We start from the raw sequence: 57,671 nt of genomic DNA on the forward strand, positions 1-57,671 counted from the left end.
AAGGCTCGGAAATCCTCCATCGTCCCATAATCGGGGCTGACATTGCCGTAGTCGGCGATGTCGTAGCCGTCGTCGCGGCGCGGAGAGGGAAAGAAAGGCAGAAGCCAGATGGCATTGACGCCGAGGGCTGCGATATGATCGAGCTTCTGGTGCAGGCCGGCGAAGTCGCCGACCCCGTCGCCATTGGCATCGTAGAACGACTTGATGTGCAGCTGGTAGATAATCGCATCCTTGTACCAGAGCGGCTGCGGCGCGCTATCTGCATTCATCGTGTCCATTCATGCCTCCCTTGAGCGAATACGCCAGATCGCATAGGGCAGGACCTCAGGATTGAGACTGATGCTCTGCCATTTGCCGGTCCACTTGAAACGATGCCCGCCGATCAGATCTTCGGCATCCAGCGTGCCGCCGTCGCCCAGCGACCACTGCCAGAGCGGCAGCTCGACGTCGCTCTGCTGGAAATTGTGGGGATCGAGGCTGATGGCGATCAGCAGGACGTTGTCGCGGGCACGGCTTGCCTTCTCGAAAAACAGGATATTGTCATTTCGCGCGTTCAGCAGCGTCAACCCGAGATGCGAATGCAGCGCGGTGTTTTCGTTCCGGATGCGGTTGAGCGTCCTGATTTCGGCAATGATATTGCCCGGCCGGTCGTAGTCCCAGGCTCGAATCTCATACTTTTCGCTGTCGGCATATTCCTTGCGCTTGGCATCGGGACGCCCCTCGCAAAGTTCGAAACCGTTATAGACGCCCCACAACCCCGAAAGGGTAGCGGCAAGTGCTGCGCGGATCAGAAAGGCCGGGCGCGGCGCGTTCTGCAGGAAATCCGGATTGATATCATGCGTGTTGACGAAGAAATGGGGGCGGAAGAATTCCTTCGGCGCCGTCTCGGTCAGCTCCCGCATATATTGCTCAAGCTCCCACTTGGCATTGCGCCAGGTGAAGTAGGTGTAGGATTGGGAGAAGCCGATCTTTGCCAGCCGGTACATGACCTTCGGCTTGGTGAAGGCTTCCGACAGGAAGACGACATCTGGATGACGCCCCCTGATATCGCCGATCAGCCATTCCCAGAACGGAAAGGGTTTTGTGTGCGGATTGTCGACGCGAAACAGCTTGACGCCCTGGTCCACCCAAAGCTGGACGACATCCCTGAGTTCCACCCACAGCGAAGGCAGCGCATCTCTGGTGTAGAAATCGACGTTGACGATGTCCTCGTATTTCTTCGGCGGGTTTTCGGCATATTTGATCGTGCCGTCCGGGCGCCAGTCGAACCAGCCGGGATGCTCCTTGAGCCAGGGATGATCCGGCGACGCCTGGATTGCGAGGTCGAGAGCGATCTCCAGGCCATGTCGGCCTGCCGCCTCGACCAGCCGGCGGAAATCCTCGAACTCGCCGAGCTCGGGATGGATGGCGTCATGGCCGCCGTCCTCGGAGCCGATCGCATAGGGACTTCCGGGGTCGTCCGGCCCGGCTTTCAGGCTGTTGTTGCGGCCTTTCCGATTGGTCGAGCCGATCGGATGAATCGGCGGGAAATAGAGCACGTCGAAGCCCATGTCACGGATGGTGGGCAATCTCGGGATGACGTCGTCGAAGGTGCCGTGCCGGTCCGGATCGCCGCTCTGCGAGCGCGGGAAGATCTGGTACCAGCTGGCAAAGGCAGCCTCCTTGCGTTCGGCATCGACGGCGCTTGCCGTCGAGCGAAGCCGAAACGGCCGCCTGTCCGCCTTGTTCATCAAATCGGATGTCCCGGCATCGAGCAGGACCGCCGTGCGCTCGGCATCGGATGCCCTTTCGAGATGGTCGACGAGGGCCTTTAATTCGGCGCGGAGCGCGGCACCTGCATGCATCTCGGCCGAACGGACGAGCTTTATCCCCTCCTGGAGTTCAAGCTTCAGGTCCAGCCTGGCATCGTTCTTCTTCGTCAGTTCGTAGCGAAAGATCGCAAACGGGTTCTTCCATGCCTCGACGGCAAACTCATAGCGTCCAATGCGCTCCAGCAGGAATTCAGCGCGCCAGCGGTCGTTTTCGACCAGTTGCATCTCCGTCTCGTTCCAGTCCGCCGCATCGAGCGGCCGCCAGAGCAGGACCGCTGCGATCGGGTCGTGGCCGTCGGCGAATATATCCGCTTCGACGGTGACGGTGTCGCCGACCACCCGCTTGACGGGAAAGCGCCCGCCGTCGACTTGCGGCGTGATGTTTTCGATGGCGAGCCGCGGGGATGCTGTCGCCTGCGCGACGTCGAGGATCGGCCGGGATGTGATCGGTGCCGGCGCCTTGCCCTCCACTACTAGGGTCTCCCCTGCCCGCAGCCGCAGAGCCGTGCCGTCGGCGGCGACGGGAAGAAAGCCTGAGGCTGCTTCGCGCAGTGCGGTTACCGGAGCTGGCGCACTTTTCCGAAGGTCCCTGTTGAGCAGGATAAACCGCACATTCTCGGCGCTGCGAAGGTCCTCCGCCGCCGATTGCAGCAGTGCTGAGACCGGGCCACTGGCATTGCGGATGAGCCGAAGCGATGAGGAAGGCACATGGGGGTTCTTGCCGATCTCCGTGTTCGCAAGGCGAATTTCGGAGGAGATATCGAAGGCCAGATCATGACGCAGCCCCCGCAAGCCCGTTCCGTTCCCATGGGTCGGATCGAGCGGCGTGGCTGCACCATATTCGAAGCCCATCGGAACCATCAGGCCGCCGCCGAGCGAAGCAGCAAGGCGCAGCGCCCTGACGGCGCGCCTTTCGAGGATTTCGCGGCTTTCGGTTCCGTGCGCGATCCGCCTGCCGAATGGCGGCTCCGGAAAAGCGATCTGCCAGCCGAGCGGCTTCTGGACGCGGTGTTCTTCGACGAACCATCTCTCGTCGAAATCCCACCAGGCCATCGATGAAAAACATCCGTCGAAGCCCGTATTCTTGACCGCGCTCCTCGCCCCAAAATCAGTGCCGGGCGTCCAGGCGAGGAATTGCGCGTCCGCCTTCTCGCGCACCGCCGAAATCAACGATTTGAACGCAGCCGGCGCAATGCGATCAATCCCGAGCGCCCGGTAGCCGGAGAGGCCGAGACCGACCAGCCCCCGCAGCCGTTCGGTCCATTCTTCCAACAGCCGGGATTGAGACTCAGCCGCCATCGCGCTCATCGGCTCCGTCGGATCCAATGGTGAGCGTCTCGGATCGACAGGATGAAAGCCCGCCTCGGGATCCCGGGCCTTGCCGTCGAGCATCAGGTCCATCATCAAGGCGACGCCGCTCTTGCGGGCAGCGTCCGTCAGGCGCGCCACCCCATCCTCGACTGCACTTCCGAGCGACAGTTGAGGATCGAGGCGGCCCAGATCCTGAGAAGCAAAGATGCTGCGCTCCCCGCCCCGGTCGAAGAGAGGTGCCGTCAGCACACGGTCGAACCCGGTCTCCGCCGCATGGTCGAAAACCTCGCGCCACGCATCGATACCCTGAAGAAGGAGTGGATTGACATAATAGATCCGGGGTGGGGTGCTCAACACACCCTGGTTTGGAGAGAATGACATCGGCCGCCGCTCGAGTTTGCTTTGAAGGCAAACTTCTGTTGGCGGCGGTTGTTCCACTGAAACTGCCAATTCGCGATGCGCAGACATCGTCGGCCGCACTGGCGCGGGATCGATGGGACACGTACGAAGGCGCTCGCTTCCGCCGAGAGGCCTTGAAGGTTCGTGCCGAATTTGGGTAGTCTTCCGCTTCCCGGGAGGGGGACCCATATGGCTTCTGAGGGCGCACCATTGTTTCGATCGATACTCTCAAGCGCTGCCCTGTCGGCTTGCGCGTTGTGCCTTGCCTCCTGGAGCATCGAGACCGATCGCTCCACCAAGGACACGCACGGCCTGTTCGAATTCCGCGAGGAGGCCAGGCACTTCATTTCGCACGAAAACGCCAGGGGGCATCAGCAATGGGACGTGCTGGAGCCGAACCTGAAGACGCTGGTTCCCCGATGCGCGGTCCCGCTCGAAACACGGTGGACGCCGAAGAGCTATGGCCGCTCGAAACCGAGCGTGATGGTCATATGCCCGGTCGCAGTCCCGAACACCGCGATGAGACGCTGGGATGTCCATGTTCCGGTAGAGCGCAAGCCAAATCAGACGGGAAGCCCCGCCGCCGCCCCGCACCGTTCTGAAAGATCAGGCGCCCGAACGAGACTTGATGTATCCGAATGAAATCACTGCGATTGCAATAGAGGCGAGCAGACGTGAACCCATCGGTGGAATTATGTTCATATCCCGAACTTGATGATCGAATCGTGATCGTCAGGGCGGGGGACGAGGTTGATAGCGTGTTTGTCCGGACCGAAAGGTTCAATGTGCTGATCGATACGCTCGGAACGCCCGAACAGTGCCTGACGGCGCTGGACCTGCTCGGGGAACAGATGAACGCTCGTCCGCTGATCGTCATCAATTCGCACATGGATTGGGATCATTTCTGGGGGAATGCCGCCATTGCGGGGCGCGCTCCGATTATCGCGCATGCCGCCACGCTCGACCGTTTACGCGACCCTTCCGCACGGGAAGTCCTGAGGGACAAGGCAAGCCAGGAGCCGAGGTTTCGGAACGTCGACCTCATCGGTCCCGATATTACGTTCTCCGGCTCGATGACCCTCAACGGCGGCGATCTGACGCTGGAGCTCATTCATACGCCGGGACATACGCCCGACCATGTCGCCGTATGGATTCCCGAACTTCGCATCTGCCTGGCCGTCGACGCGGTGGAATACCCCATCCCCGAAGTCTGGGGCAAAAATGCAGGCGACCTGCGCTCGATCCGTTCCTCGCTCGAGCGGATACGTGACCTGGATGCAAGACTGGTCATCCCGGCGCACGGTCGGACGCACTCTCCTTCGGCGGTGGATGGCAACCTGGCCTATTTCCAAGCTCTGGCCGATCGTGTCGGCAGTTTGAGCGAGAGCCAGCTGGCGGACCCGCAACTCGGTGGTTCAAGCGGCCTGCGGCTTGAAGACTTCGTCCCCATTCCCGACGGAATGCCTTCCGACGTGGAGGCCTTCTATCGGAACTGCCATGAGACAAACCTTGGCGCCACGGTTCAGGCCCATATCGAAAAACTGAAATTCGCATAGAGGACGTCTGGAGACCGGAAAATGAAACTGTTGGAGGGCGGACGAGCCGGGCAGATCTGGCGTGACGGCAACACCGTGATCAGGCCTTCCGGCGCATGGACGCCGACGGTGCACCGGTTTTTGCGCCATCTGAGAAGCAGAGGCTTTCCGGGAGCGCCTGACCCCATTGAAATAACCGGGAACCAGGAAGTCGTCAGTTATGTCAGCGGGCGCGTCTGCGAAGACTTGAGCGACCAGTTTGTCGGGTCGGAGCGCATGCTGCTTTCCGCAGCCAGGCTACTGCGCGAATTTCATTCGGCATCTCAAGGGTTTCTGGAATCGGATCGCGCGGTCCAGGCATGGATGCTGCCGCCGCAGGAACCGCGCGAGATCATATGCCATGGAGATTATGCGCCCTACAATGTCGCCACAGCAGGTCATGAGGCCGTCGGGATCATTGATTTCGACACCGCTCATCCCGCACCCCGCATATGGGATCTGGCCTATTCGGTTTACCGCTGGGCGCCGCTCTCCGATCCTGCCAATCCTGATGTGACCTTCGGCCTCGACGATCAACTGCAGCGGGCGGAGATTTTCTGCACGGCATATGGGGCGACGATGCAAGAACGGCTCCAACTGCCGGAGATGATCTGCCGACGGCTTCAGGCGCTCATCGATTACATTTTGCCAAGTGCGGCGGCCGGAGATGAGACATTCGCGGAGCACGTGGCTAGAGGAGACGCCTGGCTGTATCTGAGCGATATGCATTATGTTCGAAGCCATCGGAATCGGCTGCTGAAGGCCCTGTGCTGACGCACCTTCGCCAACTCGAATGTCCAGCCTGCCGCATGCCCACCCTACAGCCATTTCCTCCGGCGGAAGAAGCCGAAAAGGACAAGGCACAAGGTGGCGATGACGCCAAGCACGACGAAATAGCCATACTGGGTTTTCAGCTCCGGCATATCGCTGAAATTCATCCCGTAGATGCCGGCGATCGCTGTGGGGACGGCAAGGATCGCCGCCCAGGCGGCGAGCTTGCGGGCAATCGCCGTCTGCTCCGACTGGCCGATCATCACGCTCGCCTCGAAGGCGAAGGCCAGCACCTCGCGCAGCGCGTCGATATCTTCCTGAACGCGGCGCACGTGGTCCGTTACATCGCGAAACAGCGATTGCAGCGTCGGATCCATGCCGGGAAGATCAGTGTGCTCGTATCGCCGACAGACGTCGACAAGCGGCACCACGGCGTTGCGCAGCCGCAGCAGCCTGCGCCGCAACAGGTAAAGCCGCTCGATATCGGACTTTGTCAGCTGTTCGCGCAGCACCAGATCCTCGATATTCTCGACCTCGTCCTGCACGACCTCGATGACAGGCATGTAGTTGTCGACGATGAAATCGAGGATGGAATAGAGAATGTAGTTCTCGCCGTGGGCAAGGGCCGCCGGCGTCGCCTCGCATCGCTGCCGCACCGCCAGATAGGAGGAAGAGTCGCCGTGACGAACGGAGACGACATAACCGCGGCCGACGAACAGGTGCGTTTCGCCGAAGATGATTTCGCCGTCCTTCATGTGCGCGGTCCGGGCGACGATGAACATCGCCTCCCCGTAGATCTCCAGTTTCGGGCGCTGGTGGGGCTGCGCCGCATCCTCGATCGCCAGCGGATGGAGATTGAACTCGGCCTGGACCTGGCTCAGCAGCACTTCGTCAGGCTCGTGCAGACCGATCCACACGATCGCCTTCTCTCGGCCCCGCCATTCGCCAGCCTCCTCTATCCTGATGTCGCGAATGCGTTGCCCATGCTGGTAAACGGCGGCAGCCACGACGCCGGGCCGTTCATAGGGAGGCGATGTGGAACCGCTAGCCCCCTGCGCGGGATTACTCCCCAGATTCTTCAGCTGTTCCAAATCCTGCCGTCCTCCACTCCGCACGGATCACATGTCCGCGGCCAGCTCCTCCGCCAGTCAGGCGCTCAGCCGATCATAATGCTATTTCGTAAAACATGCATCACCGCGTCGGCGCGGGGAGCTAATCGAGTTAACATGCCGCGCGGCAGCATCATGTGTCTGTGGAAATATCGTCCCAATCCTGATCCATGTAGCCGGTCAGCCAGTTGAGGGCGTAGTGTCGTTCGTAAACCACGCCCTTGTCCAAGCCGGCAGGGGGCTCTTCGCCCTTCAGCCGTGCGTTCACGGCGGCCCAATCGTAGCGGTAGATCAAGTCGGCGGCGTCGAGCAGCTCCTTCTGTGGGCGCAGCTTTGCGCGACGCATCAGCCCGTCCGTCCCCAGTTCACGAAGTGTGTTGGCAATGAATGGCACGTCGCAAATGTGGTCGGGGCGTCCAAGATCAGAGGTGATCCCGAGCGCCCATAACATGACGTGCACACCCTCGTAACGCCAGGCGAAGTTCGTCCGGTCCTGATCCGAGGGATCGGGATCGTCCATGAACGCCTGTTCCTTAGGGGTGAAAAAACTTGCCGCGTCGAACTGCCGGATGAGACCCTGGCCCATTTCGCGGTCGCCGGTCTCGCCTTTCACGGCAACGATCGCAAGCGCAATCGCCCGCTGAACGACAGCCTTTGTATTTCGGCGGGTACTCTCGCTCTCGGGCTCGATGGTCGGCAGATGATCGATGATCGGCACGCCTTCCGATTGTAGCTGGGCGATAGACCGGGCTTTGCGTGCCCCCGCCTCGTCAGCGGGTTGCGAAACGGCTGCCTGCACCGGAAGGATCAATGCGAGAAGGGCGGAAAATATGCGCTTCATCATTTCTGGCTCCTGTCATCCCTGACGCTGCATCGATAGGCATTTTCCTGCTTTAGCGGGAGCTGAGCGCGAAGGTGGCGACGGTTTTCCGGAAAATTGGTAAACGGCATTTTTACATATGGAACAAATCGTTAAATTATTTTCCTTACAAAAGTTCTCGGTCAAGCCGGTATGAAGCCGGACTGTTCGATGGGGATTTTTGATGCGTCGTCCAAACATAAAATCGAGCTTGCTGTTGATTTTCAGTGGCATAGCTCTTCTTTTCGGGCTTGTCGCTTATCTCGCGGTCGACGGTCTTCGAAAGACGAATGGCTCCACCGAAGAAATTGCGACCAACTGGCTGCCGAGCGTGCAGGCGTCGCAGGCGATCAATCTCACCATGACGAATTTGCGCTTAGCCTACCGTGATCACATCATCGCGCAGTCGGATGCGGAAAAGAAAACGCGCGAAGAGGCCATTAAAGTCGCCGAGGATACAGTTGGCAAAGCGGTGGACGCCTATCTTACGCTGGCTTCATCCGACCACGAGCGCGAACTGATCAAGACGATCAAGGAGAGCGTTGGTGGCTACATTGCCAGCAGCTCGCAGCTGCTTGTCCTTTCCCGGGCCAACAAGACCGAGGAAGCGGGGCAATATCTGGGTGGAGAGATGCGCTCTTATTCGGATAAGCTCAAGGAAGCCACGGCGGCCCTGGTCGAACTGAACGTCAGCGGCAGCAACAAGGCCGCCGAACTCAGCAAGGAGACCTTCGCCTCGATAGAATTCGATCTGTTTGCCGCGATCGGGTTTGCGGGATTGCTCGTTCTCGGCGCCGTCGTGTTCGTGCTGACGGGCATCGCCAATCCGATTACCGGCATCACCGCCTCGATGCGGCGGCTGGCCGACGGAGACACCGGTTCGGAGATCCCGTTTGCCGACCGTGCCGACGAAATCGGATCGATGGCGGGGGCGGTCGAGATCTTCCGCCAGGCCGCGATCACCAACAAGCGGATGACAATCGAAGCCGAGGAAAACCGCAACAGGGCGGAGGCCGATCGCCTCGCCGCTCAGCAGCAGGCGGAAGCCGACGCCTCGGAGCGGCTGCGCATCGCCACCTCGGGCCTCGCCGCCGGTTTGAAGCGGCTGGCAGGAGGCGATCTCGCCTTCCAGCTCAACGAGACCTTCGCACCCGACTTCGAGGCGCTGCGCCATGACTTCAACCAGTCCGTCATGCAACTTGGCGCGACGCTGAGAGCGATTTCCGACAGCATCGGCACGATCGACGAAGGCACGCGGGAAATCTCCTCCGGGGCGAGCGATCTTGCAAAGCGCACGGAGCAGCAGGCGGCCTCGCTCGAAGAGACGGCAGCAGCACTGGAAGAGATCACGGCAAACGTGTCCAACTCCAGCAAGCGAACCGAGGAGACGCGCACGGTGGCTACGGAGGCAAATCGCAGCGCCGGGATCTCCGCGGAAGTCGTTTCCCACGCCGAAGAGGCGATGGGACGCATTGAGACCTCGTCGCAGCAGATTTCCAATATCATCAGCGTCATCGACGAAATTGCATTCCAGACCAATCTTCTCGCCCTCAATGCCGGCGTAGAAGCGGCAAGAGCCGGTGAGGCCGGCAAGGGCTTCGCCGTCGTCGCCCAGGAAGTGCGCGAACTCGCCCAGCGCTCGGCAAGTGCTGCCAAGGAAATCAAGGGCCTGATCCAGAACTCCTCGAAGGAGGTCGAAGGCGGGGTCAAGCTGGTGCGCGATACCGGCCAGACGTTGAAGACCATCGGCGGCTTCATCACCCAGATCAATCACCATATGGATTCGATCGCCACCTCAGCGAAAGAGCAGTCCATCGGCCTCAGCGAAGTCAACGTCGCGGTCAACCGGATGGACCAGACCACGCAACAGAACGCAACCATGGTGCAACAGTCGACGGCGGCATCCGATTCGCTCGCGCAGGAGGCCCAGAAGCTTCGCGAACTCATCGCCCAGTTCAAGCTCGATGATGTGGCCTCCAGCCATTCCTCAGCCCTTCGCTCGACGGCGAGAACGATGGCGCAGCCCGCGGCTCGTGCAGCCGTGCATGCGGTTGCCGCTCGCCGCTGAAACAGGCGGCAACAGGAAATCCAACATCAAAAGGCGCCCGATTGCCGGGCGCCTTTCATTAAGTCATGACGCGAAGGCCGGATTGCGCCGCGCGCCCATTCTCAACACGAAATAGATCGCCCCGCCGATGGCGACGCCGAAGAACCAGCCGTAAGTTCCCCACCAGTCCGGCAGGATGGTGGTGAAGGTCGGCAGGATCGAAGAGAAGAGCACGCCCACCGCAAATGCGATGAAGGCATTGCCGTGCCATCCGTTCTGGAACCGGAACTCGCCATTCTCATGATAGAGCGCTTCGACGTTCAGCTGGCTTCTCCGAATAAGATAGTAATCCACCATCATGATGCCGAAGATCGGCCCCATCGTCGATCCGATGAAATTGACGAAATGCGCCGCACCCGTCTCCCAGGGAGCAAACGGGTAAAGCACGAGAGCGATCAGGGCGGCGATATATCCCCCGCGTTTGAAGTTGATCTGGCGCGGGAACACATTGGCGAAGTCGAAGGCCGGCGACACGAAGTTTGCCACGACGTTGATGCCGAGCGTTGCGATCGCGAATGTCAGCGCGGCCAGTAGCGCCAGGAACCAGCTGTCGAATTTCGCCGATATCTGTTCCGGATGCAGAAGCACCTCTCCGTAGACGGTGAAGGCGGCGGTGGTCGTCACACCTGCGACAAGGCAAAACGCCAGGAGGTTGATCGGCAGCCCCCAAAGATTGCCTTTCTTGAGCGCCTTCTCGCTCGTTGCGTAGCGCGAGAAATCGCAGAAGTTCAGGTAAAGTGCTGCGAAATAGGTGATCCAGGTGGCGGCCACGGCAGCTAGCGCTGCAATCGAACCAGGCTCACCCGGCACGCCCGCATCCTTGGTCTTTTCGATCAGCACGTCGCGCGGGATTTCGGACCCGAAGGAGAAGGTGCCGGACTTGACGACCAGATAGACCGCAAGGACCAGCATCATGATCCAGACGGCCGGACCCGCCCAATCCTGGAACTTGCGAACCGTTTCCATCCCACGCTGAATGATCAGCAGCTGCAGCGCCCAGACGATGACGTAGCAGATGACCTCGAGGGTCGAGTGACCGAGGAAGTGGCTGTTCTGGTGAAAGGCAAGCAGGCTGTCGTTGCGGATCAGCAAGGCAACGATGGCGCCGGATGCGGCGGCGGTCTGCGCCCCGTACCAGAAGCAGGCGACTACCGCTCGGACAAGTGCCGGCACGTTCGCCCCGAACGTGCCGAAGGAGGCGCGCGCCAGAACCGGAAAGGGTACGCCGGTGCGCACGCCGGCGTTGCCGACCAGGCTCATCAGAATGAAGATGACCAGCGATCCAATGCCGATGGCGATGACGAAATTGACGAAGCTGCCGCACAGCAGGAACAAGCTCGCCGCCAGATAGTAGCCCCACAGGCTGTGGACGTCTGATGTCCAGACGTTAAAGATGCTGAATGCACCCCATTTACGCTCCTCAGCGGGTGCAAGATCCTCGTTGTATAACGAGGGAGACGGATTTCGTACGCTCATGAATGCCCTCCCCTATCCTTGAGGCCAAATCGACCACAGGCGGAAGTCTGCTCTTCATTTGTGCAGATGACAATTTAATAGTCACTTTATACACATCTCTTGACGATGCCTCAGGATTAGCCATGCGCGCCCGCCCGAGACACCAGATCTCATCATTGCGAGCCGACGACACGTCCGGCCAGGCGAAACGGACTTGCGACTGCGGCGCCGGCGGCATCGAAGACATAGGCGCCAACATCGCCGGCGGTCGACCGCCTTCCGCTTTCGAAGGAGGCAAGCTGCGCGCCGAACTTGGCGAGCGATGCGTAGCGGTCATGCCCCAGCCCGTCGGATGCCTGGATCGACGTGATGTCGATGACCCGAAGCCTTTCCTTCAAGGCAGCCTCCTTGATGACGGGATCGTCGATATCGAGGCGTCCGACACGCGCCCGCTCTCCCGCTATGAAGCTCGAGGCCACCAGCGCCCGGTCGTCCTTCGAAACGAGAAGAGATATCGGGATCGGCATCCGCCCGATATCCTTCAGCTGGGACCGGAAAACATCGACGTCGATGTCAGGGGCGGCGAGAATCACCGCCAGTTTGCCGATGACGTCGTCGCGATGCTGCAGTTTGAGCTGGCGCACCGTCTCCATGACAAGGAATCCGCCCATGCTGTGTCCGAAAAGGATGATGCGTTTCACCTTTCCGGAAGTCGAGAGCGAGGTGACAAGCGAGTCGAGGTCGCTGCGCGAGGAAAGGGCCGCATCGCGGTCGGCGACATAGCCGGCGACGGCCGCCGCCGAAGGCCACGAAAACAGGATCGGAGAGCCTGGAATATTGGCGTCCGCGGCGATCTGCGCGGTGCGAAACAACGCCTCCTGATAGCTATAGTTGTAGCCGTGGACAAAGATGCCGACGGTGCCGTCGGACTGCGTGGAGCGGAGCGCCTCCTCTAGGAAGGCGTCCTTTGCAAGCTGCTTGCGCCTGATAACGGCAAATTGGCGTTCGGGATCCGGTCTCGAGTTCGGATAGGTGATCGCGGTGTCCTTCCGGCCGGGAGGGACCGAAAACGCATATTGCTCGTAGGTGAGATTGTCAGCCCAGGCGCTCCCGAACCCGCCGCGTGCGGTGTCGAGGCTCCTGTTCGTCGCAGCGAGCACGTTCACCCGGCTTGGGGCGGCTTCTTCGGAGTGAAGCGATGCGTTCAGATGAGCTGGGAGATGAACGGGCTGATGGACCGGGTTCAACACATCGGGCGACGGTCTTGTGGCGCAACCAGCAAGCATCGCCAGGCCGATTGCGACCAGCATCGCCTTGGCTCTCATCGGAAACCTGTCCAAACGCTGTTCCGTCATCGAGCTCTCTCCTCGGAGACCAGGACATGCAGCGGCCGCCGCGGCGGCCACATGCGATGGACGTAAAAGCCCATGCTCATGCCTTTGCCGCGGCTTCGGCCTGAACACCTTCATCCCTCGGAACCCTGAACCACGCGACATAGAGCGCAGGCAGGAACAGCAGGGTGAGCGCGGTTCCGACGACGATACCGCCCATCATGGCGTAGGCCATCGGCCCCCAGAAGATCTCGCGCGAGATCGGGATCAGCGCCAGCGTGGCTGCCGCGGCCGTCAGCATGATCGGTCGCATGCGGTGTTCGGTTGCCTCGATGACCGCCTGCCAGGGCGCCATTCCTTCACTGCGCAGATGTTCGATCTGGACGACCAGAATGACGGAGTTGCGGATCAGGATGCCGATCAGCGCCAGCACGCCGAGGATCGCGACGAAGCCCATGGGAGCATTGCTCAGCAAAAGTGCTGCGACCACGCCGATCAGGGCCGTCGGCGCGACGGCGAACACCAGGAAGAGGCGGCTGAAGCTTTGCAGCTGGATCATCAGGATCGTCGCCATCGCAAACAGCATCAGCGGAGCGACCGCCACGATCGGCCCCTGTGAGTCGGCGCTGGATTCGACCGCCCCGCCGACTTCTACCTTGTATCCCACGGGAAGGTTTTTCTGAAATTCTTCCACCTTGGGCTTGAGTTGGTCGACGATCGTGGCCGGTTGCGTCGGACCGACGACGGCCGCCTTGACAGTTATGGTGGGTTGCCTGTCGCGACGCCAGATCGTCGGCTGCTCGAGCTCGTAGCGGAAATTCGCCACGGCGGAGAGAGGCACGACCTTGCCGTTGGAGGTGGAGAGCTGCAGGTTCTCAAGCGTCTGGATGGAGTCGCGCTCGGATGCCCTGGCGCGGCCGATGACGTTGACCAGGTAGATGTCGTCTCGAACCTGGGTGGCCGTCGAGCCTTCGACGATGCCGTTAAGGGCGGTAGCAATGTCCTCGGAGGAAACGCCGAGCTGGCGCGCCTTGTCCTGCAGGACATCGACCTTCACCACGCGGGACGGCTCGTTCCAGTCCAGGACCATGTTCGCCAGAAGCGGGTGCGATCCCATGACGCCGGCAAACTGCTGCGAGAGGTCGCGGACCTTTTGAACATCGGGGCCGGTGATCCGGTACTGGACCGGCTTGCCCACCGGCGGACCGATGTCGAGAAGCTTCACGAAGGCGTCGGTGCCAGGGAAGGTCTTTGTCAGATAGTCCTGCAGTTCCGCCCGCACCTTGTCGCGCACGTCGAGCCCTTTGGTGACGATGATCGTCTGTCCGAACGACACGTCGGGCGTCTGTACGTCGAAGGACAGAATGAAGCGTGGCGCGCCCTGGCCGACATAGGTCGTCCAATGATCGATATCCTTGTTGTCGGCCAGCATCTCCTTTTCGAATCTCGCCATCTGCCTGTTGGTTTCGGCGATCGAACTGTTGTGGGGGAGGTTCCAGTCGATGACCAGCTCGGTCCTGTCCGAGCTCGGAAAGAACTGCTGCTGCACCAGCCCCATGCCGCCAATCGAAAGCGCGAAAACGCCAACCGTCAGAATGATGGTGACCCAGCGCCAGCGCATCGCCAGCCCCAGAAGCCAAGAGAAGACCGAGGCGAAGCGGCCCTTCTTTTCGTGATGCGATTTCATCGTCTTCGGCAGGATCGTGACGCCGAGAAGCGGCGTGAACAGCACCGCCACCACCCAGGAGACGATCAGCGAAACTGCGATGACCACGAAAAGCGTGAAGGTGAATTCACCGGCGGCGCTGTTGTTGAGACCAACCGGAATGAAGCCCGCAACGGTGACGAGCGTTCCCGTCAGCATCGGAAAGGCGGTCGACGTATAAACGTGGGTGGCGGCCTTCCTGAGATCGTCGCCCGCCTCCAGGCGGGCCACCATCATCTCGACGGCGATCATGGCGTCGTCGACAAGCAGCCCGAGCGCAATGATGAGCGCGCCGAGCGAGATGCGCTGAAGCGAAATGCCGGAATATTCCATCACCACGAAGGTGATCGCCAGGACGAGCGGAATGGAGATAGCCACCACCATGCCGGCGCGAAGACCAAGGCTGATGAAGCTGATGATCAGCACGATGACGATCGCTTCGAAGAGCGCGCGGGTAAATCCGGACACCGCTTCGTCGACAACGGCCGGCTGATCGGAAACGCGGTGGACATCCACGCCGATCGGAAGGTCAGCGACGACACGTTTCATCTGCGCGTCGAGCCCCTCGCCGAACTCCAGAAGATTGGCGCCCTGCTTCATGCCGATCGCAAGCCCGATCGCCGGCTGGCCGTTGAAGCGGAACAGCGCCGACGGCGGATCCACGTAGCCGCGTTTGATCGTGGCGACATCGCTCAGCGGAAAGAAGCGGTCGTTGATCCGAAGATTGATCGATCTCAGGCTGTCCTCGGACGTGAACTGTCCACTCACCCGCAAGGCGATGCGCTCCGGCCCGGCGTCAACGAAGCCGGACTGCGTGACGGCATTCTGCGCCTGCAGGGTCTGGATGACCGACTGCTGGTCGATCCCGAGCGCTGCGATCTGGCGTGTGGAGAATTCGAGATAGATCGCCTCGTCCTGGGCGCCGATCACATCGACCTTGCCGACGTTGGGCACGGTCAGAACCTTAGAACGGGCGTCTTCCACGAGATCGCGAAGCTGGCGCTGGGTAAGGCCGTCGCTGGTGAAGGCGTAGATGTTTCCGAAGACGTCGCCGAAGCGATCGTTGAAGAAAGGACCGACGACCCCGGTGGGGAAATCGCCCTTGATGTCGGCGATCATGTTGCGGATGCGCAGCCAGGTCGGCGCCACATCCTTGGCCTTGGTCGTTGGCAACAGCTCGACGAAGACTGTCGTCTGGCCGGCAACGGTCTCGCTCTTGGTGTAGTCAAGCGATTCCAGTTCCTGGAGCTTCTTCTCGATCCTGTCGGTCACCTGCCGCGTCACCTCTTCGGCGGAGGCGCCGGGCCACTGGGCGGTGATCACCATCGTCTTGATCGTGAAGTTCGGGTCTTCCTCGCGGCCGAGCTTCACGTAGGAGAAGGCGCCTGCGAGAATGAAGACGATCATGAAGTACCAGACGAGCGAACGGTGTTCGAGCGCCCAGTCGGAAAGATTGAAGGACTTCACTGGCTGATCTCCTGGTCGATCCTGATGGCCTGGCCATCTTCGAGTTTATGCACGCCTGCCACGACCACCCTTTCTCCGGGGGCGAGCCCTTCGCTGACGCGGACCGTGCCGCCGTCTTCGACGTCACCGTCGATCTTGACGCGGCGAAGTGATACCTTCCTGGCCGGCGCATCGACGATCCAGACGCTCGGGCCGCCGCTGCCGACAAGGATTGCGGAGGAAGGCAGGACGATCTGCGGATCGGCTGCAATGGTTGCCGAGGCTGATATGACGGAGCCCAGCCGGAAGGTGGCGGGGGGATCGCTCAGTGCGATCTTGGTCCTGCTCGTGCGGGTGGACGTCTCCGCCTCTGGTGCTATTTCACGCACGATCCCGGACGTGCGGATGGTCGGATCGAGCTGCAGCGTCACCTCGAAGGGCGCGCCGATCTTCAGTTTCTGGGCGGCTGTCTGGGGCACGTCGACCACGGCATCGCGCTTGTCCGGCCGTGCGATGGTCACGACCGTCTGGCCGGCCGACACCACCTGTCCGACCTCGGCCGAGGTCGCCGTCACCACCCCGTCGAATTCCGCCCGAAGCTGCGCGTAGCCGAGTTGCTCCGTGGCCTTGTCGAGATTGGCCTGTGCCTTGGCGACGGCGGCCGCCGCCGTCCGCCTTGCCTGTTCGGCCTCTTCGAGCGAGGCTTCGGTGCCTGAGCGCGACTCCAGCAACGCGCGCTGACGCTGCTCTGTGGTCACCGCGTTCCTGAGCTGGGCGTCGCTGTTCTCTACGTCAGACTGCGCGTTGCGCACGGCAAGCTCCAGCGCCAGCGGATCGATGGCGGCAACGACATCATCCTTCTTGACGAGATCGCCGACATTGACGTTGCGGGCGATCATCCGCCCGAGAATCCGGAAGCCGAGTTCGGTCTCGATCGTCGGTTCGATCGTGCCGGTCAGGCTCAAGCTCGAAGACGACGTTTGCTTGACTGTCATCGACAGCACGGGACGGGGCGCTTCCTCCTTGCTTTCCTCCTGCGGCGTGCAGGAGGAGATCAGGGCCGTACCCATCATCAGTGCGACTATCTTGGGACGAATAATCACTTGGAAGCTTCCTTGACATAAGACACGATTTCACCCGGCCTGAGGAACTTGGTTCCGTCGGCCACCACGACCTCTCCTTCCGACACGCCTGACTTGACGATGAAGCTGCCGGTCTCGTAGCCGGAGACATCCACCGCCCTTGCCGAAACCGCAGACGATGCTGGATCGACAATCCATACGGCCGGCTTGCCGTCCTTGGATGTCATGGCGGACCAGGGAAGCTGGATGACGTCCTGCGAGACATAATCGAATCTTCCGACGACGGGAGCGCCGAGGGGGATCGGAGCGTCGCTCGATATCGCGACCTTGACCTTGATGGTTCCGGTGGAGGAATCGATCGTCGGCGAAATCTCGCGAACCTTCGCCGCGATCTTCTGCGAGGGGTTCGACAGAAGGGCCACGGTCCCGTCGCCGTCGATCGGCCGCAGGAACGCGCTTTCGACCACTTCAAAGACGGCATCCCGGTCGCCGTCATGGGCAAGCGTGAAGACGACCTGGGCGGCCTGCGCCACCTGCCCGACCTCGGCATTGCGGGCGGTGATCATCCCGTCGGCGTCCGCCTTCAGCTCTGTGTAGGACAGAGTATCCTGAGCGGTTTCCAACAGCGCCTGCGCCGACTTCGTCGATGCCTGCGCGGTCAGAAGCGCCTCCTGCGCCTGGTCGAGTGCCGCACGCGTCGTCACCTGCGTTCGAAAGAGGCTCTGCTGGCGGTCGTATGCGAGCTGCGCCTGGGTTTGCTGCGCCTCAGCCGACTGAAGATTGGCAGCTGCCACATCCAGCTCGGCCTTCTGCTCTTCAGGATCGATCCGCGCGAGGAGCTGCCCCGCCTTCACGGACTGTCCGACTTCCACCAGCCGCTCGATGATCTTGCCGCTGACGCGGAAGGACAGATCGGTCTGCACACGGGCGCGGACTTCGCCGGTGACCGCGCCACCTTGGACCAGCGGCTCAGGCTTGGCGACGACGACGCCGACCTGCCGTGCGGTTGGCTCAGTCGGCCCGCGCTCATCGCTGCATGATCCGAGACCGACGGCGCATGCGATCGCTGTGGCGACCAGAATGGTTCTCATAGTTGACCTCTTGCTCTCAACGGCAGCTGCTATATAATTGACTGACGTATTAGTCAATGAAACTTTGCGCCGCAGGGACGAGGGCGTGCGCAACAAGGGAGGCGAGGCAAATGGCAGCTCAGAAGAAGATCACGCGCGCGGAACAGAAAGCGCTCCGGCCCATCCAGATCCTGGATGCCGCCTTCGAGGAATTCGTGAGATGCGGTTTCGCTGGCACACGCGTCGAAGACATCGCCGACAGGGTCGGCGTCACCAAGGGTACGGTGTATGTCTACTTCGAGACGAAGGAGAAGCTTTTCGAAGCCATGATCAACCACTTTTCCGTGCCGTTTCAGGAACTGCTGGGGATCACCGAGGGCCTCAGCGGCAGCGCCACCGACCGGCTACTTTCCATTCTCGGCCTGCTCTACGAACAAATCGCCGAGGATCGCACGACCCGCGAGCTGACGCGGCTCGTCATTGCCGAAGGACACCGGTTCCCCGACCTGATCGACCGCCACCACGATCAGTTCATTGAGCCGATCATCGCCAAGGTCGACGCTCTCATTCTCGAGGGTGTGGCGTCGGGGGAGTTTCGCGAAATTCCGGTGGAATTCTCCGAAATCGTGGTCGCGCCCATCCTGACGACGACCGTTCTGCGGCTGATATTCGACGACCGCCGCGTGCCCACTCCCAACAAGGAGGCCTTCCTGCAGGCCTATTCCGACCTGCTGCTCAACGGCCTGCTTGCCAAACCTCACTGATGGCCGAATGACGAATAATTCCGCGCCAAACACGTAGATTTTTTGAAGTTTTTATGTAAAAACATTGAGTTAGCTGCGCCTTCGAAGGCGCGACCTCAATTCGTGACGGAAAAAGTGGAACGCAAAGTCAATCTCAAGGATGTCGCGCGCGATGCTGACGTATCGCTGAGCACGGCCTCGCACGCGCTGAACGGAACCGCACCGCTGACAATCGAGGTGCGCGAGAGGGTTCTGGATTCGGCAATACGCCTGGGTTACCTCGACCGCCGGAGGAAGAAGGCGACGATCGCGACCTTACGCGTCCTGCTTCTCGCCATTCCAGACGATGCCGCGCCGGAGAGCGACCTCAACCTGGTGAGCTGGACGATCCTCAACGGCCTTCGCAGGGAGTGCGAGCGCCGCGGGATCAGGATCGTACCCTTTGTCAGCACCGGCCGCCGCATCGACGGCGCCCAGGTCAGGCAGATCGCGCTTTCGGAGCGCGCCGACGGCATCGTGGTCCTGAACGACGATCAGCCGGAACTGATCCGTAGCCTCGCCTCCCCTGATATGCCGGTCGTCATCGTCAACGGCGAAGACCCGGCCATGCTGGTCGATACGGTGACGCCCGAAAACCGTTTCGGGGCGCGGCTCGGCATCGAGCATCTGCTGGCACTCGGACATCGCCGCATCCTGCACCTGACCTGGAAGGGCCGCACGACGATCCAGCGCCGATATGACGGTTTTTCCGATGCCTATTTCGCCGCGCAGCTTCCCGTGCCTGACGATATGATCGTCGAGGCAGAGGGATATGAGCCCCGGCACGGCGAGGCTGCCATCAACGCACTGCTCGACCGCGATGCAACGATGAAAGGCGCGACCGCCGTCTTCTGCGCGGCCGACAATCTGGCGCTCGGCTGCCTGAAGGCATTGGCCGATCACGACATCCGCGTGCCCGAAGCGATATCAGTCCTCGGATTCGACGACATCGTTCCCGGCGAGTTCAGCCGCCCGCCGCTTTCGACGATCAGCGTCCCCACAGACAGGCTCGGCGCTGCCGCTTTGGCGCTCATCGAACAGCGCCTGATCGCCAACGATCCGCAAAGACCGGCCCATCGCCTGGAACTCGGATGCCATCTCGTCTTGAGGGGTAGCGTCGCGCCGCCGCGCGAGAATGCAACGCATCGAGCCTGATCGATGCGTTGCATTCGGAGAGCACGATGACCAAAATCCTTGCTGCAACCCTATCGATCTCATTGTGCATCATGATCGATGCTTCGATAGCCATTGCGTCCGACGCTAAAGAAACCTTGCAAATTCCCAAGATCTTTAGTGCAGTGAAGCTTCAAGACTGCAACCAGTACGATGGTAAGGAGCGTCGCTCTTGCGAGGCGACCACACTCAGGCTTGGCTACTTTAGCTGGGGGCTTTTGTTCGCAGCTCGAGGCTTCGATCTAGCTCCGAGAATCCTGCACGGCGACCTTAAAGCGTTCCGCGAGTTCGTGAAAGACGATCCCGTTTATTCAAGCCAAGCATCGGCGGTAGAGGCTTTCTTGAGAAAACCCTTCGAAATATGCGCCTCTGATGGCTGCGGAAAATACCTGGGTCTATCGGAACGGGAACTAGAGGCTACGTCGGCGGAGTTCAACGAGAGTCGACGGTCGATGATTTGTCTTCTCAAACGAGACCGGTCGAAAGACAAGGCGGGCGGCGCGCTCCACGATCGGACATTGCTCACCGATGTCTGGCAAATGCAGCGCGGTCTGATCCCATCCTGTGCGCCGGTATCGACTGCTGTTGAAGAAATTATTAGGCGCGCCTTCCGTAGTTAGCTAGCGCAAGCGCTCGGCCCGCAAGCGCGTATCGCGCGGGCTTTCTCCAAAGGTGCTGCGGTAAACAATGGAAAATCTGCCCGCATGAGAAAAACCCCACATCGCGCAGATTTCGCGGACGGATCGCTGATTCATCGGATCCCGCAGTTGGTCGCGGGCTGCCTGCAGCCTGATCGTGCGCAAGTAACTGCCCGGTGAAGTTCCCCTGAAGGCCTTGAAGCCCGTTTGCAGTGCGCGAAGTGAAACACCGACATCATCCGCAACCATCGTCATTGTAAGAGGCTCTGCGATATTGGCGTGCATATAGTCGATAGCACGACGGACATGCCACGGCGCGACCAACGACACTTTCTTTTTTTCCATATGGCCAGAAAGACGGTGGCGGCCAAATCGGATCACGAGGTTAGCAAGCGTTTCGCTCATCGCCGCCACGGCCAGAGGTGAAGACAGAAGCGGACCGTCATTGCGCATACCCTGCACGATCGTCTGCACCAGACTGCCGATAAGCTGACCTGACGGTGTTGCGAGATCCACAACGGGCTCAAGGTCAAGCGACTCAAGGATCGGCATTTCCATCAGTGAAACGAGCATTCGTCTCACAACTTTCCAATCCAGGAAGAGAGCGTCCGAGCAGTGCGGGCCTTGGATGAAACGATCGCCAGCCTCGTGGTTGTTGGCCATGAGAAGACGACCTGGCCCACTTTCAACCACCTTTTTTCCAATGGACAGTCGAAAGGATCCCGTGTGCGGAATGTAAAACGCAAGGTGTTGCGGCGTCTCATCGAGTGTCCGAATTGTCCAGGAGCTCTGATAAACCGAATGAAGCACCGTAAACGCCTCACTTGTTCTCAAGTCCGCTGCCCAAGCAAAGGCCCGGTCGTTGCTCAACGGCTTCGCGCTAAAGACCCCGTAGCCCGCAGAATAGGCTCGAACCATCGACTCGAAGTCACTGCCTTCATGCGTTGGCGCAAACCCGTATGCCTCACGCTCAGGAGCGCGCGCCGTATTTTCGGATCTCAACGATATCTGCAACTCGGTTGTTTCCCTTTCCACACCCCGACCGGCTAACCGCCTTTCAAGCGCTCCATCCCGTTTGAGATCGCCGCAACGCCGATATCCTGCCTTCCAAACGCTCGGACACGATCCCCTTTGAAAGGCCGTCAGCCTCACTGGCTTGACCAATCTCAATGAGGTAAGCAGGGCCGGGAAAGCGGGGATCGAATTCCTTGTTTGACAGAAGCAAAATGCCCTCCCAATGTGGTTCACACTCACAGTGTAAATCAAAACGAACCGAAAATGAAGTATGATCCGCTAAACCATGTTGCCGCGCATTTTTTGCGAGATACACAATCCGTGCGCGTAGCTTCCCGCAACGAGCGCGACCTGTTGCGGCTGATCTGGAAGTCTCCGGGGATCGAGCGCTCCGACCTGACAGAGCCGCTCGATCTCACCCAGCAATCGTTGCACAGGATCGTCGCGCGGCTTCATGAGCGAGGAATGCTCATCTTTTCCCATCCGGAAACCCGGCGGCCGGGACCGCCCAGCCCGGAGCTGACCCTTCGCAAAGACTGGTGTTTAACCTTGGGCATCTCCGTGAACGTCGGCTCGATCGGCCTTTGCCTCATGGGTTTCGGCGAACCTTTGGAAAAAATGGAAATCCAACAGGCAGGCTCCTCGCTATCCGCTGAAATGCAGCGGATCGAAGCGGCGGTCGAAGAGCTTCTTGCCCGCCGAAGCGCCAAACGGCGTGACGTCCTCGGCGTCGGCCTGGCCGTCGCCGGCCACCGGATGCTGGAGACGGCCTTCAATTGCCCCTTGCCGCTCGCTCATTGGTCACTGATCGACCTGGCGCCTTTGCTCGGAGAGCAACTTGGCCTGCCGGTCTGGGCAGACAATGTCGCCAGGACCGCAGCCTTGGCGGAAGCCATTTTCGGTGTCGGCCGGGATGTCGCGGATTTCGCCTATATCGCCCATCTTCATGGCTATGGCGGCGGCCTGGTTGCCGGAGGCATGCCGTTTCGCGGCAATTTCGGCAACGCCGGCGAATTTTCCGTTCTCTTCGGACGTCAGGACTATGAGGAACGCCCTGCGCTCGGCGTCCTGCTTGAACATCTTCGTGCCAAGGGACGCTCGAACTTGACCCTGAGAGACCTGAAGAACGACGACCTGATGGATTGGGATGGCATCGGGGAGTGGATCGATCGCGTCACGCCGGCCCACAATCGCGCCATTAATGCGATCTGCGCAATATTCGACCCGGCATTGATCGTCCTTGGCGGCGAGCTTCCGCATTCACTCGCGAGAATGCTGATCGAACGGACCGAGTTCAACAATCTGCCTCGGCATGGCGTTTTACGCGACGTCCCCAGGCTTGCCGTGGCACAGATAATCGATGCCCCCGGTGCAATCGGCGCGGCCTTGATCCCGCTCTTCGAAACCGTTTTGTGATATGGGCAGGACGCCGCAGCACTTTGTACTCGACGTCAACATAGCCTAAAACGGCGGCCTATCAAGTCGCGGAGGCGGCCGGCTTCGGTGGCAAGCGCTACGCTCGCCGCGGCGCATACCGCCCTAAAAATGAGCGACGGCCTTGGGAGTCATCCGCAAAGACAAAAACCGAAACGCGCCGCATGAACCAAGTTCAATGCGACGCGCCTCAGCCGGGAGGAGGACGTGGTATGGATTCTTCGGCGATTGCGGGGAGGTCTATCTCCACGCCTCGCCGTTCACTTCATGCCTGTTCCGGCGATGCCCGTGGTGATGTACTTCTGCAGGAACAGGAAGACGACGGTGACAGGCAGCAGGCTGAGGAACGTCATTGCCAGGATATAATGCCACTGCACCGAGAATTCTCCCTGGAATGCATTCAGGCCGACCTGCAGCGTGAAATTCTCGCGGCTGTTGAGGACGATGAGCGGCCAGAGGAAATCGTTCCAGCGCCAGAGCACGGAAAAGATCGCCAGCACCGCTAGCGCGGGCGCCGTCAGCGGCAGGATGATGCGCCAGAATATGCAGAATTCGCTCGCCGCATCGACGCGCGCCGCCTCTATCAGCTCATCGGGTATGGTCAGCATATATTGCCGCAGCAGGAAGACGGCGGTCGGAGAGGCGACCGTCGGCAGGATGACGCCCCAGAGGTTGTCGGCAAGCCCGACCCCGACGATGACGAGATAGGCCGGCACCATGACGACGGCGAGCGGGATCATCAGCGTCGAAATGATGATGACGAAGACAGTCGTATCGCCAGGAAATTTGTATTTCGACAGGGCGAAGGCCGCCATGGCGTTGACGATCAGCGTCAGAAGCGTTGCGACGAAGGTGACGAACACTGAATTCTTGAGGAAGGTCAGGAAGTTGAAGCGCGTCAGCGGATCGGTGTAATTCTGCGTGGCGACCGTCAGCTTCTGCACCGGCGTCAGCCCCTTCACGTCGACGCTGACCGGTGGTCCCGGATTTGCCGGATCGACCATCTGGGCCTTGAGGCCGACGCGGCGGACCATGGCCATTTCACGCTGCTGGCCGTCGACGGTGACCTGCCAGAGGCTCAGCGGCTTGTCGAAGCCGGGCACGGTCTGTTCGACGGCGGCCCGGGGAAGCAGCGTCGGCGGAAATCGGGTGATCTCAGCTGCCGGCTTCAGCGAGGAGAGGCCCGCCCAGAGGACCGGAAGCAACACCACGAAGGTTCCGCCGATCAGCCAGACCCATGACAATATGTCGGTTATATCGATGCGTCCGGCCCGGCGTGTGCGCGTGAAAAAGCTGATCGGTTTCATCTCAGGACTCCATTCGCTTGCCGATGCGCAGCTGTATGAGGGTGAGAACCAGAAGCACCAGCCCCATGAGAACCGATGCGGCGGAGGCCAGTCCGAAGAGGCGAAGATCGCTGCCGAATGCCATCTGGTAGATATATTGGACGATGAAGCTGTTGGCCGTGCCGGGGCCCCCGCCATTGGTCAAAACCCAGGCCTCGTCGAAGATCTGGACGGATTTGATCATCAGCAGAATGAACACGACCAAGAGGTTCGGAGCGAGCAACGGAAGCGTGATCCTGAAAAGTGTTCGGCGCGGCGAGGCGGCATCGATGGAGGCAGCCTCGTAGAGCTCCTTCGGGATGGCCTGGAGGCCGGCGAGGAGGATCAGGGTATAAAAACCCATGTGAAACCAGACCGATACCGCGACGACGAAGAAGCGCGACCAGCCGACGTCGAGCAGGAAGATCTCAGGGGGAACGCCGATCATCTGGAAGAAGGCGTTCAGCAGCCCGTTGCGATCGAGGAACCATTTCCAAATGAGACCGATGACGACGGGAGACAGCAAGACGGGATAGAAGAACATCGCCCTGAAGAAGCCGCGCGCGACGATCGCCCGATTGAGGATCAGCGCCGTGATCAGCGCCACGAGCAATGTGGCGACGACATTGAAGGCCACGAACCAGAGCGTGTTCCACACGGCCGTCCAGAACAGCGATTCCTGACAGCTTCCCGGCTGCAGATAATTGCCGCAGGAAAGCAGCGTGCGGAAATTGTCCAGGCCGACGAAGGGACGCTCCGACACGAAAAGGTTTGTGCCACCGGTAAAGGCGTACCCGATCGCGATCGCGATCGGAAGGAACGTGAAGATAGCGAACAGAACGAGGTTCGGCGCCAGGAACAGCCATGGCATACGCTTGCGGCCGAAGATGCGCTCGATCACATTTATCGGGGCTTCGACCACTCTCATCGCCGTTTCCCCTGCCTGGGACAGCAATGCACCTGCCTTGAGCGCCGCCATGTTCAGCGCCTCCCCTGTCCGGGCCGCCGGGCAAAAGCCAGGCCACTTTCGGGATCGAACAGATGAACCCGCCCCGGGGCGGCATCAATCAGGATGTGATCACCAGGCGCCGGCGCGAAATGGCCGGCCTCATGAATGATAATCTGCTCGTCCTGACCTGCAAGATTGCCGTAGACATAGGTCTCGGTCCCGAGGCCCTCGTGATACTGGACGATGAACGGCAGGCCTTGCTCGCTGGAACGTGAAAAATGCGCGGGCCGGATGCCGGCGAGAACGGCCTGTCCGACCGCAATGCCGGCGAGATCGACATCGCTGACGATGCTGCCGCCGTTGCCGACATCGATGACGACGCCGCTTTCGCTGACGCCTGATACCTTGCCCTTGATGATGTTCATGCGGGGCGAGCCGAGGAAGCCGGCGACGAAGAGATTGCGAGGGCTATCGAACAGGTCCAGTGGTGCGCCGACCTGCTCGACCCGCCCCGCGCGCAGCACGACGATCTTGTCGGCCATCGTCATCGCCTCGACCTGGTCATGCGTGACATAGATCATCGTCGTCTTGATCTCGCGGTGGAGCTTGGTGATCTCGGCGCGGGTCTGGACGCGCAAGGCGGCGTCGAGATTCGACAGCGGCTCGTCGAACAGGAAAATGTCCGGTTCGCGCACGATGGCCCGGCCGATCGCCACGCGCTGGCGCTGGCCGCCCGAAAGCTGCTTCGGGCGCCGGTCCAGATAGGGTTCGATCGCCAGCATCCTGGCGGCTTCGGCAATCCGCGCCTCGATCTCGGCGCGCTTGAACTTCAGGTTCTCCAGGCCGAAAGCGAGGTTCTTGCGAACGCTCATATGCGGATAGAGCGCGTAGGACTGGAAGACCATCGCGATCTTGCGCTCGGCCGGAGAGAGCGCGCTGACGTCGCGGCTCCCGATCGCGATTGCGCCTGACGTCACCTCTTCGAGGCCGGCGATGACGCGCAGCAGGGTCGACTTGCCGCATCCCGACGGGCCGACGAAGACGACGAACTCGCCGTCCGTGATATCGAGTTCGACGTCATGCAGGACTTTGACCGAGCCATACGATTTGTTGACATTGGAAAGTTTCAGTTCTGCCATGCCCCACTCCCATCAGGTGCCGCCGTTTCGAAGACGGCGTCGTTTTTGTTCCAGCCTTGCGGCAGCGGTGTCGGCCTTGTGATCCGCACCTCGTTCATCAAGATTCCGGTAACCCCCGCCACGTAGACGGCCGGCATTCCTCCCGGATAGTGCTCAAGACCGATTACCCGCCCGTCTGACCCGCGGGTCCAGGCATTGGCGCGGCCACCGCCATCGGCTTTCGGAGAAAGGTCCGCGTTTGTCGGACGCAGGTCGTAGGACCGCGCCGTGTCGAGTTGCCCGGGCTGCTGCTCTATGGCGATGCGCGTAAGCCGTGCGTTGCCGATGCCGGCCGAAGAGGTCGAGATGACCGTGATTGCCCCCTCCATCCGTCCGGTTATGTCCTCGACGATGAGATTTTCGATGGCGCCCGCCGTGCGTTCCGTGACACGGTCGACGACATTGACGGTCAGCGCCTCTCCCGAGCCCCAGAAACCATCGGGGGTCTCGCGGCACTCCACCGCAATTCTCGAAAACCTCACATTCGATATCCGGCCGCCGTCGCGGGAAAATATGCCGAGCGCCCTGTTGGAGGATGAGACGTTGCAATCCTCGAACACGACGTTGGTGACGTCGCCATGCGTTTCCGTGCCGATCTTCAGCGCACAGCTGAGGCTCTGAACGGAGCAGCGGCGGACAAGAATGTTTTCGCATCGTCCGATGGCGATACGATCGGGACCGATGCTCGTCTTCAGACATATGCCGTCGTCGGCCGTCGATATCCGGCAATCCTCGATGACGGCGCCGCGGCAGGCATCCAGCACGATGCCATCGGTGTTGGGAAGGCGGCGGTCGTTGTCGATGGTCACGTCCCTGACCGCAACATCGGTGCAGTTGACGAAGTGCAGCGTCCACATCGGCGAGCGGCAAATATGGACGGAGCTGATCTCGACCTCGTCGCAACCCTCAAAGACGACGACACGGGGACGAAGTTCGGCCGGGATGAAGGTTCCCACCGTCTCGTCGTCTCCCACAATGAAGCTGTCGCAACCGGCTTCGATGCGCCCCGCCCCCGTCAGGCAGATCCGCCGTGCATCCTTGGCGACGATCATGCCGCGGTCCGATTTTTCGGCGATCACCGAAACACTCGTATGCGCATAGGCCTCGTAGTCCGGAACGGGTCGCAGGATCGCGCCGGCGGCCAGATGAAGGTCGACGCCGGATCTAAGCTGGAGCCCGCGGCAGACATGGATGCCGGCCTTGAGCTCCACGCGTCCGCCGCCCGAAGCCGACAGGCCGTCGATGGCCGCCTGCAGGCGGACTGTGTCGTCGCCCTCCGCCGGCTCGATCGCGACAGGAGACACGGGGCTCATTGCCGCTCGCCGTTCTCGAGAAAGACTTCCGTCAGGAGCAGCATGGTCAGCGCCTGGCCATAAGGCGTCGGCACGTTGGGGATGCGCCTGTAGAAATCGAGGTCATGGCCCATCGGCGTGCCGTCCGAGACGCCGTGGACGACACCTTCTTCATCGATCTGCGCCAGCACCGCCGCAAGCGCGCGCTCGGCATAGGCCCTGTCGTCCTTGTCGAGAATGCCGGCATCGATGGCGCGCAATATGCCATAGGCAATGCCTGCCGTGGCCGAGGTTTCCAGCGGCGAGGACGGATCGTCCAGAAGCGTCGTGAACATGCCGTCCGGCCGCTGGTATGCTTTCAAGGAGCGCACCTGGCTGACGAGGACGTTCGACAGAAAACGCCGGTCCTTCTCGCCGAGCGTCGGAACGAGATCGAAGAGCTCGGGGATGGCGACCGTGATCCAGGCATTGCCGCGCGCCCAGAAGGCATTGGCGAAATTGTGCCGCCCGTTGAAGGTCCAGCCGTGATACCAGAGGCCGCTGACCGGGTCGGAGAGGTAGCGGGTGTGGATCACAAACTGATAGACGGCCTCGTCGATCCATTCGCTGCGCTCGCAGAGCACGCCGGCCCGGGCGAGAAACAGGCAGGCCATGAACAGCGTATCGTCCCACAATTCGCCGTCGTTGAGGCGCTCCTTGACGACGTGCTGAAAGCCGCCGTCCTCAGTCTTCGGCAGTTCCTTGACGAGCCATTCGGCCCAGTCCTCGACGAGAGCACGAAAATCGGGACGGTCGATATGCTGGACGAGGATCGCAAGCGGCAGCATCGGCGCCGTGCTGTTGATCTGGCGCGGCGGCAGGCCGCGTTCGATCTGGCCGGCATACCAGGCGACGAGCTCCTGCAGCGCTTTCTGGTCATTGGTGGAAATGGCACGCCGCAGGAAGCCGTAAAGGCCGACGCCGACTTCCCAGTCCCATTCGTCGAACTGGATTCCGGAGGCGGAATTTCCCGTCACGAGACCTTCCTTGATGCCCCTGAGCCGGCTGAAAGCCGTCGCCACGCGATCAATCGTCGTCAGGAGGGCGGCGTTATCGACGGATGTTGTGTTCATGCTGGAGACCTATGTTTCAAGAGTAGAACGGCCCGTCAGTGCCGGCGCCGGAGGCTGCACTGTCGTGGGTGAGGATCGGGTGCGGCTGATCGTGGGTGAAGGGCCTCGCCTCGCCGCCGATCGAAAGACCGTCGACATAGGAGAGGTCGATCGCCGGGCCGCCGGGCGGCGTCAGGGAGAGACGCCGAAGCCCGGGATCGAAGGAAACTTTCGTCTGGCGCAGGCGTTCGATGAACGCCTTGAAGGCGTCACCATTGCCGCATCCGACGATACCAGCCCAACCGGAAAGCGGCCCGTAGGAGCGCGCCTCGCGGCCGGCGGTCGGGCCGTCGGTGATCAACTCGAGGCCGTTCGACGCCCAGAGGGCGGAAAATCCCCTGCCCGATCGCGCGATGAGCCACTTGTCTTCGGTAATAAGATCGTCCAGGCCGTCGCGGCCGATGTAGGCGTGCGTCCATGCGTGCCGTGCGTCGCTTGTGTCCTCGATCAGCAGGGCGACGTCGCGATGCTGGGCAACGCGCGGCAGGATGCCGTTGCCGGCCCAATAGGACGGCCTTTGATTGCCCCAGGGATCGTCCTCACCGGGATGATTGACCCATAGCCTCGCCATCGGGTGGCCGGCCAGCCTGATGTCGAGGACATGCTGCTGGTGCCCCTTCTGGCCGGTCTTGTGATCGACGACCGTCGAAAGCTGCGCCGCCTCATTCTTGAACAGCACGAGTCTTCCGCTCTCGAGCCCCTGGCTGTAACGCGCCTCGATGCTTCTTGCCCGGGTGAGCGCCGCAAGCTCGGCCAGATCGGCGGGCGGCTCGTAACCGCCGGCGCAGAACATGGTCAATGCCGCGACACCGTTGTTCAGCCAGCCGGTTCCGAAGGCGACCTGGGCGAAGGGCGCAAGCTCGGTCAGCGGGCCGGCGCGCAGTTCTTTGTCGTAGGCGCGGCCCTGCGATCCGGCCGGAACGCCTGCGAGCGCATGAAGGGCGATCATCCGGAAGATGAGATCGATCTGGGCGCGGGCGCGGGCTGACATCGCCGTCTCGGCCCAGCGCTCCAGCGCCAGCAGACCGATGAAGTCGATCGGGTAATAGGCCGCTGAGTTCCACTCCGCCAACCCGTGGGCTTCGACGCTGTCGAACCAGCGCCCGAGCCGCTCGCCGGCGATTTCCGCTTGCTGCCGTCCCGTCCTGCCCGAGGCTGAAAACACTTCGTCGGGCAAAAGAAGTCCCGCCAGCAACTGGCTCGTGTGAAAGCAGAGCACATGGTTCTCGCTCCAGAACCACATCGCGTCGTTGCCCGGCTCGTCGACCCAGTAACGGTAGGAGCGAACGGAATGCCGAATGCGATCGACCACGGCGTCGGGCATCTGCTCGGCATAGGCGCCGAGCAGCCACAACAGCGGCACCATGATGAAATCCGAGCAATCCTCCCGCGCATCGATGGAGGCGAGCGTCGCCTCGATGATGCGGTCGAAGCTTTCCTGGTCGTGGTGACCGGTTTCCATCATGGCGATCAGGCGCCCGACGCGGTTGGCGCCGAAGCGGGCGCTGTATTCCAACGCCTGCCGCTTGCGGGCGGCAAGCGACGTCTCTGATGGCAACGGCGAAATGCTGCTCATGAAGCCGGCGTCGATAACGCGCGTGACCGAACCCGGGCCGCTGCCGATCGTCATATGCACGCCGTGATAACCGTCCGGAATGCCGCAGATATCGTCGGCCGTGAGGCTGCCCCGATGGGCCTTGAGCGTCAGTCGGGAATGCGCGAGAACGGGCCGCTCGTGACCATGGCCGACGACCTTGATCTCCACAGGCAGATCGCGTTCGGGCGCCGTGCCGAAGATGATCTCCAGCGGCTGGTTGACGAAGACGTCGCGGGCCGGACGCACGCCGCGCGCAAGGGCTTCTAGCTCGCGGACCTCATCCTGATCAAGCGATACAGGCAGCAGCACGCAGAGCGGCTCGCCGTCCAGCATCTCGAGCTCGAAGAACCACGTCGTGTCGCGCTCGGCGAGGTCTTCGGTATGGACGAGAATCTGGTTGTCGCCGGCTTTCAGCGGCAGGCTGATGTCGGTTGCGCTCTCGACGTTGCGCTTGAAGGGTTCGAAGCGCACTTCCTCCTGTCCGTTGACCCATATGCGAACGCCGCCGCAGGTCTTCAGCTTGAGATTGAGCGTTCGCGCGGTCTCCGTCCTGAACGTGCCCTTCAGCCATCGCCTGAGGTGCGTCGGCACGTGCCAGAAGCCGGTGAACTCGACGCGGCGGTTCGAGCCGGGAAGATTGAGGCTTTCGGCCGGCCAGGCGGTGTCGGGCAGCAGCGGCCGCCCCACCATGGTCGACCAGAAGGCCTTGCGGCAGGGCAGGTCGCCGACATCGACGAAACCGTTGATGAAACGATAGTTCACGCGGTCTTCGGCCGGCGCAGGCTCGCCGGGAAAATAGCTCGCGATGAGGCCGGAAACGGCCCATGCCGTGATCGTCTGGCCCTCGGCCACGCTGTAGGCTGGCGCCATATCGTCCCGCTGCTTGATGCATTCCGTTTTCACAGACCGCCTCCTCCGCAATCCTATGAAAATATTTTCATTAGGTCTTTGTGCGCGCTATTTTTGCAAATTGCCCAAAAACATCGCTATTGCCCCAGAAAATAGCTTGACGGAACGAATGTCAAGTATATGAAATTCATTTATCGATGGCTGACGCCGCGGTTGATGAAAATGTTTTCATGGGAGGATGAAAATGAAAACCTATCTCTCAGGAGCCCTCGCACTGGCGCTGGCTACCGTTTCTTTCGCATGGGCCGGCGCGGCCATGGCGGAAACCAAGACGATCACCTTTCTGTTCACCGACGACGACCAGGCTTACGTCGAGCGGATGGAAGCGCTCAGCAAAGAATTCGAGACGGCGCATCCCGACGTCAAGGTCAATTTCGTCTCGTCGGGTTATGATGCGGTCGCCAAGCAGCTACCAGTACAGCTTGCCGTCGGCGAAGGCCCTGACATCGCCAAGATCACCGACTGGCAGCTTGCGCCTTATTACCTCGACATGCGTCCTTACATGAAGGACCCGGACGGTTTCGCCAAGCTGCACGGCGACAGTCTGAACACGCTTCGCTTCCCCGGCGTCAACGATCCGCAGTCGATCAACGGCTATATCGCCTCGCAGACCTTCAACCTGCCCTTCGTCAACAAGACGCTGTTCGAACAGGCCGGCGAACCGCTTCCCAAGCCCACCGCCACGTTGAAGGAAATCGTCGAAGCCTCGGCGCGCGTCGCCAAGGCGACCGGCGCTCAGATCCCCTTCACGATGGACCGCTCGGGCCACCGCTTTTCCGGCGCGGCATTCTCCTACGGCTCGAACTACGTCAAGGACGGCAAGTTCTTCTTCCCCGACGATGCCGCCAAGCGTTATGTCACGGATCTCTACGGCTGGACGAAGGACGGCTCCTTCCCGAAGGAAATGTGGGGTGCTGCCGGCGGAACCCAGTACAAGAACATGGGTGACGAGTTCGTCAACGGCAACGTCGTGACCTATCTCGCCGGCAACTGGATGGTCAATCCGTTCCAGAAGAAGATCGGCGACGCCTTCGACTGGACGGCGATCAGCGCGCCGTGCGGCGATGCCGGCTGCTATGCGATGCCGGGCGGCACCGCGATCGTCGGCTTCAAGCGCACCAAGTCTCCGGAGGCCGTGGCCGCGTTCATCGAGTTCCTCGGCTCTGAAAAAGTCCAGCGTGAAATCGCTGAAAACTACGTCATCCTGACGGGCGCCGACATCAAGGACCCGCAATACAAGCTCGAGAGCAAGAATGCCAAGGAAGCGATGGCCGTCTTCCTCGGAAGCCGCAATAGCGTGCCGCAGGCAGCCCGGGACCTGGAACGTCTCAAAGGATCCTCCGCCATCTATCAGCTCATCGTCCAGAGGATGAGCCAGCTGATCGTCGGCGAGCTTTCCATCGACGAGACCTTCAAGGCAATGAGTGCCGACGTCGACAAGGTCAACGAGGCGCTCGCCGCCAAGTAACCGGTCACGCGTTGTCCCGCATAATGCGCGCATGCAGCAGCCACGGCCTCGCAACAGGGCCGTGGCTTTTTCTTTCCCCACGGACACTTCGACCAGTTTCGAATTGTCGATGGCAACGCCGGAGATCTACCGATGCGGATGCGCGGTCTATCGCGGGTCATCTGTGGCAAAGCCGTCATGGAGCCGCTGACGCGGCGTGCGACTGAACGAATGCCGTGCCTTCACACCCGATGGCGAAGGCATGGTGACACGCGGTTCGGGAGAGGCTATAGGCGTTGTCGGCCTTCGCCGGCTCGCAGGCGCCATGGTCAATTCACACATGCCGGCAACCCGGTTACATCAGGCGACTCAGCGACTGTCGACCGTATAGAGGTGCATTTCCATGCCGATGGGCTCCGAGCATCCGCTGCGAAGGGAACTTCACAACGAGCTCCACGCGCGGCCGTCGCTTTACTTCGATGGCGACACGGATGTGTGGCACGTCGCCATCGTCGGCGAGAATGCCCCTCCTCAGATACCAAATTCTCTGACGGGACTGGAGGACGTCTCCACGACCCGCGAGGGCAACCACGGCATCGGCCGCATCGGCGACGGCCGGCTGAAGTGGGAGGCGCATACCGAGTTCCTGACCCTGACCTTCGTCGTTCCGGCGTCGGCCGAACCCGGCAGCAATCCGCCTGAAGCCTTTCAGGCCTGCTGCCGCCAGATCGACGGGAAGGTCATCGCGGCCGTCCGGGTGCTGGTGCGCGACGAGAAGGACGGGCAGCGTCCAGAAAAACCAAAGCTCGATTATGTCGCCTCGCAAGTCGGCGGCGGCGATGCGGAAGTGCATTCGAACTTCCGCCTGACCGACAGCGGCTTCGTCGAGTTCCTGTTCTTCAACCGCAACCTCAATGCCTATCGCACCGGCCGCATGGTCAGGCGTTTCCTGGAAATCGAGACATACCGAATGATGGCGTTGCTGGCGTTGCCGATGGCGCGCGAGACGGTGTCGAAGCTTTCTGTCTTCGACCGGCGCCTCGACCTGCTGATCGCGCATATGCAGAGTGCGGTCAAGGTCGACAAAGCCCTGCTTTCCGAGGTCACCAAGCTCTCGTCGGATGTGCTCAACTTCTCAGCTCTCGCTCGCCACCGCTTCGGCGCGACGAAAGCCTATGCCGAGATCGTCGCAAGCAGAACATCGGAGCTTCGCGAGGTGCGCGTCGAGCAGCGCCAGAGGATCGGCACCTTCATCGACCGGCGGTTTCAACCAGCCGTCCGCTCGGTCGAAGCCGCCGAACGCCGCCTCGACGAACTGGCCGAACGTGTGAGCCTGGCCGGAGACCTTCTCAGGACGACCGTGCAGGTTCAGCTCGAAGATCAGAACGCGTCGCTACTGACCTCGATGGAAGAGAGGGCGCGCATCCAGGTGCATATCCAGCAGGCGGTCGAAGGCTTCTCCGTCATCGCCATCACCTACTACACCGTCGGGCTGGCGAAGATCTGCCTGGAAAGCATTTCCGAACTGGGCGTCGACCCGCACATGGCGAAGCTCGCCGTTCTCGGCGCCATCCCGCTCGTGCTCTTCGCCGTCTGGACGGCAGTTCGTCACGTTCGCAAGAGCATTGCCGGCGCACCGCACAGTCCGGCATCCGGGAGCCATTGACGCCACACCAGACATGCGCTCGCCGCCGCCCTTTCGGGCGGCGGCGTTTGCTCGATCGACAGAATGTCAGGATGCCAACGCGTAGTGCCGATGCTCCGATGCCCGGCCGCTGCTCGTCCTGAAGCGCCGCAGCAGCTCTGCAAGGCTTTCGGTTTCATGCGTCAGGCTCTGGGCGGCGGCCGTGGTCTCTTCGACCATCGCGGCGTTCTGCTGCGTCACCTTATCCATCTGGTCGCCGGCGGCCGAGACCTCGCGCAGGCTCGTCGCCTGCTCGCGGGCAGCAACGGCGATCTCGGCCACGGTCGCATTCATGGCGGTCACCTGCTCGACGATCTGTTCGAGCGAGAGGCCGGATTCGCCCACCAGTTGGACGCCGGTCTTGACCTGCGCCGAGGAGGTGGAGATCAGTTGCTTGATCTCCCTTGCCGCGTTGGCGGAGCGCTGGGCGAGCTCGCGGACTTCCTGGGCGACGACCGCAAAGCCCTTGCCTGCTTCGCCGGCGCGCGCCGCTTCCACGCCGGCATTCAGCGCCAGCAGGTTGGTCTGGAAGGCGATCTCATCGATGACGCTGATGATGTTGCCGATCTTGGACGACGAATTTTGAATTTCCGTCATCGCATCGATGGCGCGGGCAACGATCTCGCCGCCCTTTTCGGCATTGGTGCGGGCGGTTGCCACGACGCCCTGGGCGCGGCTTGCGCCCTCAGCCGTTCCATTGACGCCGCGGGTCACCTCACCCAGCGCCGCGACGGTTTCTTCAAGCGAGGCGGCCTGCTGCTCGGTGCGGCGAGCGAGATCGTTGGACGCGGTGGAGATTTCCGCAAGGCCGGACCGGATGGTGGCGACCGCGCGAATGACGGAGTCGACCGCCTCTTCGAGGCTCGCGACCGAATTGTTGAAATGATCCCGGATCCTGACATAGCGATGGTCGACTTCGCCGACGCGGACGGTGAGATCGCCCTTCGACAGCGCGTCCAGCCCCACCGAAATCTGGCGGAAGGCATGTTCCATCACCTGCGCGTCGCTGAGCCGCTCGGCCTCCTGGCGCAGCCGCTCTTCTTCGGCCGCCAGGCGGGCGCGTTCGGCATTGGCTTCCGCGATCAGCTTGGCGCGCCCCGTTTCCTGGAAAACCTTCAGCGAACGCGCCATGGCCCCCAGTTCGTGGCGGTGCTCGACGCCCGTTATCACGATTCTTTCCTCACCACGGGCAAGCTGCTCCATGGACTGGGCCATGTTGCGCACCGCCGAGGAAATCAGCCGGCCGACGAAATAGGAAAGCACGAGGCCGATGACGATCAAGAGACCGCTGATGAGCAGCGTCGCGCTGGTCGCGGAGGCAACCGTTGCGTCGACCGAACCGTCGAGGTTCTTCTGCGCGCCGGTCACCGCCGCCTGAAGATCCCTGAACTCGCCTGATATCTTCGGCGCCAGCACATTCAGCTGCGTCTGGCGGATATTGCCGGAAGCCTGCAGCACCTCCTTCATGTCGCCGAGACGGGCGGTGTAGTTCTGCATCAGCTGGCCGGCGCCCATCAGGCGCTTCTTCTGCAGCTCGTTCTTTGCGGCCTTGGCGGCGGCGTCGTTGAGCGCCACCGCTTCGGCGAGTGCTGCCTGCGCCGTGTCATAGGCGGCAAAATCGTTGGAATGCACGAAGCGTTCGGAGAAGTAGAGGCTGCGGTTCAGGGCCTCCAAAGTCGCCGCCGTCATCTGCAGCAGGGCCACGTCGTTCTGGCGCCAGGCGCTGCGCACGACGTCGTTGAGCGCGATGCTGGTCCAGGGGCCGAATTCGGTGACCTTGGAGATCAGCATGTCGCGCCGGGCCTGAAGGGAAACGATCTGTTCGAAAGCCTTGCCATAGGCGGTGATCTCCTGACGGATCGCCGCAAGGCCGGACTGCAGGTCCTTGTTGCCGGCAAAACGCGGGTCGTCCGCCTCGAAGGCCTTCACGCCGGCGCGAAAGCTGTCGACCACAGCCTGAGTCGGCGTCGAGCGGAAGGCTTCCGCCGACATCTGGATCTCGTTGAGTTGGTCGCTGTAGTCCGAGATGGCGAGACTTTGACCGGCCGTGGCGCGATAAGACGCAAAGATCGAGGCGAGCCCGTTCATGCCGGAGATCGCGCTGACCGTGAGCAGGCTCATCAACAGGATCAGCGGCACGAAGCCAGAGGTGATCTGCGCGCGAATGCCGAATTTATTCCAGAAATGCAACATCATAGTCCTCTTATGCTCACTGGCTCTTCGGCAGATAGGTGGCAATGTTCTCAGGTGTGACGAGTTCGAAGGGAACGTTGTTTTCGCGCGGCACCTTCTCTTTGCGGATCAACTTCATGGCGGCGTCGACAGCGGCAGCACCCTGTCCGACGGCGCTCTGGAGAATGGTCACGTCGAGATCGCCGGCTACCATCGCGGCGAGCGCGTCGTCGGTCGCGTCGACGCCGGCGACGACGACGTCCTTCATCGGGATGCCGGCCTTCTTCATGGCCCGGATCGCGCCGAGCGCCATCTCGTCATTATTGGCGATGACTGCATCGAACTTGACGCCGGCCGACAGCCATTCCTGCATCTGCTGGTCGGCATAATCGCTCGACCAATAGGCCGCCTGCCGCTCGACGATCTGAAGGCCCTTGCAATCCGGGGTGGCGATGACGTCTGATATATCCTGGGTGCGGGCACGGGCGGCGGCGTGGAAGGGTTCGCCCATCAGCACGACGATGCGGCCTTTGCCTTTAAGGAGCGCGCAGACCTGCTTGGTCTCCAGCGTTCCGGATTCCTTCTCGTTGGAGGCGACCACCACCTGATTGTCCGGCAGGTCCAGCAGGTTGGAAGGAACGTTGTTGATGTACACCAGCGGAATGCCGGCATCTGCCGCCATCTTGGTCATTTGCGGCCCGAGGTCGCCATCGGAGACGGCAAGAATGATCGCGTCGACCTTGTCGGCAATGAGCTTCTGCACCTGCTGCTTCTGGAGCTCCTTGTCGCCATTGGCATTTTCGGTGACGAGCTTGAGGCCGGATATCGTCTGCCCATGCGAGACGACGCCGTTCTGAAGCGCCGTCCTGAATTTGTCGAGACCGGACATCGAAACCCCGATCGTCTCGGCATGGGCAGCAGAGATCGATATCGCCAAGGCGATGGATGCAAGCGTGGCGGTTTTCATGAATTCCCCTGCACAATTCGGATATGAATGCGTTATTTCAAATTTTGGTTAAATTTCACTTTTCTTCCGTAAGCAAAAGTTAAGCGCGAGCATATGATCTTGCGGCGGCAGGAGCGCCTTCGTCGGTGGCGATCGACCGGACTTGAAACGCATCACACCAAACTTGATGCAATGCGCTCAAATCTTTGTTCTTATGAAGATTAACGTCCACCGAAGCCGGAGCTGACGGTGATACCCTTGTAGATCACCCTCTGCAGCACGATGGCCAGGACGACACCCGGCAGCATGGAGATCGTTGCACCGGCCATGATGTAGTTCCATGCGGTGCCCTGCTGTGTCTGGAACAGGGTGAGGCCGAGCGGCAGCGTGGCTTTTTCGACGCCGCTGGTGGCAATCAGCGGCCAGAGGAAGCTCTTCCACTGTGCAATGAAGGTGAACAGCGACAAGAGGCCGATGGCCGGCATGGCAAGCGGAACGATGACCGTGACCAGGATGCGCAGGCGCGAAGCCCCGTCCATCATCGCCGCCTCGTCGAGATCCTTGGGGATGCCGAGGATGAACTGCCGCAGCAGAAACGTGCCGAAGGAGCTGAAGGCGACCGGCAGAATCATGCCGTGATAGGTATTGATCCAACCGAACTTGCTGACGATGAGGAAGAGAGGAATGACCAGCATCACCTGCGGGATCATCAGCGTGCTGAGATAGGTAAGCAGCAGCCCCTCCCGGCCGGGAAATTTCAGCCGGGCGAAGGCGTAGGCGGAAAGGCAGGATACCGCAATCACGATCGCCGTCACGCCGCAGGCGACCACGAAGGAATTCAACAGGAAGGTTCCGAACGGCAGGGAAACCAGGGCTTCGACGAATGTTCCCCAATGATACTCCTCAGGGAAGATACGGACCGGCACGGCCATCACCTCGGCATTGGAGCGCACCGCGTTCGACACCATCCAGAAGAAGGGGAAGAGGAAAAGCAGCGCGATCAGCGAAAGCGCCGTGTAGCTGACGAAGGTGCCGACGCGCCGCAACATGCGGTGACGATGTTGAGACACGGAATGCGGATGCCGTGAGGTCGGATCAATCGTCATAGTGCACCCATTTGCGCTGCATGTGGAATTGCAAGATGGTGAGCGCCATGATCATGACGAACATCACCCAGGCCAATGCGGAGGCATAGCCCATCTGAAAGTTGGTGAAGCCCTTCTGGTAGATGGCGAAACCGAGCGTGGCCGTCGCCGAGCCCGGGCCGCCACGCGTCATCGCGAATATCTCGTCGAAGACCTGCAGCGAGGTGATCGCCGTCATCACGGTGCCAAAGAAGATGGTCGGCGAGATGAGCGGCAGGCGGATGCGCCAGAAGCGCTGCCAGGCATTGGCGCCGTCGATCGTCGCCGCCTCGAGATAGTGCTTCGGCACCAGGTCGAGAGCGGCGTTGAACATCACGACGTTATAACCGACATTCGCCCACAGGGTGACGAGCACGACCGCCTGCATGGCCCAGGTCGAGCTCAGCAGGAAATTCGGCAGGCCAAGCCCGAGCGCGCGGATGATGGTGTCGGCCAACCCGTCCGGCGTGAAGATCAGCAGCCAGACCACCGACGCGGCGATGGTGGGCGTAAAGGTCGGCAGGAAGAAGATCACCCGAAAGATCGCCTTGCCGCGCTTCAGGCTCGATATCCAGACCGCGAGCGTCAGCGAGACGATAATATTCAGCGCCAGATACTCGACGGCGAAGAACAGCGTGTTGCGGAGTACGGTGTAGAAGGCCGGATCGACGGTGAAGAGCCTGATATAATTCTGGAAGCCGACGAAGGATGGCGTCGAGATCAGCTGCCAGTTGGTAAAGCTGAGCGCCAGCGACGCCAGGATAGGCAGGGCCATGAAGACCATGAAGCCGAGGAAGCTCGGCAGCAGGAACAGCATGGCTGTCTGCGTTTCCGGTTTCAGGAAGCGCCGTGGCTGACCGGGCTGCAAGGGAACTTCGGCAACAGCGCTTTGCGACATGTCTTCCTCCATGCGCGGCAGGTCCTGCCGCAGCGAGAGCTGGCGCATGACCCGAAAATCGGAATCGATTTTCCGAAAGGATCATGCGCAGATTTCAAAGCGACGGCGCGTCCTGTCGGACGCGCTGGCTTTATTGCTGCGCAAGGCTCTGGATGGACTCCATCGTCTGCTTGACATCGGCGCTGCCGGCGAAGGCCGGCGGGAAATACTGGTTGAAGAGGTTTTCCACCGCTGCCCAGTTGTTGGTGATCACGTAGGGCACGGAGTGCGCCAGGGAATAATCGATGGCCTCGCCGCCATTGGTGATGTCCTTGGCCGCCACCTTGTACCAGGCCGATTGCGACGCCGTGCGTGCCGGCAAGGCACGGCCCTGCTCGGCGAGATAGGACAAGGCTTCCGAGCTGGTCAGCACCTGGATCGCCTTCCAGGCCGCGTCCTTGTTCTTGCTCGTCGTGGAAATCCCGAAACCGGAGCCTGCGGTGACGGCCGAAAGTTCGCCCTCATCGCGCGGCAGGGTGGTGAGGCCGATCTTGAATTTCGCCTGGTCCTTCATGCCGATGATCGACCAGGGGCCGTCGATATACATGGCGACATTGCCCGAATTGAACCGGCCCTGGACGACATCACCGGGATCCGCGCCACCCGAGGGGACCAGCGGCGCGATCTTATCCTTGGCGGCAAAGCCGATCAGCCTGTCGGCGGCGGCAACTGCGCTCGCACTGGTCAAGTCAAGCTCGCCGGCGTCGTTGACGTATCTATCGCCCCAGGCCGCGGCCAGGACCGAATAGTTCGTCGGGGTGATGCCGAAGCCATACTTGCCGTCCTTCGTCAGCTTCTTGGCGGCATCAGTGAACTCGGCAAGCGTCCAGCCCGGCTTCGGCAGCGGAACGCCAGCCGCTTCGAGCGCGTCCTGGTTATAATAGATGACCCATGGACCGACATCGTAGGGCAGGCCGTAAAGCTGCTTGTCGACCGACATGCCGCCGATGATCGAAGGAGTGAAGGCGCCGACGTCGAACTTGTCGGCCTCGATCCGGTCATTCAGAGGCTCGAGCAGCGAATAGAAGTTCGGCATGCGCAGCGACTGCATGGAAACGATGTCGGCAAGCTGGCCCGATGCTGCCAGTACCGGCAGCCGCGTCCAGTAGTCGACCCAGCCGGTCGTCGTCAGCGTCACCTTGATATCGGGATACTTGGCGGTCACCATCTCTGCCAGGTGCTGCCAGCTCTTGGTGTCGGTTTCGGAGCCGGTCCACATCTGCCAGGTCAGGTTGACCTGCTCGGCCGATGCGGCTGTGGCAAAAAGACTGCTGCCGATAGCGGCAAGCAAAAGCGTTTTCTTCAGAACCTTCATGGGTTTCTCCTCCCTCCATGAACGCAAAGGACACGCGAGTGCGATCGAGCTCACGCCTTCAGGACAATCTCGATCACCGGCACGGTAACGTCCGGGCGCCGGACCGGCAGTTCGAGCGTGATCATGCCTTCCGGCACCGTCACGCCGATATTGGAATCCACATCTGTGGCGTGGCTCAGCCAGCGCACCTCGCTGGCGTCGTGCAGGAATTGCGCATAGGCGATCCTGTCGGCGAGACCTTCGATGTGGATGTGGCGGTAAGGCCAGTTGTAAACATGCAGATAAAGGCGGTTGCCGCGCTGTGTATAACGGCAGCCGGCCGGTACCGGATAGCGGGACGGCCCGGCCCTATAGATGGAACGCCCGTTGACGGCCATCCAGTTCTGATAGACCTCGAGCGCACTGATGGCGCGCGCATCGAGCGTGCCCCGGCCGGTCGGGCCGACATTCATCAGCAGGTTGCCGCCGAGCGCGACGGAATCGATGAGCAGCTGGATGATCTGTTCCGGGCTTTTCCAGGTATCTTCGTCGCGGTGATAACCCCATGAGCCGCTGAAGGTGTGGCAGGTCTCCCAGAGCACCCCCTGGCTGGCGATGGCGGGGGCCACGCGCGGCGTATATTGCTCCGGCGTGGTTACGTCGGGCAGGTTGCCGGGCGGCAGATCGAGGCGGTTGTTGACGATGATTTCAGGCTGCAGCTCGCGCACCAGATCGACCAGGCGCTCGCTCTCCCAGTCGGCACGCCCCTTGCCGGGCAGGCCGCGATAGTCGCGCCCGGGGTAGCTGAAATCGAACCAGATGATGTCGATGCGGCCGAAGCCGGTCAGAAGCTCGCGCACCTGTTCGCGCATATAGGCAGCGTAGTTGGCGATGTTACGGCCGGCATTCAGCGCTTTGGCATCGGGATGGTTGCGCAGCGGGTGGTGAACGTCGATCGGGAAATCGGGATGGTGCCAGTCAAGCAGCGAATAGTAGAAGCCGATCTTCAGGCCCTCAGCGCGGAAGGCTTCGACCAGCGGCGTGAGCAGATCTTTGCCACAGGGCGTGTTCGTCGCCTTGTAATCCGTCACCTTGCTGTCCCAGAGGCAGAAGCCCTCATGATGCTTGGTCGTCACCACGACATATTTCATGCCGGCAAGACGCGCCCGGCGGGCCCATTCCTTAGGGTCATAGAGATCGGGATCGAAATTGTCGAAATAGCGCTGGTAGTGGTCGTCAGTCAGCTCTTCTCGGTTCTTCAACCATTCGTGCCGGGCGCCCAGCGCATAGAGGCCCCAATGAATGAACATGCCCAGGCGATCCCGGCTGAACCAGGCGTGTTTCTCCGCCCCTCCCGATGCCGGATTTTCCGGCTGGCGTTCCGAAGTCGTCACAGGTTTTTCCTCCCTGTTTTCCGGCTCAACATCATATCGAACCGGTTCGGTAGATGATCATCTCGCCTGATCCGACGTCTGTCAAGCCGAATTTCGCGATCACAAAATCAGAAAGGAAAGCCCTGCAAAACAGGTGATTTGAAGCATAAATGTTGCGTCGGCCAATAAAATTCGACATAATAAAGCATTAGAACCGGTTCGATAGTCATGACCACCATACGAGATGTCGCGCGCCTTGCGGGGGTTTCAATCTCGACCGTCTCGCTCGCGCTCAACAGCCCGAAGCGGGTCGGTGCCGAGACGCTTGACCGCATCCAGCAGGCAATAAAATCGACCGGTTACCGCATCGATCCGGTGGCCCAGACGCTGGCGCGCGGACGCAGCTCGCTGATCGGTTTCGTTTCGGCCAATCTCGGCAACATGTTCTTCGGCGACATCCGTCGAGAGATCGAGCACCAAGCTCTCGATCACGGCTATTTCGTCCTGATCGCCGACTCCTCCGGCAGGGCCGATCTCGAACGGGCGCTGCTGGAGCGGCTGGAGGCGCAGAAGATCGCCGGCATTGCGCTGGCGGCAAACGGGCGCGGCGAGGAGTACGCCACGTTCCTGCGCGACTTCAAAACCCCGATCGTGATGTTCGACCAGAAGGTGGAAGGCGCGGCGCGTGATTTTGTCGGTTCCGACAACCCGCTGACCACCACTATCCTGACGGAACATCTGCTGCAGCTCGGCCACAGGCGGATCGGCTTCATCTCCGGGCCGAGCGGCCTGCACACCGCCGACGAGCGTCTGAAGGGCTTCATGAACACGATGGCCGGCGCCGGTGTGGACATCGACCCTTCGCTGGTGGTCGAAGGCGGCTACACCAGGACCGGCGGCCATGCACAGGCGATGCGCCTCTTGACCCGTCGCGACCGGCCGACCGCAATCATCGGCGCCAATAACATGACGGGCCTCGCAGCACTGCAGGTGATGCAGGAGATGGGTTTCCGCTGCCCTGACGACGTGTCGCTGGCGATGGTCGACGACGTGCCCTGGAGCAATGTCATCACGCCTCGCATCACCATGGTGGTGCAGGATGCGCAGAAGCTCGGCGAGCTTGCGGCACAGCGTCTGCTGGCAAGAATAGCAAGCCCGGAGGGCGCCGCAGCACCGCCGCAGGATTTTATCCTGACGCCAAGGTTCGTGCGCGGAGAGTCGACCAGGCGGCTGTGAGTGCTTCTACCTGTCCTCACGCGTATGCCAAAGGCGCAATACATAGATCATCGACTGCTGGATTTCATAGCGCAGCTCGCAACGACCGACGAGAATACGGCGGACCTCTCGAGGATCGAACTCCTCGAGCCGCTCGCCGAGGCGCGGCTGCTCAAGCGGCCGTGCAGGCGCTGCCGTCAGTGCCCGCACTGTTCGGACCGCCGCTTGCCTGTCGACCGGAGTGAGAAAGTCGTACAAGCGGGCGACGTCCGAGGCCGCTTTGCTCGTCCACTTGATCCCCATCACCGAGGCAAAGAAATCGGCTCGTCGCTATCAAGACTATCGGCCCAGGCTTGAACAGACTGGTGCTCGACAAGGTTACCGTCATCGACGTCGGCCAACGCCTCGAGCGTCAAACGCCGGCGCTCCTCCTCCTGGTCGATCCATGCCGTGAGAGCCTGCTTGACGATCCAGCCACGCGAGCGTTCGAGCCGCGACGCGAGTTGATCAACCTTTTGCGCAAGCGGCAGCGGAACATGAGCAGTCAGAACCTTGGTCTCCATCTCAAACTCCTCGTCAATCATTTCTAATCATAGCGATTAATTTTGATTATATCCAGTCGCATGTACATCGTGAAGTAAAGTCGCGGCATTGCGGTAAGCTAACGCCGGATCGCGAGTTTGAGAGAAAGCGCAGTGCCGGATTTTCGTCGGACCGCAAAAACTGTCAAGGAACAAAGCGCAGGCGCCGCTCGTCCATTGAAAGACCGCCACATTTGTCATACATGTGTGATGAATCGTAAATTTCGAGTGCCGCGCGTTTGAACGGCATGCGGATCAGAGCCGAGGCGGGGGTCAGGCGTGGCTATGCAGATGAAGGATCGCAGCAAAGGCTCCGGGTCGCTGGTCACACAGGTCGGCGAAAGCCTCCGGCAAGCCATATTGAGCGGCCAATATTCCGCCGGCGACAAGCTTCCGAGTGAGCACGAGTTGACCGAAACACATGGCGTCAGCCGTACCGTTGTGCGCGAGGCGGTGGCAGCACTTCGCTCCGACGGGCTTGTCGAGGTGCGCCAGGGAGCGGGTATCTTCGTGCTCGGCCCCGATCCGGCGCTCTCCGCGCGGAAAGTCGACAAGGCCCGCGTCGCCTCCGATCTTGAGGTACTCGAGATCAGAACACCTGTCGAAATCGAGGCGGCGGGCCTTGCGGCCCTGCGCCGCTCGCCGGCACAGGAGGAAGCGATATTCGAATGTCATCGGAAAATCCTCCAGTGCATCGAGAGTGATCAATCGATTCGCGATGCGGATCTCGAGCTCCATGCCGCAATCGCGGAAGCCACGAACAATCCGCTGTTCAGGCAGTTCCTGGAGTCCCAGGGTTCGGCGATCATCCCGCAGTCGAGGCTCGTCCCGGAAACGAGGACGGCCGAACAGACCGCCTATCGAAAGCTGATCCACAGGGAGCACGAGGCAATCGTCGTCGCCATCTCGGACAGGGACGATCAAGCTGCCCGCAACGCTATGCGCGACCATCTGGTCGGCAGCCAGGCGAGGTACCGCAATCTGCTGAGGGATCTGCGAAGCTTCACGAACTGACATCTGATCGCAAGAGCTCACACCTTCTAGCCGATCATCAGATGACGATGACGGCCGCTGACAAGTCGTCTCAAAATTTTCACGTTGAAGCGGTTAGCACGAGGGCTGAACGCTGCCGATGCGCTCGGACAAGGATATGTCTGCGATACATGTCTGTGGAAAGGACGGCGTATCCGGCTTAGGAAATGCGGGCGCTGTCATTGATGCATGGACGGGATTGGACGGGCTGCCTGCCCGTCCGCGACTGAAAGCTAGTTGAAAGCTTCGACGTCATAGGAAGGGGCAGCATCGTGGAGGAGACACGGTCAAGGTGGCGAGACGACGATGCTAGCAAACCATAGGAGGAGATTTCCATGCGTTCTTCACGCAGCCTTTTTCATACCGTCGCTTTTTCGACGCTTCTCGCCGCAGCATCTTTCGCTACCAGCGCCGCACATGCGGCCGATAAGATCACCATCATGGTCGGCGGTTATGAGAAGCAGATCTATCTGCCCGCCAAGCTTGCTGAATCGCTCGGATACTTCAAGGATGAGGGTCTCGACGTCGAACTGCTGAATGAAGCTGCCGGCGTCGACGCCGAAAACCAGCTTCTGGCGGGCGCCGTCCAGGGTGTCGTCGGCTTCTACGACCATTGTGTGGATCTGCAGGCCAAAGGCAAATTCGTCGAATCCATCGTCCAGTTCAGCCAGGCGCCGGGCGAGGTCGAGATGGTCTCGAGCAAGTATCCTGACATCAAATCGCCGGCCGACTTCAAGGGAAAGAGCCTCGGCGTCACCGGTCTCGGCTCGTCCACCAACTTCCTGACCCTCTTCATGGCGTCGAAGGCCGGCCTGAAGCCCGGTGATGTCGTCACGGTTCCAGTCGGCGCCGGCGGCACCTTCATCGCTGCCATGCAACAGGATCAAATCCAGGCCGGCATGACCACCGAGCCGACGATCTCGCGCATGATCAAGACCGGCGAGGCGAGCGTGCTTGTCGACATGCGCACGGTCGAGTCGACCCGTCAGGCGCTCGGCGGCACCTATCCGGCCGCCTCGCTCTACATGGAAGCGTCCTGGGTCGACGCGCACAAGGAAGAGGCACAGAAGCTCGCCAACGCCTTCGTCAAGACGCTGCGCTACATCAACACGCATTCAGCCGCCGAGATCGCGGACAAGATGCCGAAGGACTTCTACGTCGGCGACAAGGACGGCTACATCAAGGCTCTCGACGACGGCAAGGGCATGTTCACACCGGATGGCGTCATGCCGGAAGACGGTCCGAAGACCGTGCTTGCCGTGCTCTCGGAGTTCTCCAAGAACGTCAAGGGCAAACAGATCGACCTTTCCAAGACCTACACGACGGAATTCGTCAAGAACGTCAAGTAAGGCGTCGCGTCGCTTCCGGTCCCAACCGGAAGCGACCTCCCATCGATCCATGGGCATTGCGTGCACGCGCCCAAAGCACGCCTCAGGTATCATCATGCAACATGACAAGAACCAGATTCCTGCGATCGAGCTGATCAATGTCAGCCGCCGCTTCGTCTCGCCGACCGGCAAGTCCCTTACGGCCCTGCGTGATTTCAACATGACGGTCGCCCGCGGAGAGTTCGTCGCCGTTGTCGGCCCCACCGGATGCGGTAAATCGACGACGCTCAATCTTGTGACGGGTCTCGCACGCCCCAGCGCCGGTGAAGTCCGGCTGATGGGCGGCCCGATCACCGGCATTGACCCGCGTGTCGGCTTCGCATTCCAGACCGACGCGCTCTTTCCCTGGAAGAACGTCATCGACAACGTCATGGCCGGTCCGCTGTTTCGAGGCAAGTCGCGCGCCGAGGCAGAAAAGAGCGGACGCGACTGGCTCGCCCGTGTCGGCCTTTCGAAGTTTCTCCATCATTATCCCCACCAGCTTTCTGGCGGCATGCGCAAGCGCGTCTCGCTAGCGCAAACCTTCATCAACGAGCCGGAAATCCTGCTGATGGACGAGCCGTTTTCGGCTCTCGACGTGCAGACCCGCACCGTCATGCACGAAGAGCTCTTGAAGCTGTGGGCGGAGCGCAAGGCCTCGGTGGTGTTCGTGACCCACGACCTCGAAGAGGCTGTCGCCCTCGCCGACAAGGTCTATGTCTTGACCGCCGGCCCCGCGACGGTCAAATCGGTCTACACGATCGATCTCCCCCGCCCGCGCGTCGTGTCGGAAATCCGCTACGAGCAGAACTTCATCGACTACTGCAAGACGATCTGGGAGGACCTCCGCGAAGAGGTCGAGACCAGCTACCGTCGCGCGAGCGAAGCGGCCTGAGGGAGGATATCATGGCACACACCACTCTTGAGGCCGGTTCGGCCACCATGTTTCGGCCAGGCACGTCAGACACGGAAATCGAGGCGTCGGCGCTGAAGGCGATGCGCCGGCGCAAGACGCTGGTGCGCTTCTGGCAGATCGCCATCCTGGTCTTCGTGATCGGCATGTGGGAGCTCTCCTCCAACATGCAGTGGATCGATCCGTTCTTCTATTCGAGCCCAAGCGGCGTCGTTCAGCGCCTCTACGAATGGGCAACAGAAGGCACCACCGAAGGTTCCCTCTGGTATAACCTATGGGTGACGATGGAGGAGGCCTTGATCGGCTTCTTTGCGGGTTCGATCACCGGCGTCTTCGTCGGCATCGGCCTTGGCCGCAACCGCTTCCTGTCGGACATTTTCTCCGTCTATATCAAGGCGATCAATTCGATACCGCGTGTCGTTCTCGCCCCCATCTTCATCATGATCATGGGTCTTGGCCTGCCCTCCAAGGTCGCTCTTGCCTTCATCATGGTGTTCTTCGTGGTGTTTGCAAACGCCTTCCAGGGCGTGCGTGAGGCCGACCGGAATATGATCGCCAACGCCCGCATCCTCGGCGCCTCGGACTGGCAGGTCACCCGCACCGTGGTCATCCCGTCGGCGATGAGCTGGATCTTCGCCAGTCTGCACGTGTCCTTCGGTTTCGCGATCATCGGCGCAATCGTCGGCGAATTCGTCGGCGCCCGGTTCGGGATTGGTCAGCTCATCTCGATCGCCAAGGGTACGTTCGATGCGGCCGGCATGTTCGCGGCAATCCTCCTCGTCATGGTCGTCACGCTTTTTGCCGAATACATCATGACATTGATCGAGAACCGCCTGGCGAAATGGCGTCCGCAGCAACACCTCGATACCCAGTGATCCAATCGACCTCCTCCTACTGCATAATTCCTTAAATCGGAATCGATTTAAGGATAAAATTATGCAGCGATTCAAAGTGTTACAGCGTCCTTTGCGCGTCTGAAAAGACGCGCGGCGCTGTAAGGCAGATCGAACAGAAGGCCGGGCGCCATGCCCGGCTTTCTTCATTTGATGCGCCTCAAGTTTAAGCGAGCGGCAGCCGCACAGTCACGATGAGGCCGCCGCCTTCCGCATCACCCAGCAAGACTGAACCTCCGGCGCCTTCGACAACCTCGCGAACGATCGCAAGTCCCAGGCCGCTCCCCTCGCTTTCAGTCCCCATGATCCGGTAGAAGCGTTCGAAAACCTGTTCGCGCTCGCCGCTCGGAATACCCGGCCCGTTGTCCTCGACGGTCACGATGGCGTTGCCGTCTGCCTGCCCGACGGCGACGGTCACCCGTCCATTCGGGCGGGTATAGCGGATCGCGTTGTCTATGAGGTTGACCAACATCTCGCGCAACATCGTCGCGTCGCCGTCGACAATGACCGGGCGGACGGCTTCCAAGCCGACGTCGATGTTGCGCTTAAGCGCCTCTTCGGCAAGCGCTTCCAGGATCTCGCGGGCGGCCTTCGTAAGGTCGGCCGCATCGTTGCGCGGGCGCCGGCTTCCGGGCTCGGCCCGCGACAAGGTAAGAAGCTGGCTGGCAAGACGCGAAATCTGCTTCGTGCTGGTGCGAAGGGCGACAAGCGCCTCGTCGCGACGGGCCGCATCGGCTTCGCGGGCCGCCACGCTCGCCTGCGTCGAAATCAGCGCGAGCGGCGTTCTGAGTTGATGCGCAGCATTGGATACGAACCGTCGCTGCGCGGCCATCTGGTTCTGGACGCGCTCCATGTGGTCGTTCAGGGCGTGAACGAGCGGCTGCAGCTCGCTCTGCACCATCTCTGGCGGCAGCGGATCGAGACGGTTGCGCCCGCGCAGGCGCAGAGCGTCCCGGAGTCTCAGCGCAGGCGCCAGGCCCCGTTGGAGCCCAAGGATGGTCACCAGGCTGGCGACGAAGACGAGCACGAACTGCTTCGAAAAGTCTGAGAGCCACAACTGCCTTCGCATCGCATACTGGCTGTTATGCGTAACGGCGACGGTGACGGAGATCGCACCGTCATCGGGAAGGCCGACGACAGGATGGTCGAGCATCATGACCCGCACATCGGCACCATGGAACGCGCGATCCTCCCCTGCCCGCTGGACGGCCGACAACGGCAAGTCGGGAAAGCCGCTGACCAGACTGCCCCACGCGGTGATCACCTGGTAAAATACCCGGTCGCCGAAGCCTGTATCAAACATCTCCAGCGCGGAAGGCGGCACGTCCACCTGAACATTGCCGCCCTCGTCGACGCGGACGGCCTCGGCAATGACGCGGGCCGAGGCCAGAAGTGTTCGATCCGTCACCAGCTTTGCCGTCGCATCCGCCGTCCAGAAGCTGTCGTAAAGATTGAAGCCGATCGCGCCGAACAGGGTCAGCAGCACCCAGCAGAGCAATTGTACCCTCAAACTGTGGCTGAGCCGCGCGATCGCCGCGCCCACCTTTTTGACGAGACTACTGGACATGTCTGAGGAGATAGCCGAGCCCGCGCAACGTGGCAATTTGAACCGAACTGCTCTCGAGTTTCTTTCGCAGCCTGTGGACGTAGATTTCGATGGCGCTCGGATCCGCCTCGTCGTCGAAACCGAAGACGCTTTCAGAAAGCGTGGCTTTCGAAACCGTGATGCCATGCTTCATGACGAGCTGCTCGAGAACGGCATATTCGCGCGGCGTCAATTGCAGCGGCTCGCCTGCGACGAAAAACTGCCGCGTTCCACCGGAGAAACGCAGGTTGCCGACGGTGATTTCCGACGATGCCCGGTCCTGGCCGCGGCGGACCACCGCGCGGATCCTGGCTTCGAGTTCGGCGATTTCGAAGGGCTTGGCGAGATAGTCGTCGGCACCGCTGTCGAGCCCCGCTACACGACCGTCCAGGCTGGCATTGGCGGTCAAGATGATGACCGGCAGCTTGCTCCCGGACTGCCGCAATCGCTTCAAAAGCGTCAATCCGTCAAGTTTGGGCAGTGCAAGATCAAGGATCATAGCCGAATACTCAGCCACCTTGAGCAAATGCTCGGCGTCCTCGCCGTCGTGAGCAATGTCGATAGCATACTGCGCCTGTCGCAGGGCTTTGCCCAGCCAAGCCGCCAGATCCTTGTTGTCCTCCACCACAAGCAGTCGCATCCGACCTCCTTAGCATGTGCGGACGGTCTGGCGGAAGCGTGACCCGATTTCATCCGCCGACGCCTGGCATCCATGGCGCGAATTGTCCGTTATTTGTCCGGCGCGCGCATTTTCCTCTGTCTTCAAATCGCCGAGTATGACTTCATGATCAACTTGGATGGAGCAAAAAATGTCCGGCCATGATATAGTCCTTCTCGTTATCGACGCTCAGGAGTCCTTCCGACACCGCGATTACTGGGATGAAAACCTCGCCTCCGCCTATATCGATCGTCAGCAGGCTCTGATCGACGGTGCGGAAGCCGATGGAATACCCATCATCCAGATCTTCCATGTCGATGAAAACGGGCCGTTTTCGGAAGCATCCGGGTTCGTCACCACACTCGCCCCGCTCAGGATCGCCCCCAAGGCGACATTCAGGAAGAGGCGCCATAGCGCCCTGGTCGGTTCCGGTCTCGACGTGTGGCTGACCGAGAATGGCGTCCGTCGTATCCTCGTCTCCGGCATCCGCACCGAACAGTGCTGCGAGACTACCACCCGCCATGCCTCCGATCTCGGCTATCAAGTCGACTATGTCGGCGAAGCGACGCTGACCTTCCCGATGACCGACGCCACAGGACGCACCTGGAGCGCGAGGGAAATCCGGGACCGGACCGAGCTGGTCCTGTCGGACCGTTTCGCTCGGATAACAACCGTCGAACAGGCCCTGGCGGGGCGTGGAAAGTCACTCGCCGCATGACGGACGCCGCGCAGCCCTTCGATATTCCAGTCTTCGTCGTCGTGCCGCCGCGCGTGCTGCTGCTTGACGTCGCCGGCCCGATCGAAGTGCTGCGCAAGGCGAACCTCGAACAGCGCACGGTGCGCTTTTCCGTCACCTATATCGGTCCATCCGTGACGGTCGGCAGCTCGATCGGTCTTGCCGTTACAGGCGTTGCCGCATTGCCGGAGCGCCTGCCCGATACCGCACTTGTCATCATTGCCGGCAGCGCCGATGCCCCGATGAAAAACAGCCGCCCGGGGAACGAACAGGAGCGCGCAGACCAGGCTGCCATCGTCGCATGGCTAAAGCACACCATTCGCCCGGGAGTTCGTCTGGTCTCGATCTGCTCGGGCGCATTGCTCGCTGCCGAGGCAGGCATGCTCGATGGCCGCGATTGCACCACCCATCATGGCTGCATAGAGGATCTGGCCAGGCTCGCTCCCACCGCGCGTGTCCGGGACAACCGGCTCTATGTCGAGGATGGAGATCGCCTCACGAGTGCCGGCATCACCGCCGGCATAGACCTCATGCTGCATATCGTTGCCGAAGCGGCGGGGCACGCGTGTGCGCTTGCGGTGGCGCGATATCTTGTCGTCTATCTCAGGCGCGGCGGCTCGGATCCGCAGCTTTCGCCCTGGCTCGAAGGTCGCAACCATATCCACCCGGTCATTCACCGCGCACAGGATGCCGTGGCCGCCAACCCGTCTGAGGACTGGTCGGTGGCGTCGCTCGCCCGCCTCAGCGGCGCCAGCCCGCGCAACCTTTCACGGCTGTTCAACGAGCAGACGGGCATGAGCGTTACGGATTTCGTCAACCGCATGCGCGTGGCTCTTGCCCGCGAGATGCTCGCCGGTTCACGGCTGGACATGGAGGCTGTCGCGATGCGCGCCGGCTTCGGCTCGGCGCGGCAGCTCCGCCGCGCCTGGAACCGTCTGAATGACGGCCCGCCGAGTGCGGCGCGGTCGAGGCTACCTACAGGCTCATAGCGCGAGAGGAAGGGCGGATGGCTTGAGGCCGGCTTCCTGTACCTCGGTTCCCCAGATTTCGATCTGTGTCAGTGCCGGATAGGGCGAGGCGTCTTCGGCCTTGATCAGACCGTGCAGTTCCACCCATTCGACGATGCAGGGTTCTATGGCAAAGCCCTGCGCGGCACCCGATTTTGCCAGCGGAAAACAGGAGGTCTTGCCGTTCGAGAAGGTGACGCTGGCCTGCTCCCACCAGGAATCATGCGGAAAGTCGGCCCGGAGATAGAAAACGATCTCGTCGATCCTGACCGGCCTGCCGAATTCCACCGTCAGTGCCGCTTGCGGATCGCGATTGATGCCCCAGCTCGTATAGGGCCAGAAGCCGTGATCATCGTTGGCCTTTTCGCCGTCGATCGCGTTGCGCGCGGCAAAAACCGCTTCGCCGCGGGTCTCGACATTGGCGCGCGCATGCGGAAACAGAGCCCGATTGGCGTGATCGTCCCAGGGGTTGAGGGCGAGATTGCGCCGATGGACAATCTCGTCAGAGCGCGTGCTACGCGCTGAGAGCCGATGGATATCGCCCCTGAAGGCATTCGGCGAATAGGGCTTGCGTTTGTCGCCGAAGGGCACGGCGAGCGAATAGGCGCATTCCTTCATATAGACCAGGCCGGGTTGGATCGCGCCATCGAGGGCGAGGAAGACATGTCCGGGCTCGGAGACCTCCACGACCACGCGATCGCCTTCGCGATAACTCTGGCGATAGACCAAGAACGTCTCGTCCCGACCGGTGGAACTCGCCAACACTGCCCCATCGGCATCCACGATCTTCAGCGTCAATTCCATGCTCGCCCTCCCAAGAGCATGATGCCGAAAAGTGTGAGCGGTTTTCGGACGACATCATGCTCTAACTCTTTAATTTAGAACAGGATTCAGATTTTAGGCCGACCCGGCCTAAAGTCATCCCGTTCTAGACGATCCGCAATCTCAGGAGCCTGCCGGCAAACGGCACGCGCAGCCGGTAGATCTGTTCGGGCCAGGCCGATCTCAGCCGGGCGTCGTCCACGCCGATTTCGTCGATTTCGATCTCGCCGGCGCCCTCGACGAAAATGCTGCCGAGGTCGGCCAGATCGATCCTGTCCGGGCTGACGGTCGGCGCCAGGCATGTCATCAGCGACAGGACCGCCGGCTTGCTCCCGTCATAGGTGTCAACGATCTCGACATCGCGGCCGCGCAGCATGGAAACGACGCGGCGGTAGCTGTGCAGCTGCGCTTCGGGGGGATAGGCGGCTGATATATCGAGCGATATGCGCGCGCTCCCTTCGTCGAACCTGACCTCGACGTCGCGCGCGCCAACAGCTTCGCCGGCCGACTGCATGACGCCTGCGAATGTCGGCAGGTTGTGGAAAGCCGACTGCATCGTCCATATCTCGTAGCGCCGCGCCGAAAAGGTCTTTGCGGTATAGGTCTCGACGCCGACGTCGATCAGGAACGGACGTCCGTTCTTGTAAAGCGTGACACTTCCGACATCGTTGTGATTGTGGCCCTCGCCGTTGTTGCCGCCCTTGACGGCAAGTGAAAACTGCTCGTCGCGGGCGATGAACAGGCCGATGCCGGGATAGAAGATATCGCGCCGGGATGCAGGATGCGGCGGGGCGGCAGCGGAAGGCGTCGGGCCGGCCAGCAGTTCCTGCACGCGATACCAGAGGTTCCATTCCCCGGGCAGGTGCGGATTGTCGGACGCGGCCCTGTCGGCTGCCGCGAACTCAGCCAGCATCTCAGAGCCGACCGCCTGTCCGAACAGATATTCCCGCGCGCTGCAGGGTTCGACCACCGCGGAGGAATCCGCGAAGTTGAAATAATAGCGGCCGGCCACATGCATATGGGCGATATATTCGGCCATGTTGCGGATCTTCGGCTGCTGCCAAAATCGGCCGAACAGGCCCGGTGCCACCCTGTCCAGGATGGTTAGAGCACCATGCAGGCAGAGCGCGGCGTGGCGGTAATAGAGCACGCCCTCCTCGCAGGCGCCGTCCTCGGCATAGTCCTTGAGGAAGGCGCCGAGGCTGCCAAGCGCCTTCTTGGCGACGGCGTGGCGCGTGGGCTGATCTGTTTTCAGGGAGAAGACCGTCAACAGGACGTTCTGGCTTATCCATGCCGTCCAGTTGTTCATCCGCTCCTCACCGCGGCCCATCCACCAGAAATGCCGGCCGAGATAGGGCGAGAGGATGCGGATCTCGATCTCGCGCTCTACGCGTGCCGTAATCTCCGGGCTGATGCCGTCGAGCTCGTCGCGAAGCAATGCGACGATGGTGGCAAGCAGCGCGGCCGTTTCGGCGGCGAAGAGATCGACGACAGGCTGCGAATTGTCGGGAAGCGGCAGGCGCGCACCGCTTCGTTCATAGGCGTTATGCGCCGGAAGCTGCCAGCCGCTCTCCTCCGCGATCAGGAAGATGCCATCGACGATCTTCGGCAGGAACCGCGCCCCGCCTTCGATGAGTTCGCCGAGCACCAGATTGTTGAGCATCCGCCGCCGCGTGAAATACAGCTCCTCGAAGCGCGCGCGGTTGCCCGTTGCGGTGAACTCCCGGTAATCCGAGGCCGCAATCAGCGGCCAGGCGCGCGCAAGCGTCTCTTCGGCCTCGCCAATGACCAGCTCCCGTACCGCTTGCGGCACAGCGCTCCATCTGGCGCGATCGGAGCAGACCGCCCCGGGCGTGAAATCGCCCAGCACATCCGGCAGTTCCCCTGAAATCTCGCTGAACATGTCCCTCCCCGTACCGGAAAAGCATCGATGGGCGTTTGGTCTGCATGCTCACCTATCATATGTATTTTGCGCTTTCCATAAAATTCGTATGACCTGTTCAGAACTTGTTTGACCAATACCGGATATGTGCTATGTCGTTGCGGGAGGAAGAGGAGGCATCGGTGTCCCTATCGAATTCGGTCATCACGACGGATGGCGCTCTGGCAACCTCCGGCCGGAAGGTCGCGGTCCTGTCGAAGCGCCAGCGCAGGATCCGCAACGCGCTCGTCGCCTATTCCTTCATCGCGCCGAATTTCATCGGCTTTGCCGTCTTCACGCTCGGCCCGATCCTGTTCGCCTTCGTGCTCGCCTTCATGCATTGGGACGGCTCGAATGCGATCACATTCGCCGGGCTGGATAATTTCTGGCGACTTTTCGAGGACAAGGCCTTTATCGCGGCGTTCTGGAACACGGTGATCTATACGGTCGCCTCCGTGCCGGCGACGCTTATCTGCGCGCTCGGCCTCGCCGTTCTCCTCAACCAGAAGATTGCGGGGCGCGACTTCTTCCGCACGGCGATGTTCTTCCCCTATGTCGCCTCGCTGGTGGCCGTCGCAGTCGTCTGGAACATGATCTTCAATCCCGAGATGGGACCGGTGAACATGATCCTCTACACGCTCGGCCTTGATCCCAAGAACATGCCGGGATGGGCGGCGGATCGCCACTGGGCGATGGTGACAGTGATCCTCTTCGGCATCTGGAAGAACATGGGCTATTACATGGTCATCTATCTGGCCGGCCTGCAGGGCATCAATTCGGAGCTCTATGAAGCTGCCGATCTCGACGGCGCCAATTCCTGGCAGAAGTTTATCCATGTCACCGTGCCGCAGCTCGGGCCGACGACCTTCTTCGTGACCGTCATGCTGACGATCCAGTCCTTCAAGGTGTTCGACCAGATCTACATGATCACCCAGGGCGGGCCCGGCACTTCGACGCTCGTCCTCGTCTACCACATCTACAACGAGGCCTTCATTTCCTGGGATCTCGGCTATTCCAGCATGGTTGCGCTGGTTCTGTTCTTCCTCGTTCTCGCGGTCACCGTCTTCCAGTTCCGCCGCCAGAGGGAGGACGGCGAATGAGGATTGCAGGACGCAAGGTAACCGTCAGATCGGTCGCGATCTACGCCATCGTCATCGCCGTCACGCTCATCATGCTGATGCCCTTTGCCTGGATGCTTTCGGCATCGCTGAAGCTCAGCCGCGACGTCTTCGCTTTTCCGATCGAGTGGATACCGTCCGAGCCGCAATGGCATAACTACGTCGATATCTGGACGAAAATCCCGCTTTCGCTCTTCATCTACAACACGTCGAAGCTGACGATCATCGTCACGCTGCTGCAGCTTTTGACTTCCAGCTTTGCGGCTTACGCCTTCGCCAAGCTGAATTTCCCCTACAAGAACACCTTGTTCCTCGGCTACATCGCCACCATCGCCATGCCCTGGCAGGTCTATATGGTGCCGCAATTCCTGCTGATGCGCGAATTCGGCCTCAACAACACCCATCTGGCGCTGATCTGCCTGCAGGCCTTCACCGCCTTCGGTGTCTTCCTGATGCGACAATTCTACATGTCGATCCCGACCGAGCTCTGCGAGGCAGCCCGCATCGACGGCATGAACGAGTACCAGATCTGGGCGCGCATCATGCTGCCGCTGTCCAAGCCCGCGCTCTCGACGCTGACGATCTTCACCTTCGTCACCACCTGGAACGATTTTCTCGGGCCGATGATCTACCTGACCAAGACCGAGCTGAAGACCGTCCAGATCGGCCTGCGCATGTTCATCTCGCAATATTCGGCCGAATACGGGCTGATCATGGCAGCCTCCGTCGTCGCCCTCATTCCGGTTCTCGTCGTCTTCCTCTCTCTCCAGCGTTTCTTCGTCGAGGGCATCGCCTCGACGGGACTGAAGGGTTAAATCCATGAACGCCGTCTCGTCCGTCGCCCCGCAGCCGATAACCGACCAGGAGGTCAAAGCCGCTCTCGATCTTGCCGTCGAGCAGATCAGGCGTAACCTTCCCGTCTTCACCCATGCCTCGCAGAACCATTCGAGTGTCGGAAATTTCTATCCTGCGGTGGCGAACGACCAATGGACCGCAGGTTTCTGGCCCGGTGAGCTATGGCTCGCTTTCGAGCATAGCGGCGAGGCGGTTTTCCGGCATGCCGCGCAGGTCCAGGTCCAGTCGTTTCTGCATCGGATCGTGAACCGCATCGAGACGGACCATCACGACATGGGCTTTCTCTATTCGCCCTCCTGCATTGCCGCCTGGAAGCTCGTCGGAGACGAGGATGGCCGCAAGGCCGCCATCCTGGCCGCCGACCAGCTGATCGAGCGTTTCCAACCCATCGGCCAGTTCATTCAGGCCTGGGGCCGCAAGGGGGTGGCGGAAGAATACCGCTACATCATCGACTGCCTGCTGAACCTGCCGCTTCTCTACTGGGCGAGCCGCGAAACCGGCGATCCGAAATACCGCGAG

48 protein-coding genes (2 of these 48 running past the window's edge) are annotated in these 57,671 nt (G+C 61.2%); 20 read left to right on the forward strand and 28 right to left on the reverse strand.

The window, feature by feature from the left end; all coding sequences use genetic code 11:
* Positions 1 to 278, reverse strand: partial view of a maltose alpha-D-glucosyltransferase gene (gene treS, locus C3Y91_RS16930; RefSeq protein ID WP_168575610.1) — the start only. The gene continues 3,004 nt to the left of window position 1, outside the view; only the first 278 of its 3,282 coding nucleotides appear in the window; it begins with the start codon at positions 276 to 278; its stop codon lies off the left edge, out of view.
* Positions 279 to 3,503 carry an alpha-1,4-glucan--maltose-1-phosphate maltosyltransferase gene (locus tag C3Y91_RS16935; protein WP_024319680.1) on the reverse strand — a complete coding sequence of 1,075 codons (3,225 nt, stop codon included), beginning with the start codon at positions 3,501 to 3,503 and terminating at the stop codon, positions 279 to 281. It abuts the gene before it with no gap.
* A gap of 207 nt (positions 3,504 to 3,710) precedes the next feature.
* Here C3Y91_RS16935 and C3Y91_RS16940 point away from each other — a divergent pair, with 207 nt between their 5' ends.
* From C3Y91_RS16940 to C3Y91_RS16950, 3 genes are read left to right on the forward strand one after another with little or no spacing between them, the layout of a single operon-like run.
* Positions 3,711 to 4,163 carry a hypothetical protein gene (locus tag C3Y91_RS16940; RefSeq protein WP_032988752.1) on the forward strand — a complete coding sequence of 151 codons (453 nt, stop codon included), beginning with the start codon at positions 3,711 to 3,713 and terminating at the stop codon, positions 4,161 to 4,163.
* 32 nt (positions 4,164 to 4,195) lie between these two features.
* A complete protein-coding gene (locus C3Y91_RS16945; RefSeq protein WP_024319678.1) occupies positions 4,196 to 5,077 on the forward strand; it encodes an MBL fold metallo-hydrolase in 882 nt (293 codons plus the stop codon).
* Positions 5,078 to 5,098: 21 nt separating this feature from the next.
* Positions 5,099 to 5,869 (forward strand): phosphotransferase enzyme family protein, encoded by a 771-nt coding sequence (locus tag C3Y91_RS16950; protein ID WP_024319677.1) that lies wholly within the window; start codon positions 5,099 to 5,101, stop codon positions 5,867 to 5,869.
* 44 nt (positions 5,870 to 5,913) lie between these two features.
* Here the strand turns inward: C3Y91_RS16950 and C3Y91_RS16955 are convergent, their stop codons facing one another.
* Entirely contained in the window at positions 5,914 to 6,957 is a 1,044-nt protein-coding gene (locus C3Y91_RS16955; RefSeq protein WP_024319676.1) for a magnesium and cobalt transport protein CorA, read from the reverse strand.
* 151 nt (positions 6,958 to 7,108) lie between these two features.
* Positions 7,109 to 7,819 (reverse strand): DUF4272 domain-containing protein, encoded by a 711-nt coding sequence (locus tag C3Y91_RS16960; protein WP_130689908.1) that lies wholly within the window; start codon positions 7,817 to 7,819, stop codon positions 7,109 to 7,111.
* 199 nt (positions 7,820 to 8,018) lie between these two features.
* On the opposite strand from C3Y91_RS16960, the gene C3Y91_RS16965 reads away from it, so the two are divergent.
* Complete coding sequence (locus C3Y91_RS16965) at positions 8,019 to 9,902, forward strand: HAMP domain-containing methyl-accepting chemotaxis protein (RefSeq protein ID WP_168575611.1); 1,884 nt, start codon at positions 8,019 to 8,021, stop codon at positions 9,900 to 9,902.
* A gap of 63 nt (positions 9,903 to 9,965) precedes the next feature.
* On the opposite strand, the gene C3Y91_RS16970 is transcribed toward C3Y91_RS16965, so the two are convergent.
* The 5 genes from C3Y91_RS16970 to C3Y91_RS16990 all read right to left on the reverse strand — a co-directional run bounded on the left by C3Y91_RS16970 (position 9,966) and on the right by C3Y91_RS16990 (position 18,051).
* Complete coding sequence (locus tag C3Y91_RS16970) at positions 9,966 to 11,417, reverse strand: NCS1 family nucleobase:cation symporter-1 (RefSeq protein ID WP_018073008.1); 1,452 nt, start codon at positions 11,415 to 11,417, stop codon at positions 9,966 to 9,968.
* 152 nt (positions 11,418 to 11,569) lie between these two features.
* Positions 11,570 to 12,751, reverse strand: a complete 1,182-nt coding sequence (locus C3Y91_RS16975) for an alpha/beta hydrolase (protein WP_027688276.1) — start codon at positions 12,749 to 12,751, stop codon at positions 11,570 to 11,572.
* Positions 12,752 to 12,827: 76 nt separating this feature from the next.
* Positions 12,828 to 15,899 (reverse strand): efflux RND transporter permease subunit, encoded by a 3,072-nt coding sequence (locus tag C3Y91_RS16980; RefSeq protein ID WP_130689907.1) that lies wholly within the window; start codon positions 15,897 to 15,899, stop codon positions 12,828 to 12,830.
* Positions 15,896 to 16,981 carry an efflux RND transporter periplasmic adaptor subunit gene (locus C3Y91_RS16985; protein ID WP_168575612.1) on the reverse strand — a complete coding sequence of 362 codons (1,086 nt, stop codon included), beginning with the start codon at positions 16,979 to 16,981 and terminating at the stop codon, positions 15,896 to 15,898. The genes C3Y91_RS16980 and C3Y91_RS16985 overlap by 4 nt, the downstream gene beginning before the upstream one ends.
* Positions 16,978 to 18,051, reverse strand: coding sequence for an efflux RND transporter periplasmic adaptor subunit (locus tag C3Y91_RS16990; RefSeq protein ID WP_130663346.1), 1,074 nt, complete (start codon positions 18,049 to 18,051; stop codon positions 16,978 to 16,980). The genes C3Y91_RS16985 and C3Y91_RS16990 overlap by 4 nt, the downstream gene beginning before the upstream one ends.
* Before the next feature lie 110 nt (positions 18,052 to 18,161).
* On the opposite strand from C3Y91_RS16990, the gene C3Y91_RS16995 reads away from it, so the two are divergent.
* From C3Y91_RS16995 to C3Y91_RS17005, 3 genes are all read left to right on the forward strand, one after another.
* The gene (locus C3Y91_RS16995; protein ID WP_130689906.1) at positions 18,162 to 18,794 is read left to right on the forward strand and encodes a TetR/AcrR family transcriptional regulator; all 633 of its coding nucleotides are present in this window, start codon (positions 18,162 to 18,164) and stop codon (positions 18,792 to 18,794) included.
* Between the two features lie 114 nt (positions 18,795 to 18,908).
* The gene (locus C3Y91_RS17000) at positions 18,909 to 19,967 is read left to right on the forward strand and encodes a LacI family DNA-binding transcriptional regulator (RefSeq protein ID WP_024319669.1); all 1,059 of its coding nucleotides are present in this window, start codon (positions 18,909 to 18,911) and stop codon (positions 19,965 to 19,967) included.
* 26 nt (positions 19,968 to 19,993) lie between these two features.
* Positions 19,994 to 20,605 carry a hypothetical protein gene (locus tag C3Y91_RS17005; RefSeq protein ID WP_130663347.1) on the forward strand — a complete coding sequence of 204 codons (612 nt, stop codon included), beginning with the start codon at positions 19,994 to 19,996 and terminating at the stop codon, positions 20,603 to 20,605.
* On the opposite strand, the gene C3Y91_RS17010 is transcribed toward C3Y91_RS17005, so the two are convergent.
* The gene (locus C3Y91_RS17010; protein WP_168575629.1) at positions 20,606 to 21,625 is read right to left on the reverse strand and encodes an AraC family transcriptional regulator; all 1,020 of its coding nucleotides are present in this window, start codon (positions 21,623 to 21,625) and stop codon (positions 20,606 to 20,608) included.
* 276 nt (positions 21,626 to 21,901) lie between these two features.
* Here C3Y91_RS17010 and C3Y91_RS17015 point away from each other — a divergent pair, with 276 nt between their 5' ends.
* The gene (locus C3Y91_RS17015) at positions 21,902 to 23,053 is read left to right on the forward strand and encodes an ROK family transcriptional regulator (RefSeq protein ID WP_024319666.1); all 1,152 of its coding nucleotides are present in this window, start codon (positions 21,902 to 21,904) and stop codon (positions 23,051 to 23,053) included.
* Positions 23,054 to 23,331: 278 nt separating this feature from the next.
* On the opposite strand, the gene C3Y91_RS17020 is transcribed toward C3Y91_RS17015, so the two are convergent.
* From C3Y91_RS17020 to C3Y91_RS17045, 6 genes are read right to left on the reverse strand one after another with little or no spacing between them, the layout of a single operon-like run.
* Positions 23,332 to 24,378, reverse strand: a complete 1,047-nt coding sequence (locus C3Y91_RS17020) for a carbohydrate ABC transporter permease (protein ID WP_027688281.1) — start codon at positions 24,376 to 24,378, stop codon at positions 23,332 to 23,334.
* Position 24,379: 1 nt separating this feature from the next.
* Positions 24,380 to 25,375, reverse strand: coding sequence for a carbohydrate ABC transporter permease (locus C3Y91_RS17025; protein WP_027688282.1), 996 nt, complete (start codon positions 25,373 to 25,375; stop codon positions 24,380 to 24,382).
* 2 nt (positions 25,376 to 25,377) lie between these two features.
* A complete protein-coding gene (locus C3Y91_RS17030; RefSeq protein WP_027688283.1) occupies positions 25,378 to 26,484 on the reverse strand; it encodes an ABC transporter ATP-binding protein in 1,107 nt (368 codons plus the stop codon).
* Positions 26,472 to 27,836 carry a polygalacturonase PglB gene (gene pglB / locus C3Y91_RS17035; RefSeq protein ID WP_027688284.1) on the reverse strand — a complete coding sequence of 455 codons (1,365 nt, stop codon included), beginning with the start codon at positions 27,834 to 27,836 and terminating at the stop codon, positions 26,472 to 26,474. The genes C3Y91_RS17030 and pglB overlap by 13 nt, the downstream gene beginning before the upstream one ends.
* The gene (gene bglB / locus C3Y91_RS17040) at positions 27,833 to 28,927 is read right to left on the reverse strand and encodes a beta-galactosidase BglB (protein ID WP_027688285.1); all 1,095 of its coding nucleotides are present in this window, start codon (positions 28,925 to 28,927) and stop codon (positions 27,833 to 27,835) included. Before bglB ends, pglB begins: the two co-directional genes overlap by 4 nt.
* Positions 28,928 to 28,943: 16 nt before the next feature.
* Positions 28,944 to 31,466, reverse strand: a complete 2,523-nt coding sequence (locus tag C3Y91_RS17045) for a hypothetical protein (RefSeq protein WP_130761216.1) — start codon at positions 31,464 to 31,466, stop codon at positions 28,944 to 28,946.
* A 190-nt stretch (positions 31,467 to 31,656) separates the two neighbouring features.
* On the opposite strand from C3Y91_RS17045, the gene C3Y91_RS17050 reads away from it, so the two are divergent.
* Together C3Y91_RS17050 and C3Y91_RS17055 are read left to right on the forward strand one after the other, a co-directional pair.
* Complete coding sequence (locus C3Y91_RS17050; protein WP_163857423.1) at positions 31,657 to 32,940, forward strand: ABC transporter substrate-binding protein; 1,284 nt, start codon at positions 31,657 to 31,659, stop codon at positions 32,938 to 32,940.
* Between the two features lie 382 nt (positions 32,941 to 33,322).
* On the forward strand, positions 33,323 to 34,585 hold the full coding sequence (locus C3Y91_RS17055) for a DUF3422 domain-containing protein (protein ID WP_130689904.1): 1,263 nt from the start codon (positions 33,323 to 33,325) through the stop codon (positions 34,583 to 34,585).
* 66 nt (positions 34,586 to 34,651) lie between these two features.
* Here the strand turns inward: C3Y91_RS17055 and C3Y91_RS17060 are convergent, their stop codons facing one another.
* From C3Y91_RS17060 to C3Y91_RS17085, 6 genes are all read right to left on the reverse strand, one after another.
* On the reverse strand, positions 34,652 to 36,796 hold the full coding sequence (locus C3Y91_RS17060; RefSeq protein WP_024319657.1) for a methyl-accepting chemotaxis protein: 2,145 nt from the start codon (positions 36,794 to 36,796) through the stop codon (positions 34,652 to 34,654).
* Between the two features lie 16 nt (positions 36,797 to 36,812).
* Positions 36,813 to 37,742: a substrate-binding domain-containing protein gene (locus tag C3Y91_RS17065; protein WP_130689903.1), complete on the reverse strand. Its 930-nt coding sequence runs from the start codon at positions 37,740 to 37,742 to the stop codon at positions 36,813 to 36,815.
* 200 nt (positions 37,743 to 37,942) lie between these two features.
* Positions 37,943 to 38,827 carry a carbohydrate ABC transporter permease gene (locus C3Y91_RS17070; RefSeq protein ID WP_024319655.1) on the reverse strand — a complete coding sequence of 295 codons (885 nt, stop codon included), beginning with the start codon at positions 38,825 to 38,827 and terminating at the stop codon, positions 37,943 to 37,945.
* On the reverse strand, positions 38,817 to 39,791 hold the full coding sequence (locus tag C3Y91_RS17075) for a carbohydrate ABC transporter permease (RefSeq protein WP_018072987.1): 975 nt from the start codon (positions 39,789 to 39,791) through the stop codon (positions 38,817 to 38,819). Before C3Y91_RS17075 ends, C3Y91_RS17070 begins: the two co-directional genes overlap by 11 nt.
* 82 nt (positions 39,792 to 39,873) lie before the next feature.
* Entirely contained in the window at positions 39,874 to 41,097 is a 1,224-nt protein-coding gene (locus C3Y91_RS17080; RefSeq protein ID WP_018072986.1) for an ABC transporter substrate-binding protein, read from the reverse strand.
* 50 nt (positions 41,098 to 41,147) lie between these two features.
* Complete coding sequence (locus C3Y91_RS17085; protein ID WP_024319653.1) at positions 41,148 to 42,470, reverse strand: alpha-L-fucosidase; 1,323 nt, start codon at positions 42,468 to 42,470, stop codon at positions 41,148 to 41,150.
* Positions 42,471 to 42,677: 207 nt separating this feature from the next.
* Between C3Y91_RS17085 and C3Y91_RS17090 the strand changes: the two genes are divergently transcribed.
* Positions 42,678 to 43,685 (forward strand): LacI family DNA-binding transcriptional regulator, encoded by a 1,008-nt coding sequence (locus tag C3Y91_RS17090; protein WP_024319652.1) that lies wholly within the window; start codon positions 42,678 to 42,680, stop codon positions 43,683 to 43,685.
* Positions 43,686 to 43,691: 6 nt separating this feature from the next.
* On the opposite strand, the gene C3Y91_RS17095 is transcribed toward C3Y91_RS17090, so the two are convergent.
* Complete coding sequence (locus C3Y91_RS17095; RefSeq protein ID WP_168575630.1) at positions 43,692 to 43,967, reverse strand: type II toxin-antitoxin system RelE/ParE family toxin; 276 nt, start codon at positions 43,965 to 43,967, stop codon at positions 43,692 to 43,694.
* Complete coding sequence (locus C3Y91_RS17100; protein ID WP_027688292.1) at positions 43,967 to 44,227, reverse strand: CopG family ribbon-helix-helix protein; 261 nt, start codon at positions 44,225 to 44,227, stop codon at positions 43,967 to 43,969. The genes C3Y91_RS17095 and C3Y91_RS17100 overlap by 1 nt, the downstream gene beginning before the upstream one ends.
* A gap of 303 nt (positions 44,228 to 44,530) precedes the next feature.
* Between C3Y91_RS17100 and C3Y91_RS17105 the strand changes: the two genes are divergently transcribed.
* From C3Y91_RS17105 to C3Y91_RS17120, 4 genes are all read left to right on the forward strand, one after another.
* The gene (locus C3Y91_RS17105; RefSeq protein WP_168575631.1) at positions 44,531 to 45,259 is read left to right on the forward strand and encodes a FadR/GntR family transcriptional regulator; all 729 of its coding nucleotides are present in this window, start codon (positions 44,531 to 44,533) and stop codon (positions 45,257 to 45,259) included.
* Positions 45,260 to 45,612: 353 nt separating this feature from the next.
* Positions 45,613 to 46,626: an ABC transporter substrate-binding protein gene (locus tag C3Y91_RS17110; RefSeq protein ID WP_018072979.1), complete on the forward strand. Its 1,014-nt coding sequence runs from the start codon at positions 45,613 to 45,615 to the stop codon at positions 46,624 to 46,626.
* A gap of 94 nt (positions 46,627 to 46,720) precedes the next feature.
* Positions 46,721 to 47,539 carry an ABC transporter ATP-binding protein gene (locus tag C3Y91_RS17115; RefSeq protein WP_024319648.1) on the forward strand — a complete coding sequence of 273 codons (819 nt, stop codon included), beginning with the start codon at positions 46,721 to 46,723 and terminating at the stop codon, positions 47,537 to 47,539.
* An 11-nt stretch (positions 47,540 to 47,550) separates the two neighbouring features.
* Complete coding sequence (locus C3Y91_RS17120; RefSeq protein ID WP_003549874.1) at positions 47,551 to 48,432, forward strand: ABC transporter permease; 882 nt, start codon at positions 47,551 to 47,553, stop codon at positions 48,430 to 48,432.
* A gap of 184 nt (positions 48,433 to 48,616) precedes the next feature.
* Here C3Y91_RS17120 and C3Y91_RS17125 read toward each other — a convergent pair whose 3' ends face one another.
* Positions 48,617 to 50,017 (reverse strand): sensor histidine kinase, encoded by a 1,401-nt coding sequence (locus tag C3Y91_RS17125; RefSeq protein WP_024319647.1) that lies wholly within the window; start codon positions 50,015 to 50,017, stop codon positions 48,617 to 48,619.
* Complete coding sequence (locus tag C3Y91_RS17130) at positions 50,007 to 50,675, reverse strand: response regulator (RefSeq protein WP_018482404.1); 669 nt, start codon at positions 50,673 to 50,675, stop codon at positions 50,007 to 50,009. The genes C3Y91_RS17125 and C3Y91_RS17130 overlap by 11 nt, the downstream gene beginning before the upstream one ends.
* Positions 50,676 to 50,832: 157 nt before the next feature.
* Between C3Y91_RS17130 and C3Y91_RS17135 the strand changes: the two genes are divergently transcribed.
* On the forward strand, positions 50,833 to 51,411 hold the full coding sequence (locus C3Y91_RS17135) for an isochorismatase family protein (protein WP_171481063.1): 579 nt from the start codon (positions 50,833 to 50,835) through the stop codon (positions 51,409 to 51,411).
* Complete coding sequence (locus tag C3Y91_RS17140) at positions 51,408 to 52,418, forward strand: GlxA family transcriptional regulator (protein WP_130676254.1); 1,011 nt, start codon at positions 51,408 to 51,410, stop codon at positions 52,416 to 52,418. Before C3Y91_RS17135 ends, C3Y91_RS17140 begins: the two co-directional genes overlap by 4 nt.
* Here the strand turns inward: C3Y91_RS17140 and C3Y91_RS17145 are convergent.
* Positions 52,413 to 53,240 (reverse strand): carbohydrate-binding protein, encoded by an 828-nt coding sequence (locus C3Y91_RS17145; RefSeq protein ID WP_027688296.1) that lies wholly within the window; start codon positions 53,238 to 53,240, stop codon positions 52,413 to 52,415. The genes C3Y91_RS17140 and C3Y91_RS17145 overlap by 6 nt on opposite strands.
* Before the next feature lie 124 nt (positions 53,241 to 53,364).
* Entirely contained in the window at positions 53,365 to 55,161 is a 1,797-nt protein-coding gene (locus tag C3Y91_RS17150) for a heparinase II/III domain-containing protein (protein WP_168575613.1), read from the reverse strand.
* 131 nt (positions 55,162 to 55,292) lie between these two features.
* Here C3Y91_RS17150 and C3Y91_RS17155 point away from each other — a divergent pair, with 131 nt between their 5' ends.
* The 3 genes in view from C3Y91_RS17155 to C3Y91_RS17165 are tightly spaced (at most 4 nt apart) and all read left to right on the forward strand, a layout consistent with a single transcriptional unit that may run on beyond the window.
* The gene (locus C3Y91_RS17155; protein WP_024319643.1) at positions 55,293 to 56,279 is read left to right on the forward strand and encodes a carbohydrate ABC transporter permease; all 987 of its coding nucleotides are present in this window, start codon (positions 55,293 to 55,295) and stop codon (positions 56,277 to 56,279) included.
* Entirely contained in the window at positions 56,276 to 57,112 is an 837-nt protein-coding gene (locus C3Y91_RS17160; protein ID WP_024319642.1) for a carbohydrate ABC transporter permease, read from the forward strand. The genes C3Y91_RS17155 and C3Y91_RS17160 overlap by 4 nt, the downstream gene beginning before the upstream one ends.
* 4 nt (positions 57,113 to 57,116) lie before the next feature.
* Positions 57,117 to 57,671, forward strand: partial view of a glycoside hydrolase family 88 protein gene (locus C3Y91_RS17165; RefSeq protein ID WP_024319641.1) — the 5' portion only. It continues 618 nt past the right edge of the window; only the first 555 of its 1,173 coding nucleotides appear in the window; its start codon is at positions 57,117 to 57,119; its stop codon lies off the right edge, out of view.

Source organism: Rhizobium ruizarguesonis (genome assembly GCF_012349115.1).
GTDB classification, from domain to species: domain Bacteria; phylum Pseudomonadota; class Alphaproteobacteria; order Rhizobiales; family Rhizobiaceae; genus Rhizobium; species Rhizobium ruizarguesonis.

Coding starts and splice junctions, on each gene's coding strand:
- C3Y91_RS16935 (WP_024319680.1), bottom strand. CDS start 3,503: ATGTCATTCTCTCCAAACCAGGGTGTGTTGAGCACCCCACCCCGGATC.
- C3Y91_RS16940 (WP_032988752.1), top strand. CDS start 3,711: ATGGCTTCTGAGGGCGCACCATTGTTTCGATCGATACTCTCAAGCGCT.
- C3Y91_RS16950 (WP_024319677.1), top strand. CDS start 5,099: ATGAAACTGTTGGAGGGCGGACGAGCCGGGCAGATCTGGCGTGACGGC.
- C3Y91_RS16960 (WP_130689908.1), bottom strand. CDS start 7,819: ATGATGAAGCGCATATTTTCCGCCCTTCTCGCATTGATCCTTCCGGTG.
- C3Y91_RS16965 (WP_168575611.1), top strand. CDS start 8,019: ATGCGTCGTCCAAACATAAAATCGAGCTTGCTGTTGATTTTCAGTGGC.
- C3Y91_RS16970 (WP_018073008.1), bottom strand. CDS start 11,417: ATGAGCGTACGAAATCCGTCTCCCTCGTTATACAACGAGGATCTTGCA.
- C3Y91_RS16975 (WP_027688276.1), bottom strand. CDS start 12,751: ATGACGGAACAGCGTTTGGACAGGTTTCCGATGAGAGCCAAGGCGATG.
- C3Y91_RS16990 (WP_130663346.1), bottom strand. CDS start 18,051: ATGAGAACCATTCTGGTCGCCACAGCGATCGCATGCGCCGTCGGTCTC.
- C3Y91_RS16995 (WP_130689906.1), top strand. CDS start 18,162: ATGGCAGCTCAGAAGAAGATCACGCGCGCGGAACAGAAAGCGCTCCGG.
- C3Y91_RS17005 (WP_130663347.1), top strand. CDS start 19,994: ATGACCAAAATCCTTGCTGCAACCCTATCGATCTCATTGTGCATCATG.
- C3Y91_RS17015 (WP_024319666.1), top strand. CDS start 21,902: ATGAAGTATGATCCGCTAAACCATGTTGCCGCGCATTTTTTGCGAGAT.
- C3Y91_RS17020 (WP_027688281.1), bottom strand. CDS start 24,378: ATGAAACCGATCAGCTTTTTCACGCGCACACGCCGGGCCGGACGCATC.
- C3Y91_RS17025 (WP_027688282.1), bottom strand. CDS start 25,375: ATGGCGGCGCTCAAGGCAGGTGCATTGCTGTCCCAGGCAGGGGAAACG.
- C3Y91_RS17030 (WP_027688283.1), bottom strand. CDS start 26,484: ATGGCAGAACTGAAACTTTCCAATGTCAACAAATCGTATGGCTCGGTC.
- pglB (WP_027688284.1), bottom strand. CDS start 27,836: ATGAGCCCCGTGTCTCCTGTCGCGATCGAGCCGGCGGAGGGCGACGAC.
- bglB (WP_027688285.1), bottom strand. CDS start 28,927: ATGAACACAACATCCGTCGATAACGCCGCCCTCCTGACGACGATTGAT.
- C3Y91_RS17050 (WP_163857423.1), top strand. CDS start 31,657: ATGAAAACCTATCTCTCAGGAGCCCTCGCACTGGCGCTGGCTACCGTT.
- C3Y91_RS17055 (WP_130689904.1), top strand. CDS start 33,323: ATGCCGATGGGCTCCGAGCATCCGCTGCGAAGGGAACTTCACAACGAG.
- C3Y91_RS17060 (WP_024319657.1), bottom strand. CDS start 36,796: ATGTTGCATTTCTGGAATAAATTCGGCATTCGCGCGCAGATCACCTCT.
- C3Y91_RS17065 (WP_130689903.1), bottom strand. CDS start 37,742: ATGAAAACCGCCACGCTTGCATCCATCGCCTTGGCGATATCGATCTCT.
- C3Y91_RS17070 (WP_024319655.1), bottom strand. CDS start 38,827: ATGACGATTGATCCGACCTCACGGCATCCGCATTCCGTGTCTCAACAT.
- C3Y91_RS17075 (WP_018072987.1), bottom strand. CDS start 39,791: ATGCGCCAGCTCTCGCTGCGGCAGGACCTGCCGCGCATGGAGGAAGAC.
- C3Y91_RS17080 (WP_018072986.1), bottom strand. CDS start 41,097: ATGAAGGTTCTGAAGAAAACGCTTTTGCTTGCCGCTATCGGCAGCAGT.
- C3Y91_RS17090 (WP_024319652.1), top strand. CDS start 42,678: ATGACCACCATACGAGATGTCGCGCGCCTTGCGGGGGTTTCAATCTCG.
- C3Y91_RS17095 (WP_168575630.1), bottom strand. CDS start 43,967: ATGGGGATCAAGTGGACGAGCAAAGCGGCCTCGGACGTCGCCCGCTTG.
- C3Y91_RS17100 (WP_027688292.1), bottom strand. CDS start 44,227: ATGGAGACCAAGGTTCTGACTGCTCATGTTCCGCTGCCGCTTGCGCAA.
- C3Y91_RS17105 (WP_168575631.1), top strand. CDS start 44,531: ATGCAGATGAAGGATCGCAGCAAAGGCTCCGGGTCGCTGGTCACACAG.
- C3Y91_RS17110 (WP_018072979.1), top strand. CDS start 45,613: ATGCGTTCTTCACGCAGCCTTTTTCATACCGTCGCTTTTTCGACGCTT.
- C3Y91_RS17115 (WP_024319648.1), top strand. CDS start 46,721: ATGCAACATGACAAGAACCAGATTCCTGCGATCGAGCTGATCAATGTC.
- C3Y91_RS17120 (WP_003549874.1), top strand. CDS start 47,551: ATGGCACACACCACTCTTGAGGCCGGTTCGGCCACCATGTTTCGGCCA.
- C3Y91_RS17125 (WP_024319647.1), bottom strand. CDS start 50,017: ATGTCCAGTAGTCTCGTCAAAAAGGTGGGCGCGGCGATCGCGCGGCTC.
- C3Y91_RS17130 (WP_018482404.1), bottom strand. CDS start 50,675: ATGCGACTGCTTGTGGTGGAGGACAACAAGGATCTGGCGGCTTGGCTG.
- C3Y91_RS17135 (WP_171481063.1), top strand. CDS start 50,833: ATGGAGCAAAAAATGTCCGGCCATGATATAGTCCTTCTCGTTATCGAC.
- C3Y91_RS17140 (WP_130676254.1), top strand. CDS start 51,408: ATGACGGACGCCGCGCAGCCCTTCGATATTCCAGTCTTCGTCGTCGTG.
- C3Y91_RS17145 (WP_027688296.1), bottom strand. CDS start 53,240: ATGGAATTGACGCTGAAGATCGTGGATGCCGATGGGGCAGTGTTGGCG.
- C3Y91_RS17150 (WP_168575613.1), bottom strand. CDS start 55,161: ATGTTCAGCGAGATTTCAGGGGAACTGCCGGATGTGCTGGGCGATTTC.
- C3Y91_RS17155 (WP_024319643.1), top strand. CDS start 55,293: ATGTCGTTGCGGGAGGAAGAGGAGGCATCGGTGTCCCTATCGAATTCG.
- C3Y91_RS17160 (WP_024319642.1), top strand. CDS start 56,276: ATGAGGATTGCAGGACGCAAGGTAACCGTCAGATCGGTCGCGATCTAC.